The sequence below is a fragment of the Paracoccus aminovorans genome, assembly GCF_001546115.1.
Taxonomy (GTDB): Bacteria; Pseudomonadota; Alphaproteobacteria; order Rhodobacterales; family Rhodobacteraceae; genus Paracoccus; species Paracoccus aminovorans_B.
Map to the genome: position 1 here is coordinate 1 of NZ_KQ955208.1, position 55,438 is coordinate 55,438.

Sequence of the window (55,438 nt, forward strand, 5' to 3'; positions counted from 1 at the left end):
GGCCAAGGCCATCGTCAAACGACACGCGGGCGTGCAGCTTCATATCATCCAGGCTGTCGCCCTCGATGTTTTCGACACAGTCCTGCGGATCGACAGGCCCCGCCACCCCGGCGCGACATTCTTGCCGACCTGCGCCAAGCGATCCCGGCCGTGATTCCCACAGCCTGCACAGCGACGCGCCGTTGAACGGCGGGATTCAGGCGCCACCTCCCAGCGAGGCCGGCCCGGTCATATTTCACCGTTTTTGTTTATTCTGCCTGGATTGCGGTTATTGCGGTTGCGTTGACGATGTCGTTGACGGAGCATCCGCGAGAGAGGTCGTTGGCGGGGCGGGCGAGGCCCTGCAGGATCGGGCCGATCGCCGTCAGCCCGCCCAGGCGTTGCGCGATCTTGTAGCCGATGTTGCCCGCCGCCAGGTCCGGAAAGATGAACACGTTCGGCCGCCCGGTCAGCCGGCTCTGCGGCGCCTTCTTGGCCCGGATCGCCTCGTCGAGCGCGGCGTCGAACTGCAATTCGCCGTCGACCTCGAGATCCGGCTCGGCGGCGCGGATCAGCGCCAGGGCCTCGCGCAGCCGCCCGAGGCTCGGGTGCTCGGCCGAGCCCGCGGTCGAGAAGGACAGAAGCGCCACCCGCGGCTTCTCGGCCAGGAGCTGGCGGCAGCTCGCCTCGAAAGGCTTTATACCGCTCGAGACAAGCCAGGTTGCTGGGATTGGACTGCGATGCGAAATAGGTGGCTGCGGTGATGTGTCCTGCGGTTGCCGTGGCGCCGATTTCACGAATGCCCGCCTCGCTGGTGGTCAGGCTCGCCACCACGATCTGTTCATTGTCCAAGCTATTTTCGGCAAGTGCTTCGTAAAATTTTATATTTGAGCGACCGACAAAGTTGTTGAAAATAATGTTCGCACTGCATGCCTTTATATTCTTGACCAGCGCATCAAAATCCGTAGCCGAGGCGTCATCTCCAAGGTAAGATTGTCCTAACACCTCTTCTCCGCCGGATGCGAGCAAGTCGGCCATTATTCTTCCCGATTCTCGCGGCCATACATAGTCCGATCCAACGATGTATACGCGCGGAGAAAAATTATCGAGAAGGTGGGAGCGCCAAGAAAAGACAGTTCTGGTTTGGCACGGCGCCAAAGTATATGATTGCGTTGTCTGGACGTGTAGCAGCCAAGTATAATCTTGACCTTGCTTTCGATGAGCAGATCTTCCGCCAATTTCTGGTAGGATTCCGGATCTCCCATAGGATCGCGATAGACAGGAACAAGCTCGCGACCATCTATTCCGCCTCATTCGCATTCGCTGGTAAAGCGGTGTTCGCCGTTCACCCCAGCCCGAGATTGCACTGGTCGCCGATATCGAGTTCCTGCCCTGGAATTCCGCCGCTGTCCGTGTTGTACGTTCGGCCCATACCAGAGTTGGTGGAGTGGAGATAGCCCATGAGAAGGGGAAGCCTCTACATCGCCCCCTTGCACGCAAGCCTGCGCGACTACCTTCGCGATCGATCTCGCGAGGTCGTATCCGCTCATTGCCGTCGCCATTCCCGGATGTGTTGGTCACGGCGAAACGTTATGTTTTAATAAGTACAACGAGTTGCTGTTGCCAAGGCTTTGCCGATGGGCAATGCTTTTGCCGAATGGCGTTGCAAGGCGCATCTTGGAGGAGAGCCTTGCGGACAGCCAGTTGCGCGTGAAGCGCACCAAGCTATGGAGGAAACCCATGTCCGATCAAACCGCTTCCACCTCGAACCAGCATGATGCCGAGGCATCGAGCGGATCGCGGCGCAGCTTTCTGAAAACGACGGCGCTGTCCGCTCTCGGGGCGATGCTGGGCATGGCGGTGCCCTTCGAGCGCAACCTGCCTGCCGGCTTCCTGCCGGTGGCGCTGGCGCAGGACACCGGCCTCGACCTGATGTCGGGCAAGAAAGGACTGATGGTGCTGGGCGACCGCCCGCTGAACGTGGAAACCCCTGTTCACCTGCTTGATGACGATGTGACGCCTTATGAACGGCTGTTCGTGCGCATGAACGGTCTCGTTCCGCAGACGGCGCTTGACCAGGACGCCGAAGGCTGGGTGCTGACCATCGACGGCGAGGTCGAGACCCCGCTGGAGCTGACCATCGACGATCTGAAATCGCGCTTCGAGAACGTCACCCGGCGGCTGGTGATCGAATGCGGCGGCAACGGACGCGCCTTCTTCCAGCCGGGAACCTCGGGCAACCAATGGACCTTCGGCGCGGTCGGCTGCCCGGAGTGGACCGGGGTGCGGCTGGCCGATGTGCTGAAAGCGGCCGGGGTCAAGGAAAGCGCCGTCTATACCGGCCATTACGGCAACGACGTGCATCTGAGCGGCGACGAGGAGAAGGAGGTCATCTCGCGCGGGGTGCCGATCGAAAAGGCGCTGCAAGAGGATGCGATCATCGCTTGGGCGATGAACGGCGAACCGCTGTCGGCGGTGCATGGCTTTCCGCTGCGGCTGATCGTGCCGGGCTATCCGGCCTCGGCCTCGCAGAAATACCTCAACCGGATCTGGATCCGCGACAAGGAACATGACGGCGCCAAGATGACCGGCGATTCCTATCGCATCCCCGCCTATCCGGTCGCCCCCGGCACCGAGGTCCCCGAGGAGGACATGGTGGTGCTGACCGAAATGCCGGTGAAGTCCATCGTCACCTTCCCCGAAACCGGCGCTGAGGTGAAGGCGGGCGAGGCGGTCGAGGTCCGGGGCCATGCCTGGTGCGGCAAGGGCGATGTCGCCTCGGTCCAGTATTCGCTGGATTTCGGCCAGACCTGGCAGGAGGCCGAGCTGGAGCCGGCGCCGAACCGCTTTGCCTGGCAGCGCTGGCGCGCCAAGCTGACCCTGCCGCAGCATGGCTATTACGAGGTCTGGGCCCGGGCGGTCGATCAGGACGGCATCGGCCAGCCGCCGCTGTCGCCGGTCTGGAACCCGCGCGGCTATGCCAACAACATCCAGCACCGCATCGCGCTGGTCGCGGTCGGGTGAGGGTGGCCGCGATGCGCATTATTCCGACGATCGTGGCCGCGACCGTGGCTGCACTGATCCTTAGCACTGGCCTGGCGGTTGCCGAAACGCGCCTGGACCCGATGGCCGTCCTGGCGGGACGGCCTGCCGGCTCGGACCCGCTTGACCCGATGACCGCGTTGCGCGCGCGGGCCGACCTCGCCGAGGTGGCGGACGGAAACCAGGAATTCGGCGGCCTGCCCGACGGCGAGGGCGCCGAGGAGACCTATTACCAATGCGTCGCCTGCCATTCGACCGAGATCATCAAGCAGCAGCGCGTCACCGACCACCGCTGGGACGAGCTGTGGCGCTGGATGGTCGAGGCGCAGGGCATGGTCGGGCCCGAGCCGGATACCAAGACGCTGATCCTGACCTATCTCAAGACGAATTTCTCGTCCGAGAGATAGGGAGCAATCACCGGCTTCAAGATCGACAACTATCAGATCGACAGCATGGGCACGGTCTTTGAATCGACGTTCCGGCTGGATTTCGATATGGCGATCTATGACCGGCCGAGGTATTTGGCGGGGCCGAGGGGCTGTTCTTCGGCAGCGGAGAGCCGGGCGGCAGCCTCAACCTGGCCCGCGACGGCGCGCTGCGCGGCTGGTGACGCTCTCCCGACCGGCGCATCGTCCGCTCAGCGATCATCTCGATCAACTGGACGCTACCAGTCGGAGGGTATAGCCGTAGAACTAGGCGTAAGCATGGAACCCCGGCGATCAGATCAACGCCAGCACCTAGTCCCGGCCGGGCACGCCCGCGGGGCTCCTTCCCGCTCACGGCTTGTTCCGATCACACGAAAAAAGACGCTCAACCCGTCTCCATCGCGCAAAAGCCAAGGACGGTGGGCGGATAATCACGCTGGAGCCGGGCAGCCCGAAGGCTGCCCAGCGTTCTTATTTCACGATATAGATTATCTTGCGGGTCTGCGGTTCAACGATCACAGGCTGTTCGCCCACGTACACGTATTGGTATTCCGAATCTGGTATCTGCTGCAATTGGACACTGGTCGGCACGGCAGCGCCCACTGCCACGTTGTCGATGGTTACAGGCGCAACCCTGTTTTCCATGACATATGTCTGGGTTTCGGGTGGCACCGCCGCGTCCTCGGTGATGTCTCCGGTCACGGCTCCGGCCAGGCCGCCGACGACCGCTCCAACGGGCCCGCCGACGACAGCGCCGGCCACGGCGCCAGTGGCAGCACCACCGACAGCACCACCGCCCGTGGTGTCCGGGTCCGTTTGGACCTCGGTCGCCTCGGTGGCCGGCTGGGTGATAATGGTCGTCTGCGCGGAGCTCGCGCCCGCCCCGAGGCAGAGGGCGACCGACGTTAGGACAAGCACATTCTTCATGGTTCTTCTCCCTTTCTGGTGCCGGTAGAACTTGTTTCGGCTCGGGATGTTCCATGTCGTCACCAGCAGGTGAGTCGCCGTCATCCTCGCGTGAATGCCTTGGGCTCCACAGCCTCCAGCGGCCGTGGCGCGTGCATTCCTGTCGCATGCCCCGAAGATCGCGCTCGCCGGGCATGGCCCTGCTCGCGAAGACAGGGCGGAAACGTCGGCAGAGACGCTGATGCGACAGGCGCGAATGGCGCGGCTAGATCCGGACTGGCAAAGACTTCAGCTGCCGGAGCCGGCCGGATCATAGCGGGAGGCTGTCGACGTAAAGAGCCCCTCCGCGAGCCGTCGGGCGCTGGGCGGTATCATCGATTCGTTGCCGGAGCGGCGGAGTAGGGGCAAGACGCTCGATTCCGGAAGTGCAGACTCGCGCCGCATCTGCTAGCATGCCGGACGAGGACGGTCCGGCCCGGGGTGTTCGCGGGTGGGGGCCGGGTTCTCCGGCTGACGCCTCGTCCGTTTCCGGGTCCCAGGATGGGAGGATGCAGCCATGCACCGAGAAACGATTGGAAATCCGCTGAGCTGGAGCGCGCAGAGGCTGGCCGGCGTGGGTCGCAGCGCCGGGGCGGCGGTGGACGGGATCGGCAGCCATGAGAAGACCGTGCCCGAGGTCAGGCAGATCGGCCTGAGCGATATCCGCGCCGCGCTGCGCAAGGGCGTCGAGGACTTCGCCGCGTTGCGCACCGATGTGATCACCGCGGTGGTGCTCTATCCGGTGATCGGCTTCGCCCTTGCCGCCTGGGCGTTCAACGCCGGGCAGGTGCATCTGCTCTTCCCCCTTGCCGCGGGCTTTCCGCTGGTCGGGCCGGTCGCGGCGATCGGCCTCTACGAGATGAGCCGGCGGCGCGAGCGGGGCGAGCAGACGGATTGGGGCGCGGCACTGGCCACGCTGACCGGTCGGGTGCTGGGGCCGGTGCTGACGCTGGGCTGCCTTCTCGCGGTGATCTTCGCCCTCTGGCTTATCGCTGCGCATGCGATCTGGACCGTCACCCTGGGGCCCGAGCCCTATGACAGTCTCCGCGTCTTCCTTCACGATGCCGTCGCCACCGGGGCGGGCTGGACGATGATCATGGCCGGGTTCGGCATCGGCTTCGTCTTTGCGGCCGTGGTGCTCTGCGTCAGCCTGGTGTCGTTCCCGATGCTGATCGACCGCCCGGTGGGCGTGCCGGTGGCGCTGGCGACCTCGCTCGCCGTGGCGCGCCGCAATCCGGGGGCGACGGCGCTCTGGGGCCTGATCGTCGCCGTCTCTCTGGTGCTGGGGATGATTCCGTTCTTCGCCGGGCTGATCGTCGTGCTGCCCATCCTCGGCCACGCGACTTGGCACCTGTATCGCAGGGCCGTGATCTAGGCAGCACTCGTTCTCGGATCAGAAACGGTTGCGGCGGGGCTCTGGCGGAAGGGAAGACCCGCGGGCACTTGTCATGGCGGGTGGCAACCCGGCGCCAATTTTCAGCCCGCCGAACATGATCTCGATCCTGTTGCGGCGTTTGTAGCGCCTGATACTTGCCACGCAACTTCCGGCTTGCAGGGGTCTTATTCCCTTGTCTTTTCAGCGCATCCCTGAACCGATCGAATCGTAGCCCCGGTCGGTCAGAAGCCACTCCGCCTTCGGCAAGCTGCCCAGCAAGCGGATCGGACACCCGTCCGATCCGATGGCTTTCGCCCGATCGCTTGAGCATCGGGGTCAGTCCCAGGATTGGCCGACGGCCCGGGAACTTCGATATCGATCATGCTGATGAAGGCAGACGAGGTCACCGGCCCAACGCCAGGGTCGTCATCAGCCGCATGCAGACGGCGTTGTCCCTGACAATGCCCAAGACCTGGGGCGTATCGCCAAGCTCGCTCCAGCGGATCGTTTCTGACCGGGCGAAGGGCGGGTCCGGCGCGACATAGGCCGCCATCTGATCGCTGTGAAGCAGTTCCTGATGGATGCACGGATCGGTCTCGACCTGCGTGGCAAATGGCGAAATCGACATGGTCGCCGCGCACCAGATCCGCCAGGTTCTGCTCGGCGGTATCCTTGATCGTGACGCGGATGCCGGGGAAGTCGCGCTCGAACCTGCGGATCGCGACCGGCAGGGGGCCGGCCGCGGAAACGGCCGAACAGGCGACGCGCACCTCGCCCCGCGAAAGGATGGCGAAATCGCCCGCCGCATCCTCGATCCGGCGCAGATCGGCCAGGATACGCTCGGCGATGGGCAGAAGATCCTGCCCCGCCCGCGAAAGCCGGACACCGGCTGCTGAACAATGCGGGCTTCTTCAAATCGGCCAGCTTCGGCTCTTTCCTGGATATTCCCGCCGAGGAATGGGATCTGTGCTACCAGGTCAACGTCAAGGGTTGTCGCTGTCGATCGTCATGGTCGTGGTCATGGCCGAGACCGCCGGAATGCTGCTGGCCGTGGAAGAAATGGTCGAGCAACCTCTGGACGAGAAGCGCATGACCGAGGGGCGAGCGTCGACGGGACCGGCTCGATCATCGGCGGGATCTTCAACACTTTCCCCTATGTCTCCTATTCGCAGAATATCGGCCTCGTCGGCGTCACGGGCGCAAAAAGCCGATGGGTCTGCGTCATGGCCGGGGCGATCCTGATCGTGCTGGGCCTGATCCCGACGCTTGCCCCCGCCTTCTACAACCAGATGCCGCCGCCCTGGACCCGATCGCCCATAGCGGGATCGTCATGGCCGCGACGTAGCAGCCATCATCGGCTGCACCCTATGTGGACATCCCGCGAACGTTCCTGATCAGGCTCGGCCCCTTCCTGCGCTATGGAGCGGCGCAATCGCTACGGTGCCGATATGGGGGCGGATCACCCACCTGCCTGCAACTCGCTTCAGTCGGCTGCGCCGCCTGAAGGGCGCAGGGCTTCGACCACCAGCCGCGCCAACCCGTCCGCGAATTCCCGATCCAGCGCCGCATGCTTCGAGAAGGCGCGGAAATAGAGCGGGCCCGCATAGAGGTCGATGATCAGGTCCAGGTCCAGGTCGGCACGGAACACGCCGGCCGCCTGGCCTCGCTCGATCAGTTCGCGCGCATGGTTGCGGCGCGGGACCAGGAAGCCCTGGTGAAACGCCGCCATCAGCGCCTCGTCGTTCTGCGCGCGGCCCAGAAGCTCGGCGATCACCCGGCCGACCCGGCCTTGCAGGAAACGCGCCAGCGAGGCGATGTATTCCTGCAGCGCAAGCGCCGGCTCGGCGATGCCGGGGGTCGGGACCTCGTCCTCGACCATGGCGAGGAAGGCGTCGATCACGATGGCCTCGACCGAATTCCAGCGCCGGTAGAGCGCCGGGCGGCTAGTCGCGGCCGCGCCGGCGATCTCGTTCAGGGTCAGCTCGGACAGGGATTTTTCGGCCAGGAGCGCCCAGGTCGCGCCCAGCACCCGCGCGCCCAGTTCCTCGTCCATCGGGCGGCCACGCGGCTTTCTGTCTGTCTCCACGGCAATTCCCCCTTGCCAGAACCGGGCGAGTCGGCTTAATAGCGTTACATGTAGTAACGTTATTATGTGTAACGAAATCCCTCTGCCGTAGCAATGGCAGGGGGCCGGCCAGCTTCATTCATCGGGAGGACGATACATGGGCGAGAGCTTTCTGGACAACGACACCTGGCGCTATTTCTGGCACCCGGTCTGCACAGTCAAGGAACTGGCGGAATCCGACAAGGGACGGGGCGAGCTGCTTTGCGCCCGGCTGCTGGGCACCGAACTGGTGATCGCGCGGCTGGATTCGGGCGTGGCGGCGATGAACAACCGCTGCCCGCATCGCTCGGCCAAGCTGCACCTGGGCTGGAACCGGGGCGACAGCGTGCAATGCCCCTATCACGGCTGGCAATGGGGCGCGGATGGGTCCTGCAAGGGCATTCCGGCTGCACCCGACGGGCCGATCCCGCCGAATGCCAAGGCCATCAGCTATGACTGCGCCGAACGCTACGGGCTGGTCTGGGTCCGGCTGGACGGCAGCGCCGGGACCGCGATCCCCGAGCATCCGGTCTTCGACGACCCGGCCTTCCGCTGCGTGCCCGGCCCCAGCTATGACTGGAAGACCCATTCGGCGCGGCGGGTCGAGAACTATACCGATCTCGCGCATTTCCCCTTCGTCCATCCCGAGACCCTGGGCAGCGCCGGGCATGTGACCTTCCTGACCCCGCAGATCGCCTTTCGCAAGGAGGGCCGGATGCGGTTCCGCTATGCCCCGCCCGAGGGTGCGCGCAATGCGGTCGATGCCAGCGGCAATTTCTCTCCGCTGGCCTTTTCGGACTACACCATCCGGCTGCCCTTCGGCGTGAGCGTGGACCTGACCTTGCAGAACGGCGCCCGCACCGTGCTCTGGGTCTGGGCGACGCCGCTGGACGACATCCATTGCCGCAGCTTCTGGTTCGCCTGCCGGAACGGCGATCTGGACGGGCCGGACCAGCCGCATATCGACCAGCAGATGCGCATCCTGGAAGAAGATGTCGATATCGTCGAAAGCCAGGACCCCGAGCAGATCCCGCACCCCCGGGACGAGATCGCGGTCGCGCCCGACAAGGTGTCGCTGACCTATCGCCGGCTGCTCTACGCGCTTTGCAAGGCCAAGGCGCAGGGGCCCGAGGCGCTGAAGGCGTTCCTCGACACCGAACGCGACGATATCTGAGCCATGCTGCAGCCCCTGCCGTCGCAATGGACCCCGACCCGGCTGACGCTGGAATGCGTCGACATCGAAACCGAAACCCATGACGTGAAGTCGTTCCACCTTCGCGTCCTGCCCGATGCGGGGGATAAGGCGCCGCTGCGCCTGCACCGGCCGGGACAGTTCCTGACCCTGCGGCTGCGGCATGGCGACGTGCTGGTGCCGCGCTCCTACACCATCGCCTCGCCGCCCTCGCGGCCGATGCTGCTGACGCTGACCGTCAAGCGCGATCCGAACGGCTTGGTCTCGCGCTACATGCATGACGTGCTGCGCATCGGCGACCGGCTGGCCGCGCAGGGTCCCGGCGGCAGTTTCGATCTGTTCTCGGTCGCGCCGCGCCGGCATATCGTCATGCTCTCGGGCGGCTCGGGCATCACGCCGATGATGGCGATGCTGCGCTATTTGCAGGACCGGCGCGAGACCGCATATCGCGTGAGTTTCCTGCATTCGGCCCGCAGCCCGGCGGACCTGCTGTTCCAGGGCGAGCTTGCGGCGATCGCGGCGCGCGGCGGCATGACGCCGGGCTTCATCTGCGAACGGGGCGCCCTGCCGGGCATGGAGGCGGGTTTCCTGACCCGTGACATGCTTCAGGCGCATGTGCCCGACCTGCATGACTGCACGGTCCTGACCTGCGGGCCCGCGCCCTATATGCGGGCGGTCAGGGCGATGCTGGGCGCGGCGGGCTTCGACATGGCGCATTACCATGAGGAGAGCTTCGGCGATCCGGCCGAGCGGCGCAATCCCGACGGCGCCACGCCGGAAAGCCTGCGTCCCGATGGCGGGGAACCTGCCGCAAGTGCCGCCCCGTCGCCCGTCGATCATCAGCCGGCGAATGCGGGCCAGAACCTGGTGCATTTCACCCTGTCGAACCGGACCGCGCCCTATCGGCCGGGCGAGACCATCCTCGATGTCGCCTCGCGCGAGGGGATCGCCGTGCCGACCAATTGCCAGATGGGGCTTTGCGGCACCTGCAAGGCGCATTGCAGCGCCGGGCAGGTCGCCATGGACGATACCGAGGGCCTCGCCCCCGGCGAACTTGAACAGGGCATGGTGCTGACCTGCTGCGGCCGTCCGCAGGGCGCCGTCAGCATCGCATTATAGGAGCCAATCATGACCGATAAGAACCTGTCGCTCGGCTGCAATGGCCGTGGCGTGATGCATCGCGCCCCCCTGCCGGTCGAGGAGCAGTTCCGCCTGCTGCGCGACAGCGGCGTCTTCGACCATTTCGACCGCATCCCCCAGCCCGGCGAGGAACGCGCCTATGTCGAGGCCTCGAACCGCTTCGGCGTTCCCATGACCACCGGGCTCTGGACCTATCAGGTCGGCCGGGACGAGGGCCTGCTGCGGCACAACCTGGAATGGGCGCAGCGCGCCGGCGCCGAATGCCACAACCTGATGATCCTGACCCATCACGCGCAGGGCCATGTCGTGACCGATGAGGAGGTGGTGGAATTCTACCTGCGCGCCGTCGACGAGGGCGACAGGCTCGGCATCACCATCGCGGCCGAGGTGCATATCTACATGTTTACCGAGGATTTCCGCCGCATCACCCCCGTGGCCGAGAAGGTCCGCGCGCGGGGCGTGCCGTTCAACTTCGTGCTGGACCATTCCCATGTGCTGCTGAAGATCGAAAGCCCCGAAGAACAGGACGCCTGCGGCATCCGCGCCGATGTCGAAAGCGGCCGGCTGATCCTCGATCCCTACGAGTCCGGCAATGTCATCGACGAATGGATGGCGCAGAACATGGTGGTCTGGCTGCAGACCCGGCCGGTGGCGCCGAACGGGCCGAAGAACACCGCGATGATGGGGCCGGGCGGACGTTACGGCCGCGCTTGTCAGTATCCGTTCCTGCGCCCGGCGCCCGGCGAATGGGACCATGACTGGCACGCCTGGAAGGTCGAGCCCAGCAAGCATGTCGCCCGCAGGGTGCTGCAATATCACCACGACCGCGCCGACAGCCCGCTGCGCTGGCTGACCACCGACATGATCGACATGGCCGATTACGGCGGCGGCGTCGGCTATTCGCTGTTCGAGCAGAACGTCGCCATCGCCCACTGGCTGCGCGAGACCTGGCGCGAGATCGCCGGTGCCGATCTCAAGGCGGGCGCATGACAGGGAGGTGGAGGGCGACCTGATCCGGGTTCGTCGATCGGTGTGCCGGGACGGACTTGCTGCCCGCATGTCGGGAAACGGATCGGTGACGGCACGGGCACCGCGACGGTCGGCCGGCGAAACCCCAATCGTCATTCGCAGCACCCACCGTCACGCCGGTGATTGTTTCGGCAGGCGAGAACATCCGCCGGTCTTGTCGCAAAAGCAGGGATGCCAAAGGCTTCCTTGACGTTGCCAGCACTCACGAGAAACAGGATGCCATGACGATAGGCGAGCCGATCGAGCAGACGAGCCAAGCCGACGGCACGAACTGGAAAGAACGTCGCTCATTGCCAAGCGAGAGATTGACGATCAGCACGCTTGGCGCGGTAGCATCGGGTTCGAGTTCAAACTGATCGTCCTGACGCTGCATCCCCTGTGTACCCGCGGTGTACGCCCTGTGCACGCCGGTCACAGCCAAAACCCTAGCATTTGCTGGCCAATCCGCGCTTCGCCGTCCCCGGGGCATCACCCCGCAACGCGCGCCCGATTGACGCCCCGCGCAACGGCGATTAACCACGCGGGGCCATGACCCACAGCTTGCCCACGCCCCGCGGCGCCCTGACCCCGAACCGCCCGCTCGCCGAGCTGACCTGGCTGCGCGTCGGCGGCCCGGCGGATTGGCTGTTCCAGCCCGCCGACGAACAGGACCTGGCCGATTTCCTGGCCGCGCTCGACCCCGCCGTGCCGGTGTTTCCGATGGGCGTCGGCTCGAACCTGATCGTGCGCGACGGCGGCATCCGCGGCGTGGTGATCCGGCTGGGTCGCGGTTTCAACGCCATTGAAATCGCGGGGGAAACCGTCACTGCCGGCGCAGCCGCGCTGGATGCCCACGTCGCGCGCAGGGCGGCCGAGGCCGGGCGCGACCTGACCTTCCTGCGCACCATCCCGGGCAGCATCGGCGGCGCCGTGCGCATGAATGCCGGCTGCTATGGCAGCTATGTCGCCGACCACCTGGTCTCGGTCCGGGCGGTGGCGCGCGACGGCAGCATCCGCGATCTGCCCGCCGATGCGCTGAACCTCGCCTATCGCCACTCCGACCTGCCCAAAGGCTGGGTCGTGACCCGCGCGACCTTCCGCGCCGCCCCGGGAGAACCCTTTGAACTCGCTGCGAAAATGGACGACCAGCTGGCGCGCCGCGACGCCAGCCAGCCGACCCGCGACCGCTCGGCCGGCTCGACCTTCCGCAACCCGGCCGGCTTTTCCTCGACCGGGCGGGCCGACGATTCGCATGAGCTGAAAGCCTGGAGCCTGATCGACGCCGCCGGCCTGCGCGGCCATCGGCTGGGTGGGGCGCAAATGTCTGAAAAGCATCCGAACTTCCTGCTGAACGCCGAAGGCGCCACGGCGGCCGAGCTGGAATCCCTGGGCGAGCTGGTCCGCGACAAGGTGCGCGAAAGCTCGGGGCACGAGCTGCAATGGGAGGTCATCCGCGTGGGTGAGCCGTAACCCGCCGCCATCCCCGGAAATCTCGCGCCAAGCGCGAAAAGGGACTTTTGCGATTCCCCGCAACCCGCTATCCTGCCGCGATAAACACCCGGACAAACCGGGAGAATGAGGCAAAATTGGCGGGCAGGTCGAGCAGGACAGCCCCGAAAGTCGTGGTCCTGATGGGCGGACCCTCGGCCGAACGCGAGGTTTCCCTCTCGTCCGGGCGGGAATGCGCGAATGCGCTGCGGCAGGCGGGCTATGACGTCGTCGAATTGGATGCGGGCAGGGATCTGCCCGCGCGTCTGGCCGAATCCGCGCCGGACGTGGTCTTCAACGCGCTGCATGGCCGTTGGGGCGAGGACGGCTGCGTCCAGGGCCTGATGGAATGGCTGGGGCTGCGCTATACCCATTCCGGCGTGCTGGCCTCGGCGCTGGCCATGGACAAGTCCCGGGCCAAGCAGGCTTTTCGCGAGGCGGGCCTGCCGGTGCTGGAAAGCGTCATCGCCGATGCGGCCGAGGTGCGCGCCCGCCACGTCCTGCCGCCGCCCTATGTCGTCAAGCCGAACGACGAGGGCTCCTCGGTCGGGGTCTATATCGTCCACGAGGCCGCCAATGCGCCGCCGCAGCTGTCGGACCAGATGCCGGCGCGGGTCATGGTCGAGACCTATGCCCCCGGCCGCGAGCTGACCGTCGCCGTGCTGGGCGACCGCGCGCTTGGCGTGACCGAGATCGTCACCGAGGGCTGGTACGACTACGATGCGAAATACAAGCCCGGCGGCTCGCGCCACGTCATCCCGGCCGAAGTCCCGGCCGAGATCTACGCTGCCTGCCGCGATTTCGCCGTCAGGGCGCATCAGGCGCTGGGGTGTCGCGGCCTGTCGCGCAGCGATTTCCGCTGGGACGAATCGCGCGGGCTGGCCGGGCTGATCATCCTCGAGACCAATACCCAGCCCGGCATGACGCCGACCTCGCTGGCGCCGGAACAGGCGGCGCATGTCGGCATGGATTTCCCTGCGCTCTGCCGCTGGATCGTCGAGGAGGCGCTATGCAGGGGCTGAATTTCCATCGCGGCCAAGGGGATGGCGGAAGGCCGGCGCCGGTGCGGCACGTGCCCTCGCGCCCGGCGCCCTCGCAGCAGCCGCGCCCGGTGCGCAAGGACCCGGCGCCCTCGCGGCTGGCCTATCGGCTGAACCGGATGATGCTGCGCCCGCTGGTGCGGCGGCTGGTGCATGTCGGCCTGCCGGCCTTTCTGGCGGCGCTGGTGGCGGGGATCTGGCTGTCGGACGACACGCGGCGCGCCAACCTGACCGGCGGCATCGACGCCATCGTCGACAAGGTCCAGCACCGCGACGAATTCATGGTCCGCATGATGACCATCGAAGGCGCCTCGCCCGTGGTGGACAAGGGGCTGCGCGCCATGCTGCCCGTGGACCTGCCGGCCTCGAGCTTCGATCTGGACCTGGAAAAGCTGCGCGAGCGCGTGCTGAAGCTGGATGCCGTCGAGGCGGTGGACCTGCGCATCAAGCCCGGCGGCGTGCTGTCGGCCGTGGTGACGGAACGGGTGCCGGCGGTGCTGTGGCGCCATGCCCGCGGCATCGAGCTGCTGGACAAGACCGGGCACCGCGTCGCCTCGGTCACCGCGCGCGAGGTGCGGGGCGACCTGCCGATCATCTCGGGCGAGGGGGCCGACCGCGCCGCCGCCGAGGCGCTGGCGCTGATCGACGCCGCCGGCCCGGTGCTGCCGCGGCTGCGCGGGCTCGAGCGCATGGGCGAGCGGCGCTGGGACGTGGTGCTGGACCGCGGCCAGCGCATCAAGCTGCCCGAGAACGGCGCGCTGCAGGCGCTGGAGCGCGCGATCGCCATCGACCGCGCCCAGCACATGCTGGATCGCGACATCGCGGTCGTGGACCTGCGCCAGCAGCAGCGGCCGGTGGTGCGGCTGGGGCTCGAGGCGCAGAACGCCATCCGCCGCGCCCGCGGCCAGCCCGAGCTTGGCCCGGACGGCAAGCCGATCGCGGTCGAGACGACGGAACAGAAATCTGCAAACGGCAAGAAGAAAAGCGGCTAACAGGCTGAAGGGGCGGGAAAGATGAAGGATCTGTATCAGGGCCAGCGCGCGATGCGGCAGATGCGCCGCCAGGCGATGCAGCGTGGCGTCATCGCGGTCCTCGACATCGGAACCTCGAAGATCGCCTGCCTGGTGCTGCAATTCGACGGCCCGAGCCAGTTCCGCGAGACGGACGGCGTCGGCCCGATGGCCGGCCAGTCGAATTTCCGCGTCATCGGCACCGCCACCACCCGCTCGCGCGGCATGCGCTATGGCGAGATCGAGACCATGGCCGAGACCGAGCGCGCCATCCGCACCGTCATCCAGTCGGCGCAGAAGGTCGCGGGCGTCCGGGTCGATCACGTCATCGCCTGCATCTCGGGCGCGCGCCCGGCAAGCTATGGCCTGGCGGGCGAGATCCCGCTGCCCGCCGGCAAGGTGGGCGAGGGCGACGTCGCCCGCGTGCTGGCCGCCTGCGAGGTGCCGGATTTCGGCCGCGGCCGCGAGGTGCTGCATGCCCAGCCGGTGAACTTCGCCCTGGACGGCCGCTCGGGGCTGTCGGACCCGCGCGACCAATCGGGCAACCGGCTGGCCTGCGACATGCACGTGCTGACCATCGACGGCGACGCGGCCAGCAACCTGGTGCATTGCATCCGGCGCTGCGACATGGAGCTGGCGGGGGTGGCCTCGGCCTCCTATGCCTCGGGCCTGGCCGCGCTGGTCGAGGACGAGCAGGAGCTGGGCGCGGCCTGCGTCGATCTGGGCGGCGGCACCACGGGCGTGTCGATCTTCATCAAGAAGCACATGATCTTTGCCGATGCCGTGCGCTTCGGCGGCGAGCTGATCACCCAGGACATCGCCAAGGGTCTGCGCGTCAGCCATGCCGTGGCCGAGCGGCTGAAGACCCTGCATGGCGGGTTGGAGGCCACCGGCCGCGACGACCGCGAGATGATCGAGCTGGGCGGCGAGACCGGCGACTGGGACACCGACCGCCGCGCCGTCAGCCGCGCCGACCTGATCGGCATCATGCGCCCGCGCGTCGAGGAGATCCTGGAAAACGTCGCCGGCATCCTGGATGCGGCCGGCTTCGATTCCATGCCCTCGCGCCAGATCGTGCTGACCGGCGGCGGCAGCCAGATCCCGGGGCTCGATGTGCTGGCGGCGCGCATGCTGGGGCAGAACGTGCGCATCGGCCGGCCGCTGCGCATCCAGGGCCTGCCGCATAACGCGACCGCGCCGGGTTTCTCCTCGGCCATCGGGCTGTCGCTGCTGACCGCGCATCCGCAGGACGAGTGGTGGGATTTCGACATGCCCGCCGAACACTATCCGGCGCGCAGCCTGCGCCGGGCCTATCGCTGGTTCCGCAACAACTGGTAGTTGAAAGCGGCGCCGATGCGGTGGTGCGGACACCCGTCCACACCACATGCTGGAGAATGGGCAAGATACCGCCTAAAACGCCTCGCCAGACCGCCATATTTGGTGGTCTGACTGTGTTTTTCGGGTGACGGTCGGGCCGAATCTGGCTAGGCTTGCGGGTAATGGGGATTCGACCGGGCCAACTGCGTCCGGCAAACGAAAAGGCAGGCGAGACATGGAACGGCAGATCCACCTGATGCTGAACGACGAACAGGAACTGAAGCCGCGCATCACCGTCTTCGGCGTCGGTGGGGCAGGTGGCAACGCGGTCAACAACATGATCGACAAGCAGCTGGAAGGGGTCGAATTCGTCGTCGCGAACACCGACGCCCAGGCGCTGCAATCCTCGAAAGCCGACAGCCGCATCCAGATCGGTCCGAAAGTGACCGAAGGCCTGGGCGCCGGCGCCAAGCCCTCGATCGGCGCCAAGGCCGCCGAGGAGACCATCGAGGATATCGTCGATCACCTGATGGGCGCGCATATGTGCTTCATCACCGCCGGCATGGGCGGCGGCACCGGCACCGGCGCCGCGCCGATCATCGCCCAGGCCGCGCGCGAGATGGGCATCCTGACCGTCGGCGTGGTGACGAAGCCGTTCCAGTTCGAAGGCACCAAGCGCATGCGCCAGGCCGAGGAGGGCGTCGAGGCCCTGCAGAAGGTCGTGGACACGCTGATCATCATCCCGAACCAGAACCTGTTCCGCCTGGCCAACGAAAAGACCACCTTCACCGAAGCCTTCGCCATGGCCGACGACGTGCTCTATCAGGGCGTCAAGGGCGTGACCGACCTGATGGTGCGCCCGGGCCTGATCAACCTCGACTTCGCCGACGTGCGCGCGGTGATGGACGAGATGGGCAAGGCGATGATGGGCACCGGCGAGGCCTCGGGCGAGAACCGCGCCGTGCAGGCGGCCGAGAAGGCCATCGCCAACCCGCTCCTGGACGAAATCAGCCTGAACGGCGCCAAGGGCGTGCTGATCAACATCACCGGCGGCTACGACCTGACGCTGTTCGAAATGGACGAGGCGGCCGAGAAGATCCGCGAGAAGGTCGATGCCGATGCCAATATCATCGTCGGCTCGACCATGGATCCCTCGATGGAAGGCACGATCCGCGTTTCGGTCGTGGCGACCGGCATCGACGCCTCGGCGGCCGAGATCCCGGCGCCGCGCCGTGGCATGAAAGAGCCGCTGACCCAGAACCCGCCGGTCACCCAGCGCGTCGAGGAAGAGCTGCCGGTGCCGCCGCGCCGCGTCGCGCCGACGGCGGAAGCCGCGCCGCAGACGGTGATGCAGCCGCGCGTGCAGGCGCAGCCCGCGGCCCCCGCCGCGCGCTATGAGGAAGAGGACATGCCGCGCCCGGCCTATCAGCCCGAGCTGCGCCAGCCGGCCGCCGCGCCGACGCGCGACGCGCTGAACGGCGATGCCGGCGGCTTCGTGGCCCCGAGCCGTGCCCCGGCGCCGGCCGGCACGCCCTCGGATGCGGTGATGCAGCGCCTGGCCGCCGCCGTGCAGAAGGCGCCCGAGCGCCAGGCCGCCGCCCAAGGCCGTCCGGCCCCGCAGCAGCAGCCGGCCGCCGATGCGGCGCGCGGGCAGGGCCGCATGGCCGGCCTCAGCCGCATGCTGGAACGCATCTCGGGCCATGGCGAACAGGCCGAGAAGCCCGCGCCCTCGACCATCGCCGAGCGCGTCAGCGAGCGGGTGCAGGCCCGTCGCAGCGGCGGATTCGATGCCGGCTTCGACGATCTGGCCAGCCCGGATCGCAGCGGCGACAATGTCGAGATCCCGGCTTTCCTGCGCCGCCAGGCCAATTGAGGCGTTCACAAGTTTTCGCCCCGAGAATCTGGAAGGACCGCTTCGGCGGTCCTTTTTCATTGGCGAAATCAGGGTCTTGCCGGGCATCGGCGGAATATTTCCGCACCGCGGCATGGATTGTTTCACCCCGTTACAATTCGTTAATTGAGGAAGTGCAGCCCCATGCCTAACTGAATGTCACGCCGCGAGAATCCCTTGCGACGACGACTCACAGAACCGGCAGGCCAGACCATGCAGACCACCATCGCTCAGAAAGCCCAGTTCCGCGGCGTCGGACTGCATTCCGGTGCGGCCGTGCGGCTGGCGATCCTGCCGGCGCCGGCGGATCACGGCATCGTCTTCGTGCGCACCGACCTGGACCGCGCCCGCATCCCGGCGCGCTGGGACCGGGTGACGCCCTCGCAGCTGTGCACGCTTCTGGACAACGGCCAGGGCGCCACGGTCTCGACGGTCGAGCATGTCATGGCGGCGCTGTCGGGCACCGGCATCAACAATGCCGTGGTCGAGGTGAACGGACCCGAGGTGCCGATCCTCGACGGCTCGGCCGCGCCCTTCGTGCAAGGCATTCTCGAGGCCGGGCTGCGCCAGCAAGCCGACGCGCCCCTGCGCGCCATCCGCGTGCTGCGCCCGGTCGAGGTGCAGATGGGCGAGGGCTTTGCCCGCCTGTCGCCGGCCGACCACCTCGAAATGCATTTCGACATCGACTTCACCGATGCCGCCATCGGCCATCAGGAAAAGTCGCTGGACATGGCGAACGGCAGCTTCGTGCATGAGCTGATGGACAGCCGCACCTTCTGCCGCCAGGCCGACGTGGTGCGGATGCAGCAGAACGGGCTGGCGCTTGGCGGCACCTATCTGAACGCCGTGGTCTTCGACGGCGACAAGGTGCTGTCGCCCGGCGGTCTGCGCCACCGGGACGAGGCCGTGCGCCACAAGATGCTGGATGCGGTGGGCGACCTGGCGCTGGCCGGGGCGCCGCTGCTGGCGCGCTATACCGGCCACCGCGCCGGCCATGCCATGACCAACAAGCTGCTGCGTGCGCTTTTCGCCCAGCCCGATGCCTGGGAATGGGTCACGCTGACCCCGGAAATGGAAAGCCGCCTGCCGGGCGCCGGCGTGATCGCCGCGGCCGCGCGCATGGCTGCGCCACTCCGCCAGCTGGCCGTCGCCTGAAGGTGACGGCCGGGCCGCAGATTTTCCGGTTTTGGCATTTTGCGCAGCCCGATTTTCTGTGCTAGGACGACCGGGCCGCGCGGCCTGACGCCGTCGCGGCGACGCAAGATTCTGACGGGCAGGGTGGAATGACAGGCATCAGATCGGGTTCCTTGGTCGCGGCTGTGCTGTCGATTGGCCTTCTGGCAGGCTGTGGCGGCGGCGCGAGCAAAACGCCCGAATCATTCGAGAATTTCACCGCCGAGGAAATCTACAAGCGCGGCGAGTATGAGCTTGAGAACACGCGCAAGCCGAAGGACGCGGTGAAGTACTTCACCGAGGTCGAACGGCTTTATCCCTATTCCGAATGGGCCAAGCGCGCGCTGATCATGCAGGCCTATTCCTATCACCGCGCCCGCGACTACGAAGAAGCGCGCGGCGCCGCGCAGCGTTTCATCGACACCTATCCGGGCGACGAGGACGCGGCCTATGCGAAATACCTGCTGGCGCTGTCCTATTACGACCAGATCGACGAGATCGGCCGCGACCAGGGCCTGACCTTCCAGGCGCTGCAATCGCTGCGCGAGGTGATCGAGCAATATCCCGACACCGAATATGCCCGCTCGGCGATCCTGAAGTTCGACCTGGCCTTCGACCATCTGGCGGCGAAGGAGATGGAGATCGGGCGCTACTATCTCAAGCGCGGCCATTACACCGCCGCCATCAACCGCTTCCGCGTGGTGGTCGAGGAATACCAGACCACGACCCACACGCCCGAGGCGCTGATGCGGCTGGTCGAGGCCTATCTGGCGCTGGGTCTGAACGACCAGGCGCAGACGGCGGGCGCGATCCTGGGCCACAACTTCCAGTCCTCGCCCTTCTACGAGGACGCCTATGCCCAGCTGCGCGGCCATGGGCTGAAGCCCGAGGCCCGCGGCGACAGCTGGCTGACCCGGGTCTATCGCCAGGTGATCCAAGGCAAGTGGCTATAGGCCCGCGCGTCACGCGCGGCAGGATGGGGTGATGCTGCGTTCGCTTGAAATCCGCGACATGCTGCTGATCGACCGGCTGGACCTGGATTTCCGGCCGGGCCTGAACGTGCTGACCGGCGAGACCGGCGCCGGCAAGTCGATCCTGCTCGACTGCCTGGGCTTCGTGCTGGGCTGGCGCGGCCGCGCCGATCTGGTGCGGCAGGGCGCGAGCCAGGGCGAGGTCACCGCCGTCTTCGACCTGCCCGCCGGCCATCCCGCCCGCACGCTGCTGGACGAGGCGGGCTTCCCGGTCTCGGACGAGTTGATCCTGCGCCGCGTGAACGGCGGCGACGGCCGCAAGACCGGCTGGATCAACGACCGCCGCGCCTCGGGCGAGGTGCTGCGGCTGCTGTCGGAAACGCTGGTGGAGCTGCACGGTCAGCATGACGACCGCGGCCTTCTGAACCCGCGCGGCCACCGGCTGCTGCTCGACGCCTTTGCCGCCGTCGACCTCGGCCCCGTGCGCGCGGCCTGGGCGGCGCGGCGCGAGGCGCGGGCGGCGCAGGAGCGGGCTGAAGCCGCCTTGGCTGCCGCGAAGGGCGAGGAAGAATTCCTGCGCCATGCCGTGGCCGAGCTGGACAAGCTCGACCCGCAGCCCGGCGAGGAGGCCGAGCTTGACACCCGCCGCCGCGCCATGCAGGGCGCCGAGCGCATCCGCGAGGATGTGTCGCGCGCCTTGCAGGCCCTGGGCAGCGCGGGGGCCGAGGGCGCGATGCTGGATGCCGCGCGCTGGCTCGACGCCGCCGCCGAGCGGGCCGAGGGCCGGCTGGAGGCCCCCGCCGCCGCGCTGCAACGCGCGCTGATCGAGCTGGGCGAGGCGCAGGCCGGCGTCGAATCGGCGCTGGAGGCGATGGATTTCGACCCGCGCGACCTCGAGGCCACCGAAGAGCGGCTGTTCGCCCTGCGTGCCCTGGCCCGCAAGCATGACGTGCTGGCCGATGACCTGGCCGGGCTGGCCGATGCGTTGCGCGGCCGCCTGACGCGCATCGACGCCGGCGAAGGCGACCTGGCGCGCCTGCGCGAGGCCGTGGCGGCGGCCGACGCCGCTTATGACAGCGCCGCCGCCGCTCTGTCGGACCAGCGCGCCACGGCCGCCAAGCGGCTCGATGCCGCGATGGTGGCCGAGCTCGCGCCGCTGAAGATGGAGCGCGCGGTGTTCGAAACGCTGGTGACGCCCGCCGATCCCGGCCCCGAGGGCCGCGACGCGGCGGCCTTCACCGTCGCCACCAATCCGGGCGCCCCGGCCGGTCCCCTGGACCGCATCGCCTCGGGCGGCGAGCTGTCGCGTTTCCTCTTGGCGCTGAAGGTCTGCCTGGCGCGCGGCAATGACGCCCTGACGCTGATCTTCGACGAGATCGACCGCGGCGTCGGCGGCGCCACCGCCGATGCGGTCGGCCGGCGCCTCGCCCGGCTGGCCGAGGGCGCGCAGGTTCTGGTCGTGACCCACAGCCCGCAGGTCGCGGCGCTGGGGGGCCATCATTTCCGGGTGGCGAAATCGGTCGAAGGCGGCATGACCACCTCGCACGTGGCCGCCCTGACCGCCAGCCAGCGCATAGAGGAAATCGCCCGCATGCTCTCGGGCGAGGAAATCACCCCGGCCGCCAAGGACGCCGCCCGCGCATTGCTGCAAGGCTAGTCGAGAATCCTGTCCACCTGCCGGATGATCGACAGCACCTGCACGCTGTCCGGATCATAGCGGATCAGCTGTCCCGCGATGATGCCATAGCGGCTGCCGGCGGGCGGCTGGCTCATGCCGTAAAGCCCCGGCCGGGTAACCGGGTGCAGCAGCGCCGCATCGACCGTGCCGCCGACCCGCAGGCTGCCGCCGCCGTCGCGCGGCGGCTGCCGCAGGCTGGTCGGCGCGGCGGCCGGCGCCGCGTCCTCGGCCGCGGGCCTTTCGGGATCGGGCTGGGCCGCCGAAGTCATCGCGGCGGCCAGCGCGGCGGCCATCACGGCCGCAAGGAAGCGGGTTCGATCACGTCTCATGGCATTCAGCCTGGCACGAATTCATTGATCCAGGGTAAACGCCGCAGGCCCGCGATCGGCTCCCTCACGAAGCGGCGAGATCATCCTCGGACCGGCCGCGCTTCTCGAATCTCGGCAGCATTGCGGAGAAGTCCTTGCCCTTTCCGTCCTCCTGCTCGACGAAGCGGGCGTAGAGCGCGGTGGCGAGTTGCCCCATCGGCGTGTCGGCATCGGCCGAGCCCGCGGCCTGCTGCGACAGCCGCAGATCCTTCAGCATCAGCTCGGCGGCAAAGCCGGGCTTGTAGCCGTTGTCGGCGGGCGAGGTCGGCCCGACGCCCGGCGCCGGGCAATAGGCGTTCATCGACCAGCTGTAGCCCGAGGAGGTCGAGACCACGTCGAACATCTTTTGCCGGTCCAGCCCCAGCTTGTCGGCCAGGGCGAAGGCCTCGCAGGTGGCGATCATGGTCACGCCCAGGATCATGTTGTTGCAGATCTTCGCCGCCTGGCCCGCGCCCGAGACGCCGCAATGCACCGCCTTCTGGCCCATGACGTCGAACAGCGGCCGCACCGTCGCGAAGGCCGCCTCCGAGCCGCCGACCATGAAGGTCAGCGTGCCGGCCGCAGCGCCGCCGATCCCGCCCGAGACCGGCGCGTCGAGCGCGCCGAGCCCCGCCGCCTGCGCCTGCGCGGCCACGGCGCGGGCGCTCTCCACGTCGACCGTCGAGCAGTCGCAGAGCACCGCGCCCGCGGCCATGGCCGGGATCACCTCTGCCGCCACCGCGCGCAGGATGGCGCCGTTCGGCAGCATGGTGACGACCACATCGGCGCCCGAGGCCGCCTCGGCCGCCGTCGCGGCCCGGGTCACGCCCTCGGGCATCGGCGCGGCCAGGTCGAAGCCCGCGACCGCATGCCCGGCCCTGGCCAGATTGGCGGCCATCGGCCCGCCCATATTGCCCAATCCGATGAATCCGATCTTCATTCACTGTCCTCCCAGTTCAATTCGCCCTCGCCCAGCGGCGCCAGCATGGCCGCGACATGCGCCGGCCCGGCATCGGCGGACCAGCGCGGGTTGCGGTCCTTGTCGATGATCTGCGCCCGCACCCCTTCCAGGAAATCGCTTTCCGCCGTGGCGCGGGCGGTGAAGCGCAGCTCGCGCGACAGGCTCTCGCGGATGTCGCGGTCGCCGCGCGCCGCCCTGACCAGCGCCAGCGTCGCCGCCAGCGACAGCGGCGAGTTGCGGCCCAGCACCTTCAGCGCCGCTTCGTCGCCCGCCGCCTGCAGCGCCGCGGTGATCTCGGCGATGCTTTGGCCGCCGAAGGCCGACAGGTCGCGGTCCCCGAGCGGCGCCTCGGGGGCGGGGTGGGGCAGGATCAGGTTCACGTCGCCGGCCTCGGCCAGCCGGTCCTTCAGCGCCGGCCAGTCCGCCTCGGGGACGAAACTGTCGGCGAAGCCGGCGAAGATCGCGTCGCCCGGCCCCATGCGGGCGCCGGTCAGGCCCAGGTATTCGCCGCAGCGCCCGGGCGCATGGGCCAGCAGCCAGCTGCCGCCGACGTCCGGGATCATGCCGATGCCGGTCTCGGGCATGGCGACCTGGGTGGTCTCGCCGACGATGCGGTGGCTGGCGTGGCCGCCGACGCCGACGCCGCCGCCCATGACGAAGCCCTGCATGAAGGCGACCACGGGCTTGGGATAGCCGGCGATGCGCGCGTTCATGACATATTCGTCGCGAAAGAACGCGCGCCCCAGCCGGTGGTCGCCCGCGAGCCCGGCGCGATAGACCGCGGCGATGTCGCCGCCCGCGCAGAAGGCGCGCTCGCCCGCGGCGTCGATGACGACCAGCGCCACCTCGGGATCGTCCCGCCAGGTGCGCAGCGCCGCGTCGATCACCTGCACCATCTCGTGGCTCAGCGCGTTCAGCGCCTGCGGCCGGTTGAAGGTCAGCCGACCGGCGCGGCGGTCCTTGCGGGCAATCATTTCGGATTGGGGCATCTCGGCCTCGGGCATCTCGGCTTCGGGCATCTCGGTCATTGGTCTCGCTCCGCCAGCAGGGCGCGGCCGACGATCAGCCGCATGATCTCGTTGGTGCCTTCCAGGATCTGGTGCACGCGCAGGTCGCGCACGATCTTCTCGATGCCGTAATCGGCCAGGTAGCCATAGCCGCCATGCAGTTGCAGGCACTGGTTCGCCACCTCGAAGGCGCGGTCGGTGACATGCAGCTTGGCCATGGCGCAGAACTTGCTGGCATCCGGCTCGGCCCGGTCCAGCTTCCAGGCCGCCTGGCGCAGCAGGATGCGCGAGGATTGCAGCGCCGTCTCCATCTCGGCCAGGCGGAATTGCAGCGCCTGGAACTGGTCCAGCGTCTGGCCGAAGGCGCGCCGCTCGCCCATGTAGCGCAGCGTCGCCTCCAGCGCCGCCTGCGCGCCGCCAAGGGCGCCGGCCGAGATGTTCAGCCGCCCGCCGTCCAGGCCCGCCATGGCATAGGCAAAGCCGCGGCCCTCCTCGCCGATCAGGTTCTCCTCGGGGATGACGCAATCGTCGAACTGCACCTGGGCGGTCGGCTGCGCCTTCCAGCCCATCTTGTGCTCGGGGGCGCCGAAGCTGAGGCCCGGCGTGCCGGCCTCGACCACCATGGTCGAGATGCCCTTGGGCCCGGCCGCGCCGGTGCGGACCATGACCAGGTAGCAATCCGAATAGCCGCCGCCCGAGATGAAGGCCTTGGCTCCGTTCAGCTTCCAGCCGCCCTCGACCCGCTCGGCCCTTGTGCGCAGCGCCGCGGCGTCCGAGCCCGAGCCCGGCTCGGTCAGGCAATAGGAGAACACCGTCTCCATGCTGCACAGGCGCGGCAGCCAGCGGGCGCGGTTCGCGGCGGTGCCGAACTTGTCGATCATGCCGCCGCACATGTTGTGGATCGACAGGAACGAGCCGACCGAGGGGCAGGCCATGGCCAGCGCCTCGAAGACCAGCGTGGCGTCGAGGCGCGAGAGCCCGGTGCCGCCCTGGTCCTCGCCGACATAGACCCCGCCGAGGCCCAGTTCGGCCGCCTGGCGCCACAGCGCGCGCGGCATGGTGCCGGCCTCTTCCCAGGCCCGGGCATGCGGCGCGATCTCGGCCGCGCCGAAATCCCGCGCCAGCGCAAAAATCGCCTGCTGTTCCTCGCTCAATCCGAAATCCATGCTCTCCCTTCCCTCAGGCGTGCCGCCGGCTTAGCGCCGAAATGTTGCGCGAATTTTGCACCAGTCGCGCCGCGTCGCGGGCGCATGCGCGAATTTCCCTTTGGGAACGGCGCTTTGGGTCTAGCATCTGCCGGCGGCCTGCCGCGCGACAAAGGACAGTGAGGACATCATGCAAGTCACGAATCCTTCGCCCAATCTCTACAACGAGGATCTGGCCCCGGCGCGGGAGCGCCGCTGGGGCGCGTTTTCCATCTTCAACGTCTGGACCTCGGACGTCCATAGCCTCTGGGGCTACTACCTGGCCGCGAGCCTGTTCCTGCTCTGCGGCAACCTGACGAATTTCGTGCTGGCCATCGGCCTCGGCTCGCTGGTGATCTACGGGCTGATGCAGATGGTCGGGCTGGCCGGGGTGCGCACGGGCGTGCCCTTCCCGGTGCTGGCGCGGGCGAGCTTCGGCACCTTCGGCGCCAACGTCCCGGCGCTGGTGCGGGCGGTCGTCGCCTGCTTCTGGTACGGCGCCCAGACCTCGGCCGCCTCCGGCGCCATCGTGGCGCTGCTGCTGCGCAGCCCGGCGATGCTGGAGTTCCATCAGACCAGCCACATGCTGGGCCATTCCACGCTCGAGGTGATCTGCTATCTCGCGGTCTGGGGCGCGCAACTGCTCATCATCCAGAACGGCATGGAGACGGTGCGCCGCTTCCAGGACTGGGCCGGGCCGGCGGTCTGGCTCGCCATGCTGATGCTGGCGATCTATCTGGTGGTGAAGTCGGGCACGATCAGCTTCGGCGCCGAGATCCCGCAGGACGTGCTGCTGCAGGCGACCCGGGACGCAGGCGTGCCGGGCACGCCGGGCAGCTTCGTCACGCTGACGGCGGTGGCGGCGACCTGGATCACCTATTTCGCCGCGCTCTACCTGAACTTCTGCGACTTCTCGCGCTATGCCAGGGACGAGCGCGCGCTGCGGCTGGGCAATGCCTGGGGCCTGCCGGTGAACCTGCTGGCCTTCTGCTTGGTCGCCGGCGTCACCACCACCGCCGCTTGGCATGTCTATGGCGAGGTGCTGCTGCATCCCGACCAGATCAGCGCCAAGTTCGACAGCGTCTTCCTGGCGGTGCTTGCCGCGGCGACCTTCGCCATCGCCACGCTCGGGATCAACGTGGTGGCGAATTTCGTCTCGGCCGCCTTCGATTTCTCGAACACCATCCCGAAACACATCAGCTTCAAGCGCGGCGGCTTCATCGCGGCGCTGATCGCGCTGGTGCTCTACCCCTGGGCACCCTGGGAAACCAATGCCACGCATTTCGTGAATTTCATCGGCTCGACCATGGGGCCGATCTTCGGGATCATGATGGTGGATTACTACCTGATCCGCAAAGGCGTGGTGGATGTCGCGGCACTGTATCAGGAGCATGGCGAGTTCCGCTTCCAGAACGGCTGGCACGTCAAGGCGTTCATCGCCTTCGGCATCGGCATGGTGTTCAGTTCGATCCTGCCGACCTTCACCAGCCTGCTGCCCTCCTGGTGGGGCACCTACGGCTGGTTCTTCGGCGTACTGATCGGCGGCGGCAGCTATTACCTGCTGCGCTCGACGGACCGATAGGCCTTCTTTGTTGCGAAAATACCCCGGGGGGTGCGGGGGGCAGCGCCCCCCGCTTCTTCCGTTCAGTCCATGGCCTTGAAGTTCAGCGCCACGCCGTCCTTGATCCCCGAGAACCAGCGCGCCGTCACCGTCTTGGTCTTGGTATAGAAGCGGAAGGCGTCCGGGCCATACTGGTTCAGGTCGCCGAAGGCCGACTTCTTCCAGCCGCCGAAGCTGTAATAGCTCAGCGGCACCGGGATCGGGAAGTTGATCCCGACCATGCCGACGTTCACCCGGCTGGCGAAGTCGCGCGCCGTATCGCCGTCGGCGGTATAGATCGCCGTGCCATTGCCATAGTCGTTGTCCATGACCAGCTTCAGCGCCTCGTCATAGCTCTGCGTGCGCACTTGGCTCAGCACCGGGCCGAAGATCTCTTCCTTGTAGATCTCCATCTCGGGCGTCACCCGGTCGAACAGCGACGGGCCGCAGAAGAAGCCGTTCTCATAGCCCTGGATCTTCAGGTCGCGGCCGTCCACGACCAGGTCGGCGCCCTGGTCCACGCCCGAGGCGATCAGCCGGTTGATGCGCTCCTGCGAGGCCTTGGTGATGACCGGGCCGAAGTCCACGTCCTCGCCGGCGGTATAGGGGCCGACCTTCAGCTTCTCGATCTTCGGCACCAGCCGCTCGATCAGCGCGTCGGCGGTCGCCTCACCCACCGGCACCGCGACCGAGATCGCCATGCAGCGTTCGCCCGCCGCGCCGAAGCCGGCGCCGATCAGCGCATCGGCCGCCTTGTCCAGATCGGCGTCGGGCATGATGATCATGTGGTTCTTGGCGCCGCCGAAGCATTGCGCGCGCTTGCCGTTGGTCGCTGCCCGGCCATAGATGTATTGCGCGATCGGGGTCGAGCCGACGAAGCCCACGCCCTGGATCACCTCATGGTCCAGGATCGCGTCCACGATCTCCTTGTCGCCGTTCACGACCTGCAGCACGCCGTCGGGCAGCCCGGCCTCTTGCGCCAGCTTGGCCAGCATGATCGAGGTCGAGGGCACGCGCTCGGACGGCTTCAGGATCATGGCGTTGCCGGAAACCAGCGCCGGACCCATCTTCCACAGCGGGATCATGGCCGGGAAGTTGAAGGGCGTGATGGCCGCGACCACGCCCAGCGGCTGGCGCATGGAATAAAGGTCGATGCCCGGGCCGCCGTTGTCGGTGAACTCGCCCTTCAGCATGGCGGGGGCGCCCATGCAGACCTCGATCACTTCGAGGCCGCGCTGCACGTCGCCGCGCGCGTCGGGCAGGGTCTTGCCATGCTCGCGCGAGACCAGCTCGGCAAGCTTGTCCATGTTGTCATTGATGAGCTGGCCGAATTTCATCATCACCCGGGCGCGGCGCTGCGGGTTGGTGGCGGCCCAGCCGACCTGGGCGCGCGCGGCGCTCTGGATCGCGGCGTCAAGCTCGGCCGGCGTCGCCAGCGGCACGCGGGCGATCACCTCGCCGGTGGCCGGGTTGTAGACATCGCTGAACCGGCCCGAGGTGCCCTTGACCTCTTTGCCGTCGATCCAGTGGCTCAGTTCTTCCATGGGTGCCTCCCGTTCACATCTTCGGACGGATCATAGACTTGCAGCATTGCCGGAAAAAGAGGAAGTCTGGCAAAAGGGTTTTGCATTTTTGCAAAGGGATCGGCGATGGACTGGGACGACCTGCGCATCTTCCTGGCGGTGGCGCGCGCGGACAGCCTGTCGGCGGCGGGCCGGCGGCTGGGCATCGACGCCTCGACCGTGGGCCGGCGCGTGGCGCGGCTCGAGCAGGGGTTGGGCGCGAAGCTCTTCGTCAAGACGCCGCAGGGCTATGCGCTGGCCGCCGAGGGCGAGCGCCTGCTGCCGCATGCCGAGGCGATGGAGATGGCACTGACGGGCGCGGAAGAGGCGCTGACCGGCCCGGGCGATCTTTCCGGGCAATTGCGCATCGGCGCCCCGGACGGCTGCGCCAATTACCTGCTGCCGCAGGTCTGCGCCGAGATGGCCCGGGCGCACCCGGGGCTGGAGATCCAGATCGTCGCCCTGCCGCGGGTCTTCAACCTGTCGAAACGCGAGGCCGACATGGCCATCGCCGTCTCGCAGCCGCAGGCCGGCCGGTTGGTGGTGCAGCGGCTGACCGACTATCACCTGCACCTGGCCGGGCACGAGGATTACCTGCGCGCCCATCCCCCGATCCGCGCGCGCGAGGATCTGCGCGGCCACCGCATGATCGGCTATATCGCCGACATGATCTTCGACCGAGAGCTCGACTACCTGACCGAGACCGGCGCCGATTGGGCGCAGCTGACCTCGAACTCGGTCTCGGTGCAGATGCAGGCGATCCGGGTCGGGGCGGGTCTGGGCATCGTGCATGATTTCGCGATTCCCTTCTGCCCCGGGGTGCGGCGGGTGCTGGCCGACCAGATCGCGCTGACCCGCGGCTTCTGGCTGATCCGGCACCAGGACGACCGTCGCTCGCAGCGCATGAACCGGCTGGCGGATGCCCTGGCGCAGGGCATCCGGGCCGAGGTGGCGCGGCTTCAGGCGCTGGTCTCGGCCTGAGGGTGCAGGCGTGCAAGAGCGGGCTTGACGCAAGCGCGGGTTGCGGCAACGCTGGGCGCCAGGGACGGTCGTCGCCGTCCCGAGCTGAGGAGGAATATGCATGCTCGTCAACCAGATCCTGTCGATGAAAGCCAGCGGCGAAATCTATACCGTCGCCCCGGACGCCAGCGTGGCCGACGCCGCGCGGCTGCTGTCCGAGCGGCGCATCGGTGCGATCGTGGTGTCCGAGGATGGCAAGGTGCCGCTGGGCATCCTTTCGGAACGCGACATCGTGCGCGAACTGGGCCGGCGCGGCGCCCAGGTGCTGGACCAGCCGATCAGCGAGGTGATGACCCGCAAGCTGATGACCTGCACCACCGGCGACGATGCGCTGGTGATCCTCGACCGCATGACCCAAGGCCGGTTCCGCCACCTGCCGGTGGTGAACGAGGCGGGCGAGATGCTGGGCATCGTCTCGATCGGCGACGCCGTCTCGGCCCGGCTGAAGGAACTCCATGCCGAAAAAGAGGCGCTGACCGGCATGATCATGGGCAACTGAGCCCGCGCCCGCGCGCGCCAAGCCCCGAAGGCCGCCGCCTCGGTGCATACCCTGTGTACGCGCGGTGCACGCGCGGTGCACGCAGATCACAGCGAAAACCCCAGCTTTTGCTGGGGTTTTTGCGTCGCGGGCCGCGGCTGTTGCCCTGCGCAACGCACGGTGCTGTTGCACCCGCCGAAAAAACCCTGTTTGACTGCGTGTGATCGGCAAGGACAGGACCATCATGCGCATCGGCCTTTACCCAGGAACCTTCGATCCCATCACGCTTGGCCATCTGGACATCATCGAACGCGCCATGGCGCTGGTCGACCGGCTGGTGATCGGCGTCGCCATCAACCGAGACAAGGGACCGCTGTTCGATCTGGAAGAGCGGGTCGGCATGGTGCGCAGCGAATGCGACGCCATCGCGCGCAAGACCGGCGGCGAGATCCATGTGCATCCGTTCGAGAACCTGCTGATCGACTGCGCCCGCGACGTCGGCGCCACGGTGATCGTGCGCGGGCTGCGCGCGGTCGCCGATTTCGAATACGAATTCCAGATGGTCGGCATGAACCGGGCGCTGGACGCCAGCATCGAGACCGTGTTCCTGATGGCCGACGCCCGGCGCCAGGCCATCGCCTCGAAGCTGGTCAAGGAAATCGCCCGGCTGGGCGGCGACGTGTCGAAATTCGTGACGCCGCCGGTCAATGCCGCGCTGATGCGGCGTTTCGCACGCTGAGGCTTTTTCTTTAACGCTTCCCTGCTAACCTTCGCCGAAAGACGGAGGCGCTGATGGTCGTGACCGATTCGGATCCCAAGCCCATTCCCATGCCGATCCCCGAGCCCGGCCGGGATCCGCTGCCCGACCCGCTGCCGGACCCCGGCCCGGACGAGATTCCGTTGCCCGCCGTGGTCGGCTTCGACGCCATCCCCGCCGTCCTGGCCGCCGGCTGGCGGGATTTCCGCACCGCCCCGGCCTTCGGCCTGCTCTTCGCGGCCTTCTACGTCGCGGGCGGGCTGGTGCTGACCGCGGTGGCCCTGGCCTCGGGCCAGGAATGGTGGCTGATGCCCTTCATCGTCGGCTTTCCGCTGATCGCGCCCTTCGCCGCCGTCGGGCTTTACGAGGTCAGCCGGCGCATCGAATCCGACCAGCCGCTGCTATGGCGCGAGGTGCTGTCCGTCGTGCTGGCGCAGAAGGACCGCCAGGTGCCGTCGATGGCGATGGTGATCCTGCTCATGTTCATGTTCTGGGTCTTTGTCGCCCATACCACCTTCGCGCTGTTCATGGGCGTCTCGGCGCTGACCAACATCACCTCCTCGCCCGAGCTGCTGCTGCAGGGCCGGGGACTGGTCATGCTGCTGGCCGGCACGCTGATCGGCGCCGGCTTTGCGGCGGTGCTGTTCGGCATCACCGTGGTCGGGCTGCCGCTGATCCTCGACCGCGAGGTCGACCTGGTTTCGGCCATCATCGCCAGCTTCCAGGCGGTAACGCTGAACCTGCCGGTCATGCTGGCCTGGGCGGCGGTCATCACCGGGCTGCTGTTCCTGGGCTTCCTGCCGATGTTCCTGGGGCTTTTCGTAGTGCTGCCGGTGCTGGGCCATGCCAGCTGGCACATGTATCGCCGGCTGATGCCCGACACCTGAAACAGGGCGCCTGAAACGGCAAGAGGCGGCCCACTGGCCGCCCCTGGAACCGTCTTTCGCGCGGGTGGCGCGATCAGTTGTCGCTGGCGCTTGCGGCGGCGGCCGGGCGCGCGGCGGGCGGCGCCAGTTTCGGCGTCACGCCATTGGCCAGCGGATCTTCCTGGCGCTGCACCGAGCCCTCGAAATGCGCGCCGGATTCGATGGCGATGGTCTTGTGGATGATGTCGCCCTCGACGCGGGCGGTGGCGGTCAGGCGGACCTTCAGCCCGCGCACGCGGCCGACGACGCGGCCGTTCACCACGACCTCCTCGGCGACGATCTCGCCGCGGATGGTGGCGCTTTCGCCGACGACCAGCTGATGGGCGCGGATGTCGCCCTCGACCGTGCCCTCGACCTGGATGTCGCCCTGGGTCTGGATATTGCCGGTGACGGTCAGGTCCGGGGACAGGACCGAAGGCGCAGTCCGGGTGCGCTGCGGGGCCGAGGCGGGAATGTCGTAGGTCGTCTCAAGGCTGCGCGGCTGCTGTTCGGGTTCGGGCGTCGGCTGGGTGCGGGGGCCAGGTTCGGTCACTCGGGTCTTAGAAAACATTCTGGGCTGCCTTGATGAAGCTCATGGGATCCACGGCACGACCGTTCACGCGGACCTCGTAGTGAAGATGCGAGCCGGTCGATCTGCCGGTATTGCCCATATCACCGATCCGGCTGCCGCGCGACACCTTTTGGCCGGCCTTCACGCGAATCTTGGACATATGGCCATAGCGGGTCTCGGTGCCGAGCGCGTGCTGGATCTTGACCAGGTTGCCATAGCCGCGCTGCCAGCCGGCAAAGACCACCACCCCGTCCCCGGTCGAGAAGATCGGCGTGCCGACCGGCGCGGCCATGTCGATGCCCTCATGCGCGCGGCCCCAGCGGCGGCCATAGGGCGAGGTATAGCGGAAGGCCGATTGCAGCGGCATGGCCAGCGGCATCTTCTCGACCGCGATGCGATAGCTGTTCATCTGGTCCAGCGTGATCAGGATCTCGTTGGCCTTGGCCTCGCCCTGGCTGATCTCGGCATTGCCGCTGGAGGAATAGCCGATCGGGTTCAGCGGACCGCCCTGGCCGGAATAGCCGCGGCGCACGGTGTCGAGGATCTCGTCGGGGTTCATGCCGACGCTGCGGAACATCTCGTCCAGGGGCTTGACCGAAACGGTCACCGCATCCTCGAGCTGGGTCAGGATCTGGTCGTTGCGGGCGACGATCTGGTCGCGCTCGATGGAGACGGCCTCGGCCGTGCGGCGGGCGTCCTCGGCCTCGCGCACGGCATCGGCGCGGTCCGCGGCGGCGCGCTTCAACTCGCCCGAAAGGATGTCCAGCGCCGCCTGCAATTCGGCGGTGCGTACCGCCGGCGCGGTCGCGCTGGCCTGATCGGCCTCGGCCTGGGCCTGGTGCTGGGCCTTGACGGCCTGTTGCAGGCTGGACTGCACGGCGCCCATGCCGGTTTCCAGCTCGCGCCGGCGCGCTTCCGAGTCGAGCAACTGCGACTGCATGCGCGACACTTGGTCCAGCGCCACCGTGAAGCGGTTCTGCGCGGCGGCGGCCTCGGCGGCGCGGCTGTCGCGCTCGGCCGAAAGGTCGGTCAGCCGCGCCTCGAAGGCGGTTTGCGAGCGGCGGGCCTGATCGCGCGACGACCCGGCGCTGATCGCGTCGATGACCAGGATCGAACTGGCGATGATGCTCCAGCCGAAGACCAGCGCGATGCCGCCCAAGGCCACCAGTTGCGTCGCCGGACGCAGCCGCAGGAAGCGGGTGGTCTTGTCCGACTTCAGGAAGAGTCGCTGTTCTGGCAACCAGCGCTCAAGCACCGAATTCAGGCTATGGGTAATGCGCAATGTCCCGGGTCCATGTTGTTTTCGCCGGACCGGCCGGCGGGGCGGGTCTGTGGGCGCTGGCACGGATAAATCCGAGCTGTGCTCAAAGCGCAACATCGCAGGAATATCTGCGCAAGACTTGGGCGGATTGATGCCGATCCCTCGCAAGCGGCTGGTGGATATTCGCCGGTGCGGCGTTCGGACGCAAATATCAATCCCAAGTTGAAATTCGAGCATCGCGTGGCAAACCTGCGGGATATAGGCAATTCTACCGATGCGCCGTGCGGGCCAGTGCAGAACTAAGACCTTTTGCCGAGGGGCCTTCGGGGCTGCCTGTAAAATAGGCAGATGCGTCCAAGCGGCGCGGAACTGCTGGTTCCGGCGTGGCGATTCTGTCGCACCGGCCCGGATCGGACGGAACCGGTGTCCGCTAGTCGCGTTCAGGGCGCCCTCAGGCGATTTCGTAGGGCAACGGCCCGGGGCGGTCCGGCGGAATGCGGATATGGCGATCCATCGGCGGCACCGAGCGCTGATGGCAGGCCGGGCGCGGGCAGATCCGGCACGACACGCCGATGGGCTCGAACAGCTGCGGATTGCCGACGTCCAGCCCGTCGGCATAGACCAGATCGCGGGCGTGGCTGACCTCGCAGCCCAGGCCGATGGCAAAGCGCCGCACCGGCGCGCCAAAGGCCCCGGCCGGTTTCGACACGTCGCGCGCCAGCAGCAGGTAGCGCTTGCCGTCCGGCGTCTCGGCCAGCTGGCGCAGGAAACGGCCGGGGGTTTCAAAGGCCTGGTGCACGTTCCACAGCGGGCAGGCGCCGCCGAAACGGGCGAATTGCATCCGCGTCGCCGAGTGGCGCTTGGTGATGGTGCCGGCCTGATCCACGCGGACGAAGAAGAACGGCACGCCGCGGTCGCCGCCGCGCTGCAAGGTCGAGAGCCGATGCGCTATCTGCTCGAGCGAGGCGTGGAACAGATGCGCCAGCCGCTCGAGGTCGTGGCGCTCGGTCCGGGCGGCCTCCATGAAGCGGGCATAGGGCATCATCGCCGCGCCGGCGAAATAGTTCGCCAGCCCCAGCCGGGCGATGTCGCGGGCCGAGCCGCTGCGGAAACGCGCCAGTTCCAGCGTCGCTTCCAGCAGGTCGCCGCGGCTTTCCAGGGCCAGCAGGTGCAGAAGCTGGAAGGCCTGGGTCGCCGGCTCGGCCGCCGCGTTCAGGGTGACGCGCTTGCCCTCGCGCAGATAGACCGCGCCGCTGCCCAGTTCCGCCTGGGTCACCTCGATGCCACGCTCGGCCAGGCCCGCGATGGCGCGCTCCAGCGGCCGCATGTTGGGGCGCGTGCGGGCAAACTGCTCGGCCGCGCGATCCACCGCGTCGATGTAGTTGTCGCAGTAATGGAAGAAGTCGCGCACCTCCTCCCAGGGCGAGGGGGTGGCGTTCTGGGCGCCGGCCCCCAGCGCCTCGTCCATCGCCGCCAGCCGCTCCTGCCCCTCGCGATGCGCGCGGTAGAGGTCCAGGAAGGCGCGGGCCAGCGCCGGGGCATTGGTCGCGGCCAGGCGCAGGTCGGCGCGGGGCGGCGCGCTGTCGAACAGCGGATCGGCCAGCGCCTCGGCCATGTCCATCACCATGCGGTCGGCGTCCCCCACCGCCATCGCGCCCAGGTCGACCGCGAATTCCGAGGCGAGCCGCAGCAGCACCCCGGCCGAGACCGGGCGATGGTTGTTCTCCATCTGCGACAGATAGGGCAGCGAGACGCCCAGCCGGTCGGCGAAGGCGCGTTGCGTCAGGCCGGCGCGGGCGCGGGTTTCCCGCAACGCCACGCCGGCATAGATCTTTTGGGTGGCCATGGGCGTCCTCTTTGCAAAGACAGGCATACGCTTTGCAAAGGCTGGCCGGCAAGGGGGATCAGCGCCCCTGGATCACCCGCCGCTCGCGGATCATCACCCAAAGGATGAAGGCGATCGAGGCGACGGCCGAGACCGCCATGATGACCAGAAGCGGCGCCGCGCCGGTATCGTCATGCAGCAGCGCACCGGCCAGCGCCGCCAGCCCGGCGCCGCCCGCCACCGCCATCGCGCCGCCCAGGCCGCTGGCGGTGCCGGCCAGTTCGGGGCGCACGCTCATCATGCCGGCATTGGCATTGGGCAGCAGCATGCCGTTGCCCAGGCCCATGAAGCCGACCGCGCCGAAGAAGACCAGCGGCGTCAGCCCGCCCGCCAGGTCCACCACCAGCGCCGCGATCAGGAAGGCCGAGCAGATCACCGCCCCGGCCAGGATCATCCGGTTCATGCCGATGCGCGTCGAATAGCGCGCCGAGACGAAATTCCCCAGCGCATAGCCGATCGAGGGACCGGCGAACCAATAGCCGACCTCGGCCGGCGACAGGTGCAGCACGACCTGGCCGACGAAGGGCGCGCCGCCCAGATAGGCATAGAACGACCCGGCGCTGAGCGTCGCGGCCAGCGCATAGCCCCAGAAGCGCTGCGAGCGCGCCAGCACCGGATAGGTCGCGACCTGCTGGCGCAGCGGCACGCCGCCGCCGCGCGCGGTCTCGGTCAGGTCCCAGCTGCACAGCGCCATGACCGCGATCCCGGCCACGCCCATGGCGACGAAGCTGGCGCGCCAGCCCAGCGTCTCGTCCAGCACCCCGCCCAGGGTCGGCGCGATCATCGGCACCAGCGACATGCCCATGGTGACATAGCCGATCATGCTGGCGGCCTGGTCGGCGGGCACGATGTCGCGCACCACCGCCCGGCTGACGACGAAGCCGGTGGTCACCACCGCCTGGACCAGCCGGAAGGCCATGAACCAGCCCGGATCGCGGGCCAGAAGCGTGCCCAGCGTCGCCAGCAGGAAGATGGCGAAGGAGCCCAGCACCACCGGCCGGCGCCCGAAACGGTCGCTGATCGGCCCGCAGAGCAGTTGCAACACCGCGCTGACCGCCAGGAAGGCCGAGACCGACAGCTGCATGAAGCCGTATTCGACCCCGAAATCCCGCGCCATCGCCGGCAGCGAGGGCAGGAAGATGTTCATCGACAGCGCGCCCGTGGCCGAGATCGACACCAGCGTGATCAGATGCGGCCGGCGCGCGGCAGGTGGGGGCAGGGTGGTCATGGCGCTAGATTGCCCGTTGCGCGGGCAAAGGCAACCGCCCACGGCGTCAATGCGCGACGGGCCCGAAGCGATGGAAGATCAGGAAGGCGCCGAAGCAGATGAAGCCGAAGCCGAGCGCGATGTTCCAGGTCAGCTTCTCGCCCAGCCACAGCCATGAGAACAGCACGAAGATCGACAGGCTGACGACCTCCTGGATGGTCTTCAGCTGGGCGGCGCTGAAATGGCCGTAGCCGAAGCGGTTCGCCGGCACCTGCAGCAGGTATTCGAAAAAGGCGATGCCCCAGCTGACCAGGATCACCACCAGCAGCGGCGTCCCCTTGAACTTCAGATGCCCATACCAGGCGATGGTCATGAACAGGTTCGACGCGATCAGCAGGCCGACCGTGACCAGTGGCACGGGCAGGTTCATTCGGATCGGTCCCAGCTGCGGTGCTTTTCAAGGTTGCCGAAGCGGGTGAAGCGGCCCTCGAAGGACAGCTCGACCGTGCCGATGGGACCGTGGCGCTGCTTGCCGATGATGACCTCGGCCTTGCCATGGCAGGATTCCATGATCTGCTGCCAGTTCGCCATCTTGTCGAGATCGTGGTCGGCAGGCTTTTCGCGCTCGCGATAGTATTCCTCGCGGAAGACGAACATGACGATATCGGCGTCCTGCTCGATGCTGCCGGATTCGCGCAGGTCGGACAGCTGCGGCCGCTTGTCCTCGCGGCTTTCGACCTGGCGGGACAGCTGCGAGAGCGCAATGACGGGAATGTCCAGCTCCTTGGCGATGGCCTTGAGGCCCTGGGTGATCTCGGAGACCTCGTTCACCCGGCTGTCCTTGGCGCTGGCGGCGCGCAAGAGCTGAAGGTAGTCGACGATCAGCACATCAAGCCCCATGGTGCGCTTCAGCTTGCGGGCGCGGGCGGCGAGCTGGTTGATCGGCAGGGCCGGGGTGTCGTCGATGAACAGCGGGCAGTTCTGCAGGTCATGCGCCGCCTTCACGAAGCGGCGGAACTCCTCCTCGGACATGTCGCCGCGGCGGATCGATTCGCTCGGCACCTCGGCCGCTTCGGAGAGGATCCGCGCGGCCAGCTGCTCGGCCGACATCTCGAGGCTGAAGAAGCCGACGACGCCGCCCGCCACCGTGCCATGGCTGCCGTCGGGCAGCTCGCCCGTCTTGTGCGCCTTGGCGACGTTGAAGGCGATGTTCGTGGCCAGCGAGGTCTTGCCCATCGAGGGCCGCCCGGCCAGGATGATCAGGTCCGAGCGGTTCAGGCCGCCCATCTTGCCGTCCAGATCGACCAGCCCGGTCGAGACCCCGGACAATCCGCCCCCGCGGCTGAACGCGGCATTGGCGGCGTTCAACGCCCCGGTGACGGCGGCGAGGAAGCTCTGGAAGCCGCGCTCGGCCACGCCCTGCTCGCCGAGCTTGTAGAGCACCTGCTCGGCTTCCTTGATCTGCTCCTCGGCGGAATCGCTGACCGAGACGGTGGCCGCGCGGGCGGAAATGTCCTGGCCCAGGTTGATCAGCTCGCGCCGCAGGGCGAATTCGCGGATCATCTGCGCATAGTCGCGCGCGGCATGGGACGAGATCGCGGCCCCCGCCAGGCGGGCCAGATAGGCCGGGCCGCCCAGCTCCTTCAGCCCGGCGTCGTTCTCCATGAAGGCCTTGATGGTGACCGGGCTTGCGAGCGCGTTCCGGGCGATGCGCTCGGCGCTGATCTCATAGATGCGGCGATGCACCGGGTCGTAGAAATGCTTGGGCTGGATGATGCGCGAGACGTGGTCGTAGACCTCGTTATTGGTCAGGAGCGCGCCCAGCAACTGCTGCTCGGCCTCGATGGAAAACGGCACCGCCTGCGCGGCCGCGGCCTCGGCGATCTCGCTGGGTTTCCTGATTTCAAGCGCGCGCAACTCGCTCATCCCTGAAGCCTCCGGCGGTTCGGATGGGTGGGGCTCTTATCCCCTGAACACGGGCGCGCGTCCATCGGGATATCGTGTGGATAAGCTGTGGGCAGATTGCCGCCGGCGGTGCCGGTTGCATGCTTGGCATGGGTATTTGAACAACGAAGAAGCCGAACGCGGCGGCTCATGCATTCTTCGTTGCTGAAATACCCATGCGGGCTTGCGGCGGCACGATCCCGCTGCCCTGGGGCAATCAGGGATGCTCGGCCTGCCAGGCGCGCGGGTCGGTCAGGAAGCGTTCGACCTCGGCCAGGGTTTCGGCATCGTAGAACCCTTGCGCCTTGGCCTCGGCCAGCACGTCCCACCAGGTGCAGAGGTGGTGCAGCTGAACGCCATGGTCGGCCAGACGCTGTGTGGTCTCGGGGAAGATGTCGTAATAGAAGATCACCGCGGTATGGCCGCAGGTCGCGCCGGTCTCGCGGATCGCGTCGACGAAGCTCAGCTTCGAGCCGCCGTCGGTGGTCAGGTCCTCGACCAGCAGCACGCGCTGGCCCTCGGTCATCGCCCCCTCAATGCGGGCATTGCGGCCGTATCCCTTGGGCCTCTTGCGCACATAGGTCATCGGCAGTTCCAGCCGTTCCGCGACCAGCGCCGCGAAGGGGATGCCCGCCGTCTCGCCGCCGGCGATATTGTCGAAGGCATCGAAGCCCGCGTCGCGCAGCACGGTCGCCGCCATGAAGTCCATCAGCGTCGAGCGGATGCGCGGGAAGCTGATCAGCTTGCGGCAATCGATATAGGTCGGCCCCTTCAGCCCCGAGGCATAGGTATAGGGCTCGGCCGCGTTGAAATGCACCGCCTTGATTTCCAGCAGCATGCGGGCGGTCAGCCGGGCGATCTCCTCGCGCGGGGGGAAGGGCAGGGTCATGCAGGATCCTCGACGTGCCAGTAGAGCGGGAAGCCGGGGTCGAAGACGGTGACGGTCTCGTCGCCGGCGTGGATATGGGTCGGATAGGGCGCGGGCGTGTCGCGCCGGACCAGCCGGATGCGGTCCTCGTTCGCGGGCAGGCCGTAGAAGGCGGCGCCGTTCAGCGCAGTGAAATCCTCGAGCCGGTCGAGCGCGCCGTCCTCCTCGAAGACCTGGGCCAGGATCGACATGGTATTCGGCGCGGTGAAGCAGCCGGCGCAGCCGCAGGCCGATTCCTTGGCGCGGTCCGGATGCGGCGCCGAGTCGGTGCCGAGGAAGAAGCGCGTATCGCCCGAGGTTGCCGCGCGGCGCAGCGCCAGGCGATGCGTCTCGCGCTTGGCGACCGGCAGGCAGTAGTAATGCGGGCGGATGCCGCCGACCAAGATGTGGTTGCGGTTGATGACCAGGTGATGGGTGGTGATGGTCGCGCCGATGTTCTGGTTCGCGCTGACGTAATCCACGCCGTCCGCGGTGGTGATATGTTCCATCACCACGCGCAGCCCGGGCGTCTTGCGGCGGATCGGGTCCAGCACGCGGTCGATGAACACCGCCTCGCGGTCGAAGATGTCGACGGCGGGGTCGGTCACCTCGCCATGAAAGCACAGCGGGATGCCGGCCTCGGCCATGGCGTCCAGCACGCCGCGCACCTTGTCGAAATCGCGCACGCCCGAGGCCGAATTGGTCGTCGCCCCGGCCGGGTAGAGCTTCACTGCCGAGATGATTCCGTCGCGATGCGCGGCGACCACGTCGGCGGGATCGGTCGCCTCGGTCAGATAGAGCGTCATGAGCGGACGCAACGTCACCTTGGACCCCAGCGCGGCCCGGATCCGGTCGCGATACGCCGCGGCCTGCGCCCCGGTCACCACCGGCGGCACCAGGTTCGGCATGATGATCGCCCGGCCGAAATGGCCGGAATATGAAGCCACTGCCTGCAGCATGTCACCGTCGCGCAGGTGTAGGTGCCAGTCGTCGGGGCGTCGAAGCGTAAGCGATTTGTTCATGCCGTCCCTGTATACCGGGCGTGGCTGCAAGGCCATAGGGCAATGGGCGGGACCAAAGAAGCACTTGGCAATCGCCCAGCCAGAGAGCAATTTTATTTCAACCGCTCTTCTCGAAGGGATTCGGATGTGTTCGGATTGATGAACCAGACCAGCATGCAGGTGCCGCTTCTGCTTTGGCAGCAGATGGCGCGCATGACCTGGGAATCGCAGATGGTGATCGCGTGGCGTACCGCCGGGATGATGGGCCTGGTGCGCCAGGATGCCGAGGAACCGCAGCGCATGGTCATCGAAAAGGCCAATGCGGCGTCCGAGGCCATGCATGCCGCGCTGCGCGCCGCCGGGCGCGGCGAGCGTGCCGACAAGGTCATGGCCGCGGCGCTGCGGCCCTATCGCCGCCGCACCAAGGCCAATGTCAAGCGGTTGTCGCGCAAGGACTGATCGCGGCCGGGGCCTGGAATGCAAAACGCGCCCCGGACGGGGCGCGTCTGCTTGTCGCGGGCGCGGATCTCAGATCAGCTTGCCCATCGCCACGGCGGTATCCGACATGCGGTTCGAGAAACCCCATTCGTTGTCGTACCAGCTGAGGATGCGGACCAGCTTGCCCTCCATCACCTTGGTCTGATCCATGTGGAAGACCGAGGAATGGCTGTCGTGGTTGAAGTCCGAGGACACCAGCGGCTCGTCGGTATAGCCCAGGATGCCCTTCAGCGGGCCGTCGGCGGCGGCGCGGATCGCGTCGTTGATTTCCTGCACCGAGGTGTCGCGCTTGGCCTCGAACACCAGGTCCACGACCGAGACGTTCGGGGTCGGCACGCGGATCGCGACGCCGTCCAGGCGGCCTTTCAGTTCCGGCAGCACCAGGCCCACCGCCTTGGCGGCACCGGTCGAGGTCGGGATCATCGACAGCGCGGCGGCGCGGGCGCGATACAGGTCCTTGTGCATGGTGTCCAGCGTCGGCTGGTCGCCGGTATAGCTGTGGATCGTGGTCATGAAACCCTTGGCGATGCCGATGCTGTCGTTCAGCACCTTGGCGACCGGCGACAGGCAGTTGGTGGTGCAGCTGGCGTTCGAGACCACCAGGTCGTCCCTGGTCAGCGTGTCGTCGTTGACGCCGAAGACGATGGTCTTGTCGGCATTCTCGCCCGGGGCCGAGATCAGCACGCGCTTGGCGCCGGTCGACAGATGCGGCTGCACCTTCTCTTTCGAGGTGAAGATGCCGGTGCATTCCATGATGACGTCGATGTCGCCCCAAGGCAGTTCGGCCGGGTTGCGGATCGCGGTGACCTTGATCGGGCCGCGGCCGACGTCGATCGAGTCGCCCGAGACCGTCACCTTGGCGGGAAAGCGGCCATGGACCGAGTCGTAGCGCAGCAGATGCGCGTTGGTCTCGACCGGGCCCAGGTCATTGATCGCCACGACCTCGATATCATTGCGCCCCGATTCGATGATCGCGCGCAGCACGTTCCGACCGATACGACCAAAGCCGTTGATCGCCACCTTGACAGCCATGGGGGTTCCTCCGCCGCTGATGAAGTTTCGCGCTGCAAATAGCCCGGCTTGCGGGGGAAATGCAAATGGGCTGCGCGATGTTTGCGACCAAACTGCGCCGAAACCGCCCCGCGCGGCGCGATCCCGCGATGGCCCCGCAGTTGCGGCCGGCCCCCCGAGCCACTAGAACCCCGGCAAACACCAGGAGTTTCCGATGATCCCGCGCTATTCCCGCCCCGAAATGGTCGCCATCTGGTCGCCCGAGACCCGCTTCAAGATCTGGTACGAGATCGAGGCGCATGCCTGCGACGCCCAGGCCGACCTGGGCGTGATCCCGCGCGAGAACGCCGAGGCCGTCTGGCGCGCCAAGGACGTGGAATTCAACGTCGCCCGCATCGACGAGATCGAGGCCGTGACCAAGCATGACGTCATCGCCTTCCTGACCCATCTGGCCGAGCATATCGGCAGCGACGAGGCGCGCTTCGTCCACCAGGGCATGACCAGCTCGGACGTGCTCGACACCACGCTGAACGTGCAGCTGGTGCGCGCCGCCGACATCCTGCTGGCCGACATGGACAAGGTCTTGGCCGCGCTGAAGAAACGCGCCTATGAGCACAAGGATACGGTGCGCATCGGCCGCAGCCACGGCATCCACGCCGAGCCGACCACCATGGGCCTGACTTTCGCCCGCTTCTACGCCGAGATGGCGCGCGGCAAGGCCCGGCTGGAGCGCGCGCGCGAGGAAGTCGCAACCGGCGCGATCTCGGGCGCGGTTGGCACCTTCGCCAATATCGACCCGGCGGTCGAGGAGCATGTCTGCGCGAAACTGGGCCTGCGTCCCGAGCCGATCTCGACCCAGGTCATCCCGCGCGACCGCCACGCCATGTTCTTCGCCACGCTGGGCGTGATCGCCAGCTCGATGGAGAATATCGCCATCGAGATCCGCCACATGCAGCGCACCGAAGTGCTTGAGGCCGAAGAATTCTTCAGCCCCGGCCAGAAGGGTTCGTCGGCCATGCCGCACAAGCGCAACCCGGTGCTGACCGAGAATCTGACCGGCCTCGCCCGCCTGGTGCGCATGGCGGTGATCCCGGCGATGGAGAACGTGGCACTGTGGCATGAACGCGACATCAGCCATTCCTCGGTCGAGCGCGGCATCGCGCCCGATGCGACGATCACGCTGGACTTCGCGCTGAACCGCCTGGCCGGCGTCATCGAAAAGCTGGTGGTCTATCCCGAGAACATGCTGAAGAACATGAACAAGTTCAAGGGCCTGGTCATGTCGCAGCGCGTGCTGCTGGCGCTGACCCAGGCCGGCGTCTCGCGCGAGGATGCCTATCGCCTGGTCCAGCGCAACGCCATGAAGGTCTGGGAACAAGGCGCCGATTTCAAGACCGAACTCTTGGCCGATGCCGAGGTGACGGCGGCGCTGTCGCCGGCCGAGATCGAGGAGAAGTTCGACCTCGGCTATCACACCAAGCATGTCGACACGATCTTTTCGCGGGTCTTCGGCGAAACGCCCGCGCATTAACCGCGCGTTCGCATATCTGTGCCAGATTGCCCCCGACGACAGATGAATCGGGGGCAAACATGGGCGTTCCGGCTATCGGCGGGTTGCAACTGACCGCGCGCCAGAAGGCGGCGGTGATCGTTCGGCTGTTGCTTGCCGAAGGCGACGACATCGACCTGGCCCGGCTGCCGCCGGGGCTGCAGACCGACCTGGCGCAGGAAATGGCGCTAATGGGCATCATCGACCGCGACACGCGCAATGCCATCGTGGCGGAATTCTGCGACCGGCTGGAATCGGTCGGCCTGTCCTTTCCGGGCGACATCGACGGCACGCTGGACCTGCTCGACGGTCATCTCTCGCCCGATACCACCGACCGGCTGCGGCGCATGGCGGCGCTGAACGGCGACGGCGATCCCTGGGACCGCATCGCGGTCATGGCGCCGACGCTGCTGGCCGAGCTGGCCCGGACCGAGGCGGTCGAGATCGCGGCGGTGATGTTTTCCAAGCTGCCGGTGCCGCGCGCGGCCGAGGTGTTCGGGTTGCTCGACCCGCAGCTGGCGCGCCAGATCGCCTATGCCATGTCGCTGACCGGCGGTATCGAGGCGGCGGCGCTGCAACGGATCGGCAAGGCGCTGATCCAGGCCGCCGACGCGGTGCCGCAGCCGCCGCTGCAGGGCAAGGCGGGCGAAAAGGTCGGGGCGATCCTGAACTTCTCGCCCTCGACCATGCGCGACAGCGTGCTGGCCGGGCTCGACGACGACGACGCGGGCTTCGCCGGCGAGGTGCGCAAGACCATCTTCACCTGGGCGCATGTGCCACATCGCGTCGATCCGCGCGACATTCCCCGCCTCACGCGCGAGGTGGACAATGCCGTGCTGCTCAAGGCGCTGGCCGGCGCCAGGGGCGACGCGCGCGAGACGGTCGATTTCATCCTGGGCGGCATCTCCAGCCGGCTCGCCGAGTCGATGCGCGAGGAGATGGAGGCGCTCGGCAAGATCTCGGTCCGGGACGCCGAGGCGGCGATGGACGAGGTCGTCGCGACCATCCGCCGGATGGAGGCGGCGGGCGACCTGTTCCTGATCTCGCCCGAGCCCGAAGAGGACGAGCCGCCTGCGACCTGATCTTGCCACGGGAGGCCCGTCGCTGCTAACGGCTTGCCTGACAGGCGGCGCTGGCCTGAAAGCGGGCAATGCCGCGGGCTGGCGGCCGGGTCCCGGACGCGCCATGGAAAGGAAGCCATGACCAATCAGATCGCTATCGTCCTGCTGGTGCTGGTGCTGGCGCTTTTTGCCGCCGACGCGCTGGTGCTGCACTGGAACCTGCCGCTGTTCCTGGGCAAGGAATTCGCCGGGCTGATCGAGTATCTCAGCTTCTGGCGCTAGGCTGATATTTCCCAGATCAAGCGACAGTGCCGCCCATCGGTGGCCAGCTGCGTCTACCCACGTCGCGCGGCGTCCAGATAGCGCCAGAACGCGGCATTGTTTTGTGCTGGTTCAGACCCCGAGTTCGTCGTCTCGGCCGTCAGATCGCCGCGACAACCGCTGTCCGATTTCCGCAAACCGTCCGGCCCCTCCGCCCGAGGCCCAGACCCGGTTCCCGAGGCATTCCGACCCTGCCGGCGAAGCGCGATTGCTCCAACCGCCCTGGCCGAGAATCCGTTTGGTTGGGATTGCACTTGCCTCGCGATCAAGGTAAATGAGACGGCACGCGGGCGTAGCTTAATGGCAAAGCTTCTGGTTCCCAACCAGATGACGAGGGTTCGATTCCCTTCGCCCGCTCCAAATCTCCGCACAATATAGCGATTTGCCCACAGCTCTTGCCAGAGCTGGCGAAGGCGCCGCTGAGAATGCAACGGGTCATGCATTCTCCTGCAGTTCCAGGCCCAACACATTGAATCAGTCGCGGATTCCCTTGAAGCGGTCCTGCCATTCGTCGCGGCTCTCGTCGCTGATCTTGGCGAAAAGCACCTCGGGCACGGTGAAGGCATGGCCCGCGGGCAGCGCCTGCAGCGCGGCGACGACATCGCCGGGCCAGCTGCGGTCCCGGGTCTGCATCGCGGCCAGCATCGCGTCGGCGGCGAAGGGGATGAAGGGGGCCGAGAGAACGGCATAGAGCCGGATCAGGTTCAGGCCCAGGCGGACCTGCATCGCGGCCTTGTCTGGGTCGGTCTTGAAGCTGGACCAGGGCGCGGCGGATTGCAGGTATTCGTTGCCGAGCACCCAGATCGCGCGCAGCTCGGCGGCGGATTTGCGGATCTCGGTATGGTCCATGAAGCCTTCATAGGCACGGATGCGGGTGGTCAGCGCCTCGAGCAGCGCCTCCTCCTCGGGGCCGTAGCTGCCGCCTTCGGGGATGGTCTCGCCGAACTTGCTGCGGCAGAACTTTGTGATGCGGCTGACGAAATTGCCCAGCACGTCCGCCAGGTCCTTGTTCACCGATTGCTGGAAATTGTCCCAGGTGAACTCGCTGTCGCCGGATTCGGGGGCGTGCGACAAGAGCCACCAGCGCCAGTAATCGGCGGGCAGGATCGACAGCGCCTGGTCCATGAACACGCCGCGGCCCTGGCTGGTCGAGAACTGGCCGCCGTCATACGTCAAATAATTGAAGGACTTGATGTAGTCGACCAGCTTCCAGGGCTCGCCTGAGCCGATGATCGTGGCCGGGAAGCTGAGGGTGTGGAAGGGCACGTTGTCCTTGCCCATGAACTGGGTATAGGTCACGTCCTCGGCACCCTCGTCGAGGCGCCACCAGCGGCGCCAGGCGCTGTCGGGCTCGCCCCGCGCATCGGCGCCCTCGGCGGTGGCGGCGATATATTCGATCGGCGCGTCGAACCAGACGTAGAAGACCTTGCCCTCCATCCCCGGCCAGGGCTGGTCGCCCTTTTTCACCGGGATGCCCCAGTCGAGGTCGCGGGTGATGCCGCGGTCCTGCAGCCCGTCGCCGTCGTTCAGCCATTTCCGCGCGATCGAGGTGGTCAGGATCGGCCAGTCGGTCTTGCTGTCAAGCCATTGGGAAATCTGGTCTTTCAGCGCGCGCTGACGCAGATACAAGTGCTTGGTGGCGCGGATTTCCAGGTTGGTGCTGCCGCTGATGGCGCTGCGCGGCTCGATCAGGTCGGTCGGGTCGAGCTGCTTGGTGCAGTTCTCGCACTGGTCGCCGCGGGCCTTGTCATAGCCGCAGTTCGGGCAGGTGCCCTCGATATAGCGGTCGGGCAGGAAGCGGCCGTCGTCGATGGAATAGACCTGCTTTTCCTCGACCTCGGAGATCCAGCCGTTCTCGTCGAGCTTGCCGGCGAAATGCTGGGTCAGGACGTGGTTGCGTTCGCTGGAGGAGCGGCCGAAATGGTCAAAGGACAGGCCGAAGTTGCGGGCGATTTCCGCTTGGATTTCATGCATTTCCGCGCAATAGACCGGCACCGGCTTGCCGGCCTTTTTCGCCGCGAGCTCGGCCGGTGTGCCGTGTTCGTCGGTGGCGCAGATGAACATCACCTCATGGTCGCGGGCGCGCAGGTAGCGGGCATAGAGGTCGGCCGGAAGCTGCGAGCCGACCAGATTGCCGAGGTGCTTGATCCCGTTGATATAGGGGATCGCCGAGGTGATGAGATGCCGGGCCATGTGTCGCGTCCTAAGGGGTCGGCGCCCTGTCTAGCCGCGATGGCGGGCGATGGAAAGTGCGCGCGTTGCAAGCCGGGTGCGCGCAACGGTGCTGGGGGCGATGGGCCGGAAAACCGGGAAAAGCTGGGGTTTCGGGCTGTGCCGGTGGTGCAGCGCGCGTACACCGGCCGTACACCGCGCGTGCACCGCTTCGGCGTCGCGGCGTCGCGGCTTGGGCGGGGCAGGGGGGCTCTGCCCCCCGCGCCTGATGCGCCCCTCGATGGGGCGCGTCAGGCGCTCCCCCCGGGATATTTCTCCAAAAGAGAAAGCCGGGGGCTGTGTCCTGGTGCCGGGCGCCCTGGCTCAGCGGCGGCGGTCGCGGCGCGAGCTCATCGGCTGGAAGGCCACGCCGACATGGGCCTCGCAATAGGGTTTGCCGGGGACCGAGGGCAGGCCGCAGAACCAGAACTTGTCGGTCGCCGGGTCGCCGATCGGCCATTTGCAGGTCCGTTCGGTCAGTTCCATCAGCGTCAGCTTGCGGGCGCGCTTTTCCACCTCGCGCACCGAGGCCAGCGCCTCGGGGCTGATCTCGTTGGCCGAGGGCTGCGGCGGCAGCGGCTGGCCCGAGGGGACCAGCGTGCGGCGGTTGAAGCCGGGCGCGGCCGGCGCTGCGGCCTGTTCCGGCGCGGGATCGGCCGCCGGGGCCGCGGCCCGGGGCTGCGGTGCGGGCTCGGGTGCCGCGGGTTTCGGCGCGGGCTCCGGCGCCGGTGCCGCCGCGACGGCGGGCTTCGGTGCCGGCTCGGGTGCCGCTGCCTCGGCCTCGTCGCTGCGATTCGACAGGCCCAGCCGGTGGACCTTGCCGATCACCGCGTTGCGGGTGACGCCGCCCAGCTCCTTGGCGATCTGGCTGGCCGATTGTCCCTCGGCCCACATGCGTTTCAGCGTCTCGACGCGCTCGTCGGTCCAGGACATGACTTGCCTTTCCTGCACCGGCTGCGGTCCCGGTGCCCTTCGTGTTCACGGCTGCTTCCCGGCTTCAATTCCGCCGGGCCCGGGCTTAAATCCGGGGATAGCCAGATTTACCCGTCCGCCGCCGCAAATTCAAGGAGCGCCGATGCAGCCCACCAAGACCCGCCCCGAGAGCCCCGCCGCGATCCGCCAGATGGGCGTGCGCCGCTTTGGCCGGGTGAACTGGCTGGGGCTTTACACCCTGGCGCGGCGCGAGATCATGCGCTTCATGAATGTCTGGCAGCAGACGGTGCTGGCGCCGCTGATGACCTCGGCCCTGTTCGTGGCGGTTTTTGCCCTGGCGCTGGGCCGCGACCGCGGCGCGGTCATGGGCCTGCCCTATCTGGTCTTCCTGGGGCCGGGCATCCTGATGATGACGGTGATCCAGAACGCCTTCGCCAATACCTCGTCGAGCATCATCTCGGCCAAGATGCAGGGCAATATCGTCGACACGCTGATGCCGCCGCTGTCGGCGACCGAGATCCTGGCCGGCTATCTGATCGGCGCCGTGGTGCGGGCGCTGATCGTCGCCGGCGCCATCGCCGCCGGCATGGCGCTGGTGCTGGGCCAAGGCGTGGCGCATCCGCTCTGGGCGCTGTGCTTCGTCGTGCTGGGTGCGCTGCTGATGGGCGGGCTGGGCCTGCTGGGCGGCATCGTGGCGCAGAAATTCGACCAGATGGCGGCGATCACCAATTTCGTCGTGACGCCGCTGTCGTTCCTGTCCGGCACCTTCTATTCGGTCGAGGCGCTGCCCGAGCCGTTCCGCACGCTGGCGCATTGGAACCCGGTCTTTTACCTGATCGACGGCGCGCGCTACGGCATCGCCGGGGTTTCGGACGCGCCGGTGCTGCGCGGCCTTGCGGTCTGCGGCGGCACCGTGGCGCTGGTGCTGTGGACGGGTTGGCGCTGGCTGGACAGCGGCTATCGCATGAAGCCGTGAAAAGCCGCCGTGAAAAGCCGCCGTGAAAATCCGTTGCACGCCGCGCGCGTCCGCGCTATGCGCTGGGCCATGATCGCATGGACCGCCTTTGCCGCCCGTCCCCGACGTTGATCCTGTCGACGACCGATCCCGCCTGCCTTCCTGACATCACTGGTGCCGCGCCGGGCGCGGCTGTTCCCAGAGAGGACATCCCCATGATTTCGCACGTCCTGCCGACCTATAATCGCGCGCCCATCGCCTTCGAGCGCGGCGAGGGCTCCTGGGCCATCGCCACCGACGGCACGCGATACCTGGACCTGGGCGCGGGCATCGCCGTGAACGCGCTGGGCCATGCCAACCCCGAGCTGGTCGCCGCGCTGACCGCGCAGGCGGGGCGGATCTGGCATGTCTCGAACCTCTACCAGATCCCCGAGCAGGAGCGGCTGGCCGACCTGCTGGTCGAGAATACCTTTGCCGATACGGTCTTCGTTACCAATTCCGGCACCGAGGCGGCCGAACTGGCGATCAAGATGGTGCGCAAATACTGGGACGAGATGAGCGATCCCGAGCGGATCGAGATCCTGACCTTCGAGGGCGCCTTCCACGGCCGCTCGACCGGGGCCATCGCCGCCGCCGGGTCCGAGAAGATGGTCAAGGGCTTCGGCCCGCTGATGCCGGGCTTCCGGCAATTGCCCTGGGGCGACATGGCGGCGCTGGAGGCGGCGATGTCCGAGCGCACCGCCGCCGTCATGCTGGAGCCGGTGCAGGGCGAGGGCGGCATCCGGCCGCTGCCCGATGCCGACCTGCGCCGCATCCGCGCGTTGTGCGACCGGACCGGTGCGCTCTTGGTGCTGGACGAGGTGCAGTCGGGCATGGGCCGGACCGGCAAGCTGTTCGCGCATGAATGGGCCGGGGTGACCCCCGACATCATGATGGTCGCCAAGGGCATCGGCGGCGGCTTTCCGCTGGGCGCGGTGCTGGCGACCGAGGCCGCCGCCGCGGGCATGGCGGCGGGCACGCATGGCTCGACCTATGGCGGCAACCCGCTGGCCTGCGCGGTGGGCGCCCGCGTGATGGAGATCGTGGCCGATCCGGCCTTCTTGGCCGAGGTCAACCGCAAGGCGGCGCTGCTGCGCCAGAAGCTGGAAGGCCTGGTCGCGGCGCATCCCGCGGTGTTCGAAGCCGTGCGCGGCCAGGGGCTGATGCTGGGGCTGAAATGCCGGGTGGCGCCGGGCGATGTGGTCAAGGCCGGCTATGCCGAACATGTGCTGACCGTGGCCGCGGCCGACAATACGCTGCGGCTGCTGCCGCCGCTGACCATCTCGGACGAGGAGATCGCCGAGGCGGTGGCGCGGCTGGACCGGGCGGCCGGGCGGCTGGATGGCTAGCTCGGCCAGGGTCCCGGCCGCGGGCGGCATGATCCGGGCGGCGACGCGGCACCGATGCCTGGCCGGGCGCGCCAAGAAAATCGGGGTCGGACCTTGACCTCGCATCGGCAAAGCGGCTTGCTGGCCGGATCAATCCGAAAGACGTATCACGATGAACAGTTTCCTTGACATCCACACCACCGACAAGGCCGCGCTGCGCGGGATGATCGATTCCGCCCGCCGGATGAAGGATGCCCGCGCCGGACTGCCCAAGGGGACGCCGGATGCCGACCTGCCGCTGAAGAACCGCATGGTGGCGCTGATCTTCGAGAAGCCCTCGACCCGGACCCGGGTCAGCTTCGACCTGGGCGTGCGGCAGATGGGTGGGCAGACCATGGTGCTGTCGGGCAAGGAGATGCAGCTGGGCCATGGCGAGACCATCGCCGACACCGCCCGCGTGCTGTCGCGCTATGTCGACCTGATCATGATCCGCACCTTCGAGGAGGCGACGCTGCTGGAGATGGCGGAATATGCCAGCGTGCCGGTGATCAACGGGCTGACCAACCGCACCCATCCCTGCCAGATCATGGCCGATGTGATGACCTTCGAGGAGCATCGCGGCCCGATCGCCGGGCGCAAGGTGGTCTGGTCGGGCGACGGCAACAATGTCTGCTGCTCGATGATCCATGCGGCGGGGCAGTTCGGCTATGACTTCACCTTTACCGGCCCGCCGACCCTGGACCCCGAGCGCGAGGCGCTGGACTTCGCCCGCGCGCAGGGCGTGCAGGCGGTGATCGAGCGCGATCCGGCCAGGGCGGTCGCGGGGGCAGACCTGGTGGTGACGGATACCTGGGTCTCGATGCACGACCCGCAGTCGGCGCGCGAGCGGCGCCACAACCAGCTGCGCGGCTATCAGGTGAACGAGGCGCTGATGGCGCGGGCCAAGCCCGAGGCGCTGTTCATGCATTGCCTGCCGGCGCATCGCGACGACGAGGTGACGAGCGCGGTCATGGACGGGCCGAATTCGGTCATCTTCGACGAGGCCGAGAACCGGCTGCATGCGCAGAAGGCCGTCATGCGCTGGTGCCTGGGCGTCTGATGTCGCCGGCGGGGGCCTTGCCCCCGCACCCCCAGGATATTTATACAAAAAAGAAGGACGGGGCGCGGCGGGCAGGCCGCGCCTGTTCAGTTCTCGCGGAAGGCGCGGGTGAAATAGTCGCTGAGCGGCTTGACCAGATAGGCCATCGGGCTGCGTTCGCCGGTCTGGATATAGACCTCGGCCGGCATGCCGGGGATCAGCTCCAGCCCCTTGAGCTTTGCCACCTGCTCGGGCGGGATCGTCACCTCGGCGCGGTAATAGGGCACGCGGGTGGCCTGGTCGACCAGCGTGTCGGGCGAGACCCGGCTGAGCGTGCCGTCGATTTCCGGCGTGGTGCGCGAGGAGAAGGACGAGAAGCGCAGCACCACCTGCTGGCCCGGGTGCACCTCGTCGATGTTGATCGGCGCGACATGGGCGGCGACGACCAGCGGCCGGTCCTGCGGGATGATGTACAGGATCGGATCGGCGGCGCGGATCACCGCGCGCGGCGTCGTCACCTGCAGCTCCTGCACCACGCCGCCGACCGGGGCGCGGATTTCCAGCCGTGCGATCTGTTCCACCAGGCCGCGGCGGCGCTCGGCCAGTTCGAGCTCGCGATAGCCGAGGTCGCGCAGCTCGGTCTCGGCCGCCTCGCGGTGGGTGGCGGTCTTTTCCAGCCGCGACAGGTCGATTTCCGACAGCTGGGTCACGGCGCGGGCGCGGGTGGCGATGGTTTCGCCCAGAAGCCCGTCGAGCCGCGCCGCCTCGCGCTCCAGCGCCAGCACGCGCGGCGCCTGCGCCAGGCCCTTTTCCAGCAGCGAGCGCTGGTCGCGCAATTCCTGGGCAATGAAGTCGCGCTGTTTCTGCAGCGCCTGGGACTGGGCGTCGATGCCGCCGATCTGCGACTGCACCTGTTCGGCCTGCTTGGCGAGCTGGCCCAGCGACTGGTCGAGCGTGTCGAGCCGGGCCCGGAACAGGCTTTCCTGGCCCTGCATCAGCGCCTTGAGCTCGGGGCGGCTGGCGGCGGTGCCGACCAGTTCCTCGGGGAAGGTGATCTGCTTGAGGTCGGCGCGCTCGGCCTCGAGCCGGCCGCGGCGGGCGAGGATCTCGAAATACTGGCCCTCGACGATGGCGAGCTCGGTGGCGAGCAGCGTGCCGTCGAGCCGGACCAGCACCTGGCCGGCGCTGACCTTTTCGCCGTCGTGGATCAGGATCTCGGCCACCACGCCGCCGTCCGGGTGCTGGACGACCTGGCGGCGCTGCTCGACCTCGACCTGGCCGGCGGCGACCACGGCGCCGGCGATGCGCGCGGTCCAGGCCCAGAGGCCGAAGCCGCCGAACAGCAGCAGCAGCGTGACCATGCCCAGGATCACCGGGCCGCGCGCCGACCATTCCGGGCGCCGGGGCGGCGCGGGCGGCTGCGGCGCCGGCATCTCGGCGCGGCGGGCGCGGAAATGCGGCGGCGTGGCGGGCGCCGGGTCGTCGGGGCTGCGTTTTTCGACCGGGGCGCGGCCGGTTTCCTGGGGATCGGTCATGTCACGCCTCCGCCCTGGCCCTGGGCCCGCACGATCTGGTCGGCATTCTTGACCAGCGACTTCAGCACCTCGTCGCGCGGCCCGAAGGCGCGGCGCAGGCCCTGGTCCAGCACCAGCAGCAATTCGCATTCGGTGATCGCGGCCGGGCGGTGCGCCATGATGATGACGGCGCCGCCGCGCGCCTTGATGTTGCGGATGGCGAGGTTCAGCGCCGCCGAGCCTTCGTTGTCGAGGTTCGAGTTCGGCTCGTCCAGCACGAAGATCGCCGGCTCGGCGTAAAGCGCGCGCGCCAGGCCGATGCGCTGGATCTGCCCGCCCGAGAGCCGGCCGCCGGTCTGGCTGACCTTGGTGTCATAGCCCTGCGGCAGGTCGAGGATCATGCGATGCGCGGCAGCGGCCGTCGCCGCCGCGACCACGCGCTGCGGGTCGGGCTGCGGCGAGAGTCGGGCGATGTTTTCCGCGATGGTGCCGTCGAACAGCGTCACCTGCTGCGGCAGATAGCCGATCAGCCCGCCCAGCACGTCGGGGTCGTATTGGTCGAGCGTGGCGCCGGCGAGCCGTATCGAGCCGCCGGCGATGGGCCAGGCGCTGATGATCGCGCGCGCCAGCGTGGTCTTGCCGGCGCCCGAAGGGCCGATCACCCCCAGCGCCTGGCCGGGGTTCAGGTCAAAACTGACGCCGCGCAGCGTGGCTGCGCCCTGGCCCGGGGGCACGACGGTCAGGTTGCGCACCTCGAGCTGGGCATCGGGCCGGGGCAGGGGGGTGCGGGCCACCGCGGGCGGGCGGCGCGACAGAAGCTCGGCCAGCCGGGCCCAGCCGTCCTGCGCGCGCTGCACGATGGACCAGCCGCCCACGACCTGCTCGATCGGCGAGAGCGCGCGGCCCATCAGGATGGAGGACGCGATCATCGCGCCCGGCGTCACCTCTTGCCGCAGCACCAGCCAGGCGCCGGCGGCCAGCAGTGCGCTTTGCAGGAACAGCCGGAAGGTGCGGGAAAACACGGTGAATCCGGTGGCGCGGTCGCTGCCGCGCATCGTCGCCTCGGTGGCGCGGTCGCGCGCCTCTTGCCAGCGGGTGAAGGCGGCGGCGCGCATGCCGAGCGAGCCGATCAGCTCGCCCTCGTCGCGGTAGAGGTCGGACATGCGCTCGGCCGACTGGCTGGCGATGGCGGCCTGCTGCAGCGATTCGCGGCTGAGCCACTGGTTCAGCACCGTGGCGACCACCAGGATCAGCAGCCCGGCCGTGGCGACCGCGCCCAGCAGCGGGTGGAAGATGAAGACGGCCGCCAGGAAGAACGGCGCCCAGGGCAGGTCGAAGAGCGCCATCAGCACCGGCGAGCCGATCAGCCGCTGCACCGCCTCGAGGTCGCGCATGCCGCCGCGCACCACCAGCTCGGATCCGGCGGCCTGGCCGTCCTGCAAGGCGGCGGTGAAGACCCGGCCCTCCATCCGCTCCTGGAAGCGGGCGGCGACGCGGGCCATGATGCGGTTGCGCGCCAGGTCGAGCACGCCCATGAGCGCAAACAGGAACACCACCAGCAGGAACAGCGCTGTCAGCGTCTCGACCGAGCGCGAGGCCAGGACGCGGTCATAGACCTGCATCATGAACAGCGGCCCGGTCAGCATCAGCATGTTCACGGCAAAGGAAAACAGCCCGACGAAGGCATAAAGCTGCCAGGCGCGGCCGCGCGCCTTGCCGAGCTCCTGTCGGCCGTCGTGTCGCATCGGCGGCGAAGCCATGCCGGTTCCTTTCCTGATCGTCCGGCCGGGGTTGCCCGGCGTTGTCGCTGCGCTTATCCCAACTCTACGCATCAGAACAGATCGTATTCCCGATGCGCGGGAATCGGCCTGACGCCCAAGGACTAGCAACGGAAGGTTAGCAAAAGATTGAGCCCCTGGATCCTTCTTGCCGCAAGCCTGGGCCTGGCCGCCTGTTCAGCGCAGCCCCCGGGCCAGATCGCCGATCCGCTGGAGCCGGTGAACCGCCGGGTGCATGCGTTTAACAAGGGCGTCGACACGCATCTGGTCAAGCGGGTCAGCGGCGGAACCTCGGGCGGGGGAACCGGAGAAGCCGTTCAGGCGATTGGGAATTTCGGCGCGAACCTGGCGCTGCCGGGCAAGGCGGTGAACCATCTGCTGCAAGGCAAGCCGGCGCCGGCGGTGCGCACCACCTTCCGCTTCCTGGTGAACTCGACCCTGGGGCTCGCGGGCTTCCTGGACCCTGCCGGCCAGGATTTCGCCCTGCCCGAGGAGGACACCGACTTCGGCCAGACGCTGGCGGTCTGGGGGGTGGGCGAGGGCGCCTATCTGGAGCTGCCGCTGATCGGGCCGTCGAGCACCCGCGACGCAGCGGGCCGGGTTGTCGATATCGTGATCGACCCGATGCGCGGCTGGCTGAACCGCGACCAGTACCTGATCGGCATGGGCGCGCGGGTGGTCTCAAAAGCCGGTGAGCGGGGGCGTTTCAGCGATTCCGTCGATAGCGTCCTTTATGAAAGTGCCGATAGTTATGCCCAGACGCGGCTTATCTGGTCCCAGCATCGCC

General features: G+C 67.8%; 52 protein-coding genes, 1 tRNA gene and 3 pseudogenes (1 of these 56 cut by a window edge). 30 read left to right on the forward strand and 26 right to left on the reverse strand.

The window, feature by feature from the left end; all coding sequences use genetic code 11:
- Positions 1 to 248: 248 nt before the first annotated feature.
- The 3 genes and pseudogenes from ASV56_RS23275 to ASV56_RS24870 form a co-directional block, all read right to left on the reverse strand.
- Positions 249 to 662 (reverse strand): annotated as a pseudogene (locus tag ASV56_RS23275) (phosphate acyltransferase); the annotation flags it as partial.
- Between the two features lie 22 nt (positions 663 to 684).
- A pseudogene (locus ASV56_RS24865) lies at positions 685 to 1,062 on the reverse strand (transporter substrate-binding protein); the annotation flags it as partial.
- The gene (locus ASV56_RS24870; protein ID WP_367577090.1) at positions 1,017 to 1,283 is read right to left on the reverse strand and encodes a transporter substrate-binding protein; all 267 of its coding nucleotides are present in this window, start codon (positions 1,281 to 1,283) and stop codon (positions 1,017 to 1,019) included. The gene ASV56_RS24870 and the pseudogene ASV56_RS24865, both read right to left, overlap by 46 nt.
- Positions 1,284 to 1,719: 436 nt before the next feature.
- Between ASV56_RS24870 and ASV56_RS00010 the strand changes: the two genes are divergently transcribed.
- Both ASV56_RS00010 and ASV56_RS00015 read left to right on the forward strand, forming a co-directional pair.
- A complete protein-coding gene (locus tag ASV56_RS00010; protein WP_062560244.1) occupies positions 1,720 to 3,003 on the forward strand; it encodes a molybdopterin-dependent oxidoreductase in 1,284 nt (427 codons plus the stop codon).
- Positions 3,004 to 3,014: 11 nt separating this feature from the next.
- Complete coding sequence (locus tag ASV56_RS00015; protein WP_062560245.1) at positions 3,015 to 3,428, forward strand: hypothetical protein; 414 nt, start codon at positions 3,015 to 3,017, stop codon at positions 3,426 to 3,428.
- Positions 3,429 to 3,917: 489 nt separating this feature from the next.
- Here the strand turns inward: ASV56_RS00015 and ASV56_RS00020 are convergent, their stop codons facing one another.
- Positions 3,918 to 4,373, reverse strand: a complete 456-nt coding sequence (locus ASV56_RS00020; RefSeq protein ID WP_062560246.1) for a DUF1236 domain-containing protein — start codon at positions 4,371 to 4,373, stop codon at positions 3,918 to 3,920.
- Between the two features lie 535 nt (positions 4,374 to 4,908).
- Between ASV56_RS00020 and ASV56_RS00025 the strand changes: the two genes are divergently transcribed.
- Entirely contained in the window at positions 4,909 to 5,766 is an 858-nt protein-coding gene (locus ASV56_RS00025; RefSeq protein WP_062560247.1) for a DUF2189 domain-containing protein, read from the forward strand.
- Positions 5,767 to 5,803: 37 nt separating this feature from the next.
- On the opposite strand, the pseudogene ASV56_RS24240 reads toward ASV56_RS00025, so the two are convergent.
- Positions 5,804 to 6,045 (reverse strand): annotated as a pseudogene (locus tag ASV56_RS24240) (IS5/IS1182 family transposase); the annotation flags it as partial.
- Entirely contained in the window at positions 6,009 to 6,497 is a 489-nt protein-coding gene (locus ASV56_RS24875) for a type 2 periplasmic-binding domain-containing protein (RefSeq protein WP_367577091.1), read from the reverse strand. The gene ASV56_RS24875 and the pseudogene ASV56_RS24240, both read right to left, overlap by 37 nt.
- Between ASV56_RS24875 and ASV56_RS24250 the strand changes: the two genes are divergently transcribed.
- Both ASV56_RS24250 and ASV56_RS24880 read left to right on the forward strand, forming a co-directional pair.
- The gene (locus ASV56_RS24250) at positions 6,393 to 6,662 is read left to right on the forward strand and encodes a hypothetical protein (protein WP_062560249.1); all 270 of its coding nucleotides are present in this window, start codon (positions 6,393 to 6,395) and stop codon (positions 6,660 to 6,662) included. The genes ASV56_RS24875 and ASV56_RS24250 overlap by 105 nt on opposite strands.
- 3 nt (positions 6,663 to 6,665) lie before the next feature.
- Positions 6,666 to 7,160, forward strand: coding sequence for a solute carrier family 23 protein (locus ASV56_RS24880; protein ID WP_216635360.1), 495 nt, complete (start codon positions 6,666 to 6,668; stop codon positions 7,158 to 7,160).
- An 89-nt stretch (positions 7,161 to 7,249) separates the two neighbouring features.
- Here the strand turns inward: ASV56_RS24880 and ASV56_RS00040 are convergent, their stop codons facing one another.
- Positions 7,250 to 7,852 carry a TetR/AcrR family transcriptional regulator gene (locus ASV56_RS00040; protein ID WP_156429015.1) on the reverse strand — a complete coding sequence of 201 codons (603 nt, stop codon included), beginning with the start codon at positions 7,850 to 7,852 and terminating at the stop codon, positions 7,250 to 7,252.
- A gap of 136 nt (positions 7,853 to 7,988) precedes the next feature.
- On the opposite strand from ASV56_RS00040, the gene ASV56_RS00045 reads away from it, so the two are divergent.
- Genes ASV56_RS00045 through ASV56_RS00055 form a run of 3 tightly spaced genes read left to right on the forward strand, consistent with a single transcriptional unit; the run spans position 7,989 to position 11,192 of the window.
- Complete coding sequence (locus tag ASV56_RS00045; protein WP_062560251.1) at positions 7,989 to 9,044, forward strand: Rieske 2Fe-2S domain-containing protein; 1,056 nt, start codon at positions 7,989 to 7,991, stop codon at positions 9,042 to 9,044.
- Positions 9,045 to 9,047: 3 nt separating this feature from the next.
- Positions 9,048 to 10,181, forward strand: coding sequence for an FAD-binding oxidoreductase (locus ASV56_RS00050; RefSeq protein ID WP_062560252.1), 1,134 nt, complete (start codon positions 9,048 to 9,050; stop codon positions 10,179 to 10,181).
- 9 nt (positions 10,182 to 10,190) lie between these two features.
- Positions 10,191 to 11,192: a hypothetical protein gene (locus ASV56_RS00055; RefSeq protein ID WP_062560253.1), complete on the forward strand. Its 1,002-nt coding sequence runs from the start codon at positions 10,191 to 10,193 to the stop codon at positions 11,190 to 11,192.
- A gap of 241 nt (positions 11,193 to 11,433) precedes the next feature.
- Here the strand turns inward: ASV56_RS00055 and ASV56_RS24105 are convergent, their stop codons facing one another.
- A complete protein-coding gene (locus ASV56_RS24105; RefSeq protein ID WP_216635361.1) occupies positions 11,434 to 11,646 on the reverse strand; it encodes a hypothetical protein in 213 nt (70 codons plus the stop codon).
- 113 nt (positions 11,647 to 11,759) lie between these two features.
- On the opposite strand from ASV56_RS24105, the gene murB reads away from it, so the two are divergent.
- The 8 genes from murB (at position 11,760) to recN (ending at position 21,757) form a co-directional block, all read left to right on the forward strand.
- The gene (gene murB / locus ASV56_RS00065; RefSeq protein WP_062560255.1) at positions 11,760 to 12,680 is read left to right on the forward strand and encodes a UDP-N-acetylmuramate dehydrogenase; all 921 of its coding nucleotides are present in this window, start codon (positions 11,760 to 11,762) and stop codon (positions 12,678 to 12,680) included.
- A 116-nt stretch (positions 12,681 to 12,796) separates the two neighbouring features.
- On the forward strand, positions 12,797 to 13,720 hold the full coding sequence (locus tag ASV56_RS00070) for a D-alanine--D-alanine ligase (protein WP_082724674.1): 924 nt from the start codon (positions 12,797 to 12,799) through the stop codon (positions 13,718 to 13,720).
- On the forward strand, positions 13,708 to 14,730 hold the full coding sequence (locus tag ASV56_RS00075; protein ID WP_062560257.1) for a cell division protein FtsQ/DivIB: 1,023 nt from the start codon (positions 13,708 to 13,710) through the stop codon (positions 14,728 to 14,730). Before ASV56_RS00070 ends, ASV56_RS00075 begins: the two co-directional genes overlap by 13 nt.
- A gap of 21 nt (positions 14,731 to 14,751) precedes the next feature.
- Positions 14,752 to 16,086, forward strand: a complete 1,335-nt coding sequence (gene ftsA, locus ASV56_RS00080; protein WP_062560258.1) for a cell division protein FtsA — start codon at positions 14,752 to 14,754, stop codon at positions 16,084 to 16,086.
- Between the two features lie 214 nt (positions 16,087 to 16,300).
- Entirely contained in the window at positions 16,301 to 17,938 is a 1,638-nt protein-coding gene (gene ftsZ / locus ASV56_RS00085; protein ID WP_062560259.1) for a cell division protein FtsZ, read from the forward strand.
- A gap of 231 nt (positions 17,939 to 18,169) precedes the next feature.
- Positions 18,170 to 19,111, forward strand: coding sequence for a UDP-3-O-acyl-N-acetylglucosamine deacetylase (gene lpxC / locus ASV56_RS00090; RefSeq protein ID WP_062560260.1), 942 nt, complete (start codon positions 18,170 to 18,172; stop codon positions 19,109 to 19,111).
- Positions 19,112 to 19,239: 128 nt separating this feature from the next.
- Positions 19,240 to 20,082, forward strand: a complete 843-nt coding sequence (locus ASV56_RS00095; RefSeq protein ID WP_017999982.1) for an outer membrane protein assembly factor BamD — start codon at positions 19,240 to 19,242, stop codon at positions 20,080 to 20,082.
- 31 nt (positions 20,083 to 20,113) lie between these two features.
- Positions 20,114 to 21,757: a DNA repair protein RecN gene (gene recN / locus ASV56_RS00100; protein ID WP_062560261.1), complete on the forward strand. Its 1,644-nt coding sequence runs from the start codon at positions 20,114 to 20,116 to the stop codon at positions 21,755 to 21,757.
- On the opposite strand, the gene ASV56_RS00105 is transcribed toward recN, so the two are convergent.
- The 4 genes from ASV56_RS00105 to ASV56_RS00120 form a co-directional block, all read right to left on the reverse strand.
- A complete protein-coding gene (locus ASV56_RS00105; RefSeq protein WP_253879795.1) occupies positions 21,754 to 22,107 on the reverse strand; it encodes a hypothetical protein in 354 nt (117 codons plus the stop codon). The genes recN and ASV56_RS00105 overlap by 4 nt on opposite strands.
- 64 nt (positions 22,108 to 22,171) lie before the next feature.
- Entirely contained in the window at positions 22,172 to 23,065 is an 894-nt protein-coding gene (gene mmsB, locus ASV56_RS00110) for a 3-hydroxyisobutyrate dehydrogenase (protein WP_062560263.1), read from the reverse strand.
- On the reverse strand, positions 23,062 to 24,114 hold the full coding sequence (locus ASV56_RS00115) for an enoyl-CoA hydratase/isomerase family protein (protein ID WP_082724675.1): 1,053 nt from the start codon (positions 24,112 to 24,114) through the stop codon (positions 23,062 to 23,064). The genes mmsB and ASV56_RS00115 overlap by 4 nt, the downstream gene beginning before the upstream one ends.
- The gene (locus tag ASV56_RS00120; protein ID WP_062560264.1) at positions 24,111 to 25,259 is read right to left on the reverse strand and encodes an acyl-CoA dehydrogenase family protein; all 1,149 of its coding nucleotides are present in this window, start codon (positions 25,257 to 25,259) and stop codon (positions 24,111 to 24,113) included. The genes ASV56_RS00115 and ASV56_RS00120 overlap by 4 nt, the downstream gene beginning before the upstream one ends.
- Before the next feature lie 169 nt (positions 25,260 to 25,428).
- On the opposite strand from ASV56_RS00120, the gene ASV56_RS00125 reads away from it, so the two are divergent.
- Positions 25,429 to 26,859 carry an NCS1 family nucleobase:cation symporter-1 gene (locus ASV56_RS00125; RefSeq protein ID WP_062560265.1) on the forward strand — a complete coding sequence of 477 codons (1,431 nt, stop codon included), beginning with the start codon at positions 25,429 to 25,431 and terminating at the stop codon, positions 26,857 to 26,859.
- Positions 26,860 to 26,921: 62 nt separating this feature from the next.
- Here ASV56_RS00125 and ASV56_RS00130 read toward each other — a convergent pair whose 3' ends face one another.
- Positions 26,922 to 28,421: a CoA-acylating methylmalonate-semialdehyde dehydrogenase gene (locus ASV56_RS00130; protein ID WP_062560266.1), complete on the reverse strand. Its 1,500-nt coding sequence runs from the start codon at positions 28,419 to 28,421 to the stop codon at positions 26,922 to 26,924.
- Between the two features lie 105 nt (positions 28,422 to 28,526).
- Between ASV56_RS00130 and ASV56_RS00135 the strand changes: the two genes are divergently transcribed.
- The 4 genes from ASV56_RS00135 (at position 28,527) to ASV56_RS00150 (ending at position 31,581) form a co-directional block, all read left to right on the forward strand.
- Positions 28,527 to 29,420: a LysR family transcriptional regulator gene (locus tag ASV56_RS00135; RefSeq protein WP_062560267.1), complete on the forward strand. Its 894-nt coding sequence runs from the start codon at positions 28,527 to 28,529 to the stop codon at positions 29,418 to 29,420.
- Positions 29,421 to 29,520: 100 nt separating this feature from the next.
- Complete coding sequence (locus ASV56_RS00140) at positions 29,521 to 29,958, forward strand: CBS domain-containing protein (protein ID WP_062560268.1); 438 nt, start codon at positions 29,521 to 29,523, stop codon at positions 29,956 to 29,958.
- A gap of 223 nt (positions 29,959 to 30,181) precedes the next feature.
- Positions 30,182 to 30,676, forward strand: coding sequence for a pantetheine-phosphate adenylyltransferase (gene coaD, locus ASV56_RS00145; RefSeq protein WP_062562167.1), 495 nt, complete (start codon positions 30,182 to 30,184; stop codon positions 30,674 to 30,676).
- 53 nt (positions 30,677 to 30,729) lie between these two features.
- On the forward strand, positions 30,730 to 31,581 hold the full coding sequence (locus ASV56_RS00150) for a DUF2189 domain-containing protein (RefSeq protein WP_082724676.1): 852 nt from the start codon (positions 30,730 to 30,732) through the stop codon (positions 31,579 to 31,581).
- A gap of 73 nt (positions 31,582 to 31,654) precedes the next feature.
- Here the strand turns inward: ASV56_RS00150 and ASV56_RS00155 are convergent, their stop codons facing one another.
- The 8 genes from ASV56_RS00155 to pyrC form a co-directional block, all read right to left on the reverse strand.
- On the reverse strand, positions 31,655 to 32,170 hold the full coding sequence (locus ASV56_RS00155; RefSeq protein ID WP_062560269.1) for a bactofilin family protein: 516 nt from the start codon (positions 32,168 to 32,170) through the stop codon (positions 31,655 to 31,657).
- The gene (locus tag ASV56_RS00160) at positions 32,160 to 33,452 is read right to left on the reverse strand and encodes a M23 family metallopeptidase (protein WP_062560270.1); all 1,293 of its coding nucleotides are present in this window, start codon (positions 33,450 to 33,452) and stop codon (positions 32,160 to 32,162) included. Before ASV56_RS00160 ends, ASV56_RS00155 begins: the two co-directional genes overlap by 11 nt.
- A 430-nt stretch (positions 33,453 to 33,882) precedes the next feature.
- Positions 33,883 to 35,277 (reverse strand): helix-turn-helix domain-containing protein, encoded by a 1,395-nt coding sequence (locus ASV56_RS00165; RefSeq protein ID WP_062560271.1) that lies wholly within the window; start codon positions 35,275 to 35,277, stop codon positions 33,883 to 33,885.
- Positions 35,278 to 35,335: 58 nt separating this feature from the next.
- The gene (locus ASV56_RS00170; protein ID WP_062560272.1) at positions 35,336 to 36,544 is read right to left on the reverse strand and encodes a multidrug effflux MFS transporter; all 1,209 of its coding nucleotides are present in this window, start codon (positions 36,542 to 36,544) and stop codon (positions 35,336 to 35,338) included.
- 46 nt (positions 36,545 to 36,590) lie between these two features.
- Positions 36,591 to 36,953: a DMT family protein gene (locus ASV56_RS00175; RefSeq protein ID WP_062560273.1), complete on the reverse strand. Its 363-nt coding sequence runs from the start codon at positions 36,951 to 36,953 to the stop codon at positions 36,591 to 36,593.
- Entirely contained in the window at positions 36,950 to 38,449 is a 1,500-nt protein-coding gene (locus ASV56_RS00180) for a replicative DNA helicase (protein WP_062560274.1), read from the reverse strand. Before ASV56_RS00180 ends, ASV56_RS00175 begins: the two co-directional genes overlap by 4 nt.
- Before the next feature lie 235 nt (positions 38,450 to 38,684).
- Positions 38,685 to 39,356 (reverse strand): orotate phosphoribosyltransferase, encoded by a 672-nt coding sequence (locus ASV56_RS00185; protein WP_062560275.1) that lies wholly within the window; start codon positions 39,354 to 39,356, stop codon positions 38,685 to 38,687.
- The gene (gene pyrC / locus ASV56_RS00190; RefSeq protein ID WP_062560276.1) at positions 39,353 to 40,396 is read right to left on the reverse strand and encodes a dihydroorotase; all 1,044 of its coding nucleotides are present in this window, start codon (positions 40,394 to 40,396) and stop codon (positions 39,353 to 39,355) included. The genes ASV56_RS00185 and pyrC overlap by 4 nt, the downstream gene beginning before the upstream one ends.
- Before the next feature lie 138 nt (positions 40,397 to 40,534).
- Here pyrC and ASV56_RS00195 point away from each other — a divergent pair, with 138 nt between their 5' ends.
- On the forward strand, positions 40,535 to 40,834 hold the full coding sequence (locus ASV56_RS00195) for a hypothetical protein (protein WP_062560277.1): 300 nt from the start codon (positions 40,535 to 40,537) through the stop codon (positions 40,832 to 40,834).
- A gap of 69 nt (positions 40,835 to 40,903) precedes the next feature.
- On the opposite strand, the gene gap is transcribed toward ASV56_RS00195, so the two are convergent.
- Positions 40,904 to 41,905, reverse strand: a complete 1,002-nt coding sequence (gene gap, locus ASV56_RS00200; RefSeq protein WP_062560278.1) for a type I glyceraldehyde-3-phosphate dehydrogenase — start codon at positions 41,903 to 41,905, stop codon at positions 40,904 to 40,906.
- Positions 41,906 to 42,098: 193 nt separating this feature from the next.
- Between gap and purB the strand changes: the two genes are divergently transcribed.
- From purB to ASV56_RS00215, 4 genes are all read left to right on the forward strand, one after another.
- The gene (purB, locus tag ASV56_RS00205; RefSeq protein WP_062560279.1) at positions 42,099 to 43,415 is read left to right on the forward strand and encodes an adenylosuccinate lyase; all 1,317 of its coding nucleotides are present in this window, start codon (positions 42,099 to 42,101) and stop codon (positions 43,413 to 43,415) included.
- A 59-nt stretch (positions 43,416 to 43,474) separates the two neighbouring features.
- On the forward strand, positions 43,475 to 44,515 hold the full coding sequence (locus tag ASV56_RS00210; protein ID WP_062560280.1) for a flagellar motor switch protein FliG: 1,041 nt from the start codon (positions 43,475 to 43,477) through the stop codon (positions 44,513 to 44,515).
- A 117-nt stretch (positions 44,516 to 44,632) separates the two neighbouring features.
- The gene (locus ASV56_RS23885; protein ID WP_018000006.1) at positions 44,633 to 44,776 is read left to right on the forward strand and encodes a hypothetical protein; all 144 of its coding nucleotides are present in this window, start codon (positions 44,633 to 44,635) and stop codon (positions 44,774 to 44,776) included.
- 325 nt (positions 44,777 to 45,101) lie between these two features.
- A tRNA-Gly gene (locus ASV56_RS00215) sits at positions 45,102 to 45,175 on the forward strand.
- Positions 45,176 to 45,289: 114 nt separating this feature from the next.
- On the opposite strand, the gene metG is transcribed toward ASV56_RS00215, so the two are convergent.
- Together metG and ASV56_RS00225 are read right to left on the reverse strand one after the other, a co-directional pair.
- Positions 45,290 to 47,008, reverse strand: coding sequence for a methionine--tRNA ligase (metG, locus tag ASV56_RS00220; RefSeq protein ID WP_062560281.1), 1,719 nt, complete (start codon positions 47,006 to 47,008; stop codon positions 45,290 to 45,292).
- A 342-nt stretch (positions 47,009 to 47,350) separates the two neighbouring features.
- Positions 47,351 to 47,959, reverse strand: a complete 609-nt coding sequence (locus tag ASV56_RS00225; protein WP_062560282.1) for a GcrA family cell cycle regulator — start codon at positions 47,957 to 47,959, stop codon at positions 47,351 to 47,353.
- 142 nt (positions 47,960 to 48,101) lie between these two features.
- Between ASV56_RS00225 and ASV56_RS00230 the strand changes: the two genes are divergently transcribed.
- The 3 genes from ASV56_RS00230 (at position 48,102) to argF (ending at position 51,380) form a co-directional block, all read left to right on the forward strand.
- Complete coding sequence (locus tag ASV56_RS00230) at positions 48,102 to 48,935, forward strand: ABC transporter permease (protein ID WP_062560283.1); 834 nt, start codon at positions 48,102 to 48,104, stop codon at positions 48,933 to 48,935.
- 194 nt (positions 48,936 to 49,129) lie between these two features.
- A complete protein-coding gene (locus ASV56_RS00235) occupies positions 49,130 to 50,302 on the forward strand; it encodes an aspartate aminotransferase family protein (RefSeq protein WP_062560284.1) in 1,173 nt (390 codons plus the stop codon).
- A 151-nt stretch (positions 50,303 to 50,453) separates the two neighbouring features.
- Positions 50,454 to 51,380 carry an ornithine carbamoyltransferase gene (gene argF / locus ASV56_RS00240; protein WP_062560285.1) on the forward strand — a complete coding sequence of 309 codons (927 nt, stop codon included), beginning with the start codon at positions 50,454 to 50,456 and terminating at the stop codon, positions 51,378 to 51,380.
- A gap of 86 nt (positions 51,381 to 51,466) precedes the next feature.
- Here the strand turns inward: argF and ASV56_RS00245 are convergent, their stop codons facing one another.
- Positions 51,467 to 52,894, reverse strand: coding sequence for an HlyD family type I secretion periplasmic adaptor subunit (locus ASV56_RS00245; protein WP_082724677.1), 1,428 nt, complete (start codon positions 52,892 to 52,894; stop codon positions 51,467 to 51,469).
- Positions 52,891 to 54,633 (reverse strand): type I secretion system permease/ATPase, encoded by a 1,743-nt coding sequence (locus tag ASV56_RS00250; protein WP_062560286.1) that lies wholly within the window; start codon positions 54,631 to 54,633, stop codon positions 52,891 to 52,893. Before ASV56_RS00250 ends, ASV56_RS00245 begins: the two co-directional genes overlap by 4 nt.
- Positions 54,634 to 54,780: 147 nt before the next feature.
- Between ASV56_RS00250 and ASV56_RS00255 the strand changes: the two genes are divergently transcribed.
- Positions 54,781 to 55,438, forward strand: the 5' portion of a protein-coding gene (locus ASV56_RS00255) for an MlaA family lipoprotein (protein ID WP_062560287.1). 50 nt of this gene lie beyond the right edge of the window; 658 of the gene's 708 nt are visible here — the first part of the coding sequence; its start codon is at positions 54,781 to 54,783; its stop codon lies beyond the right edge, outside the window.

Coding starts and splice junctions, on each gene's coding strand:
- ASV56_RS00120 (WP_062560264.1), bottom strand. CDS start 25,259: ATGGATTTCGGATTGAGCGAGGAACAGCAGGCGATTTTTGCGCTGGCG.
- ASV56_RS00180 (WP_062560274.1), bottom strand. CDS start 38,449: ATGAGCGAGTTGCGCGCGCTTGAAATCAGGAAACCCAGCGAGATCGCC.
- pyrC (WP_062560276.1), bottom strand. CDS start 40,396: ATGAACAAATCGCTTACGCTTCGACGCCCCGACGACTGGCACCTACAC.
- mmsB (WP_062560263.1), bottom strand. CDS start 23,065: ATGAAGATCGGATTCATCGGATTGGGCAATATGGGCGGGCCGATGGCC.
- ASV56_RS00135 (WP_062560267.1), top strand. CDS start 28,527: ATGGACTGGGACGACCTGCGCATCTTCCTGGCGGTGGCGCGCGCGGAC.
- ASV56_RS00210 (WP_062560280.1), top strand. CDS start 43,475: ATGGGCGTTCCGGCTATCGGCGGGTTGCAACTGACCGCGCGCCAGAAG.
- ASV56_RS23885 (WP_018000006.1), top strand. CDS start 44,633: ATGACCAATCAGATCGCTATCGTCCTGCTGGTGCTGGTGCTGGCGCTT.
- ASV56_RS00250 (WP_062560286.1), bottom strand. CDS start 54,633: ATGGCTTCGCCGCCGATGCGACACGACGGCCGACAGGAGCTCGGCAAG.
- ASV56_RS00015 (WP_062560245.1), top strand. CDS start 3,015: ATGCGCATTATTCCGACGATCGTGGCCGCGACCGTGGCTGCACTGATC.
- ftsA (WP_062560258.1), top strand. CDS start 14,752: ATGAAGGATCTGTATCAGGGCCAGCGCGCGATGCGGCAGATGCGCCGC.
- gap (WP_062560278.1), bottom strand. CDS start 41,905: ATGGCTGTCAAGGTGGCGATCAACGGCTTTGGTCGTATCGGTCGGAAC.
- ASV56_RS00170 (WP_062560272.1), bottom strand. CDS start 36,544: ATGACCACCCTGCCCCCACCTGCCGCGCGCCGGCCGCATCTGATCACG.
- ASV56_RS00155 (WP_062560269.1), bottom strand. CDS start 32,170: ATGTTTTCTAAGACCCGAGTGACCGAACCTGGCCCCCGCACCCAGCCG.
- ASV56_RS00175 (WP_062560273.1), bottom strand. CDS start 36,953: ATGAACCTGCCCGTGCCACTGGTCACGGTCGGCCTGCTGATCGCGTCG.
- metG (WP_062560281.1), bottom strand. CDS start 47,008: ATGGCCCGGCATCTCATCACCTCGGCGATCCCCTATATCAACGGGATC.
- ASV56_RS24880 (WP_216635360.1), top strand. CDS start 6,666: ATGCGGGCTTCTTCAAATCGGCCAGCTTCGGCTCTTTCCTGGATATTC.
- purB (WP_062560279.1), top strand. CDS start 42,099: ATGATCCCGCGCTATTCCCGCCCCGAAATGGTCGCCATCTGGTCGCCC.
- ASV56_RS00020 (WP_062560246.1), bottom strand. CDS start 4,373: ATGAAGAATGTGCTTGTCCTAACGTCGGTCGCCCTCTGCCTCGGGGCG.
- argF (WP_062560285.1), top strand. CDS start 50,454: ATGAACAGTTTCCTTGACATCCACACCACCGACAAGGCCGCGCTGCGC.
- ASV56_RS00165 (WP_062560271.1), bottom strand. CDS start 35,277: ATGGCCACCCAAAAGATCTATGCCGGCGTGGCGTTGCGGGAAACCCGC.
- ASV56_RS00055 (WP_062560253.1), top strand. CDS start 10,191: ATGACCGATAAGAACCTGTCGCTCGGCTGCAATGGCCGTGGCGTGATG.
- ASV56_RS00130 (WP_062560266.1), bottom strand. CDS start 28,421: ATGGAAGAACTGAGCCACTGGATCGACGGCAAAGAGGTCAAGGGCACC.
- ASV56_RS00140 (WP_062560268.1), top strand. CDS start 29,521: ATGCTCGTCAACCAGATCCTGTCGATGAAAGCCAGCGGCGAAATCTAT.
- ASV56_RS00075 (WP_062560257.1), top strand. CDS start 13,708: ATGCAGGGGCTGAATTTCCATCGCGGCCAAGGGGATGGCGGAAGGCCG.
- lpxC (WP_062560260.1), top strand. CDS start 18,170: ATGCAGACCACCATCGCTCAGAAAGCCCAGTTCCGCGGCGTCGGACTG.
- ASV56_RS00125 (WP_062560265.1), top strand. CDS start 25,429: ATGCAAGTCACGAATCCTTCGCCCAATCTCTACAACGAGGATCTGGCC.
- ASV56_RS00235 (WP_062560284.1), top strand. CDS start 49,130: ATGATTTCGCACGTCCTGCCGACCTATAATCGCGCGCCCATCGCCTTC.
- ASV56_RS00010 (WP_062560244.1), top strand. CDS start 1,720: ATGTCCGATCAAACCGCTTCCACCTCGAACCAGCATGATGCCGAGGCA.
- ASV56_RS00050 (WP_062560252.1), top strand. CDS start 9,048: ATGCTGCAGCCCCTGCCGTCGCAATGGACCCCGACCCGGCTGACGCTG.
- recN (WP_062560261.1), top strand. CDS start 20,114: ATGCTGCGTTCGCTTGAAATCCGCGACATGCTGCTGATCGACCGGCTG.
- ASV56_RS00230 (WP_062560283.1), top strand. CDS start 48,102: ATGCAGCCCACCAAGACCCGCCCCGAGAGCCCCGCCGCGATCCGCCAG.
- coaD (WP_062562167.1), top strand. CDS start 30,182: ATGCGCATCGGCCTTTACCCAGGAACCTTCGATCCCATCACGCTTGGC.
- ASV56_RS00185 (WP_062560275.1), bottom strand. CDS start 39,356: ATGACCCTGCCCTTCCCCCCGCGCGAGGAGATCGCCCGGCTGACCGCC.
- ASV56_RS00115 (WP_082724675.1), bottom strand. CDS start 24,114: ATGACCGAGATGCCCGAAGCCGAGATGCCCGAGGCCGAGATGCCCCAA.
- ASV56_RS00105 (WP_253879795.1), bottom strand. CDS start 22,107: ATGAGACGTGATCGAACCCGCTTCCTTGCGGCCGTGATGGCCGCCGCG.
- murB (WP_062560255.1), top strand. CDS start 11,760: ATGACCCACAGCTTGCCCACGCCCCGCGGCGCCCTGACCCCGAACCGC.
- ASV56_RS00150 (WP_082724676.1), top strand. CDS start 30,730: ATGGTCGTGACCGATTCGGATCCCAAGCCCATTCCCATGCCGATCCCC.
- ASV56_RS00245 (WP_082724677.1), bottom strand. CDS start 52,894: ATGACCGATCCCCAGGAAACCGGCCGCGCCCCGGTCGAAAAACGCAGC.
- ASV56_RS00045 (WP_062560251.1), top strand. CDS start 7,989: ATGGGCGAGAGCTTTCTGGACAACGACACCTGGCGCTATTTCTGGCAC.
- ASV56_RS00195 (WP_062560277.1), top strand. CDS start 40,535: ATGAACCAGACCAGCATGCAGGTGCCGCTTCTGCTTTGGCAGCAGATG.
- ASV56_RS00225 (WP_062560282.1), bottom strand. CDS start 47,959: ATGTCCTGGACCGACGAGCGCGTCGAGACGCTGAAACGCATGTGGGCC.
- ASV56_RS00025 (WP_062560247.1), top strand. CDS start 4,909: ATGCACCGAGAAACGATTGGAAATCCGCTGAGCTGGAGCGCGCAGAGG.
- ASV56_RS24250 (WP_062560249.1), top strand. CDS start 6,393: ATGGTCGCCGCGCACCAGATCCGCCAGGTTCTGCTCGGCGGTATCCTT.
- ftsZ (WP_062560259.1), top strand. CDS start 16,301: ATGGAACGGCAGATCCACCTGATGCTGAACGACGAACAGGAACTGAAG.
- ASV56_RS00095 (WP_017999982.1), top strand. CDS start 19,240: ATGACAGGCATCAGATCGGGTTCCTTGGTCGCGGCTGTGCTGTCGATT.